Raw genomic sequence first — 57,671 nt, 5'->3', positions numbered from 1 at the left:
CTAGGCCAAATTAATGAGTGTAAATATAACTCTAAGCTAGAGTCTGCAAGACTTTTAACCTTTTGTTACTCGATCGGCTTTAAACTAGAAATTAGAAATTTTGATTTCTGATTCAGGAGACTCTATGCTAGCCGATAACCGTTCCGAAATCCGTAAGGTATTAATCATTACGTTATTGCTAAATATACTGGTGATGGCAATTAAAGCCGTAGTTGGTTGGTTGACAGGTTCTCTTAGTTTGTTAGCAGATGCCTTGCACAGTGTCACAGACAGCGCTAATAATATTTTAGGACTGGTGACTAATCATTATGCCAATCCCCAACCCGATCGCGATCATCCCTACGGACATCAGAAATTTGACGCGATCGGAGCTCTGGGAATTGCTGTTTTTTTGGGAATTGCCTGTTTTGAAATTCTCAGCGGCGCGGTGCAAAGGTTGCTACATGGTGGCAAAATTGTCAAAATATCCCCGAATGAACTATGGATATTGCTGATTGTACTAGGAATCAATATTTTTGTTACTTTTTACGAGCGCAGGGTTGGGAAACGCCTTGGTAGTGCTATTCTAGTGGCGGATGCTCAACATACGATGAGTGATGTTTGGGTAACAATCATGGTAATTGCTGGGTTGATTGGTGTTTGGCAAGGACAGGTTTGGAATATACCTCAATTGCAATCCCTAGATGTATTTTTGTCTTTTCCTGTGGCTTTGTTGGTGTTTCACAGCGGTTGGAAGGTGCTAACAGAAAATCTACCTTGGTTGGTGGATGAAATGGCGATCGCACCGGAAATTATTCACGAGATCGCGATGGATGTACCGGGGGTTGTCAACTGTCACTCGATCGCCTCTCGTGGCGTAGTCGGGCGTCAGGTGTTTATTGATATGCACATGATTGTGGATGCGGCTGATGTAGAAACTGCTCACCGGATTACAGAAGAAGTAGAAGCCCATTTGGAAGAACGTTTCAGTCCTGTACGCATCTTAATTCACGTTGAGCCACCCGCTTATCAGTCGGATCAAATTAGCTATGATTCTGAAAACAGAAGTCATTAGTCATTAGTCATTAGTCAGCGGTGATTCGTCATTAGTTATTAATCCTGTCAGAGGAGGAGGAAGGTATTTTTGCCCATCGCAATTCCTCCAATTTTTGACATGAAATGTAGCCAGCCATGCTAGGATGTGATAAAACTCCAGATGCAGAACAGACTCGATACACAACCATCGAGGCTAAAAAATATCAGAGTCACCCCTGTACAACCAAATCCATTGCCAGTAATGAGTCCTGAGAATACCTTACACGACGTATCAACTGATGTAGATGCCCAATCTACAAGTGCAGCAGACAGCCAGTCTCCTGAACATCATCCTGAATCACTCCAACCAGAACTTCAGGAAGAATCTCAGACAGAATCTGGGCCAGATGCTCAGACAGAATCTCAGACAGAATCTCAGACAGAATCTCAGACAGAATCTCAGACAGAATCTCACGCAGAAATTCAGACAGAATCTCCGACAGATGCTCCTTCAGAAATTCAACCAGAGTCTGGGTCAGAATCTCACTCAGAAATTCAGCCAGAATCTGGATCGGAATCTCCACAAATTCAAGCAGAAAAAGTAAGCAAGCCTACTCCCAAGCCAATCAAGAAATCTGATTTGGCCTATCAGCAAAAAACTCAACAAGATGCTCCTCAAGCAAAAACAGAAGGGGAAAGCAAGCCTACTCCCAAGCCGATCAAAAAAAGTGATTTGCCACCTCCACCTGCTTCAGAACCTCAGCTAGAGGCTGCCACAGAGCAACCAGCACCAGCAGAAATCCCGTCTACTCCAAAAGCGAAGAAAATAATTGGAGGAGTGTCTAAATCGGCATCTCAGAGAAAACCTTCTAGAGATGGAGCCGAAAGTGGCGGTGGCTTCAATATGGCGACTCAAAGACCGCCGAAAGCACCAAAATCTAATTCTTGAAGCAGGACTATCGACTCTTATAATTAAAAGATGCGATCGCTCTCGATCGCACTTTAAAAAAATTACCATCAAAATTTACTCGCAATCAAAGGTTTTAGACAATTCAAGAATTAGACAAACCTTACCCGGTCGATCGAGCTAATTGCATGATTTGTGATTGATAAGGATTGCGCGAAAGAATTACGGCGGTTTCAGCTTTGCCAGAGTTAGCGGAATTGATATCAACCCATGAACACAAATAAACGCAGATAAAATTCCATCTGCGTTTATTTGTATTAAAATAATCTTGTATTTATCACTCCCACTCGATGGTTCCAGGCGGCTTAGAAGTAATGTCGTAAACCACGCGGTTCACCCCTTTCACTTCATTCACAATCCGGTTCGATATTAGTTCTAACAAATCGTAAGGAACTCGCGCCCAATCAGCCGTCATCCCATCTTCACTGGTAATAAACCGCAAAACGATCGGATAAGCATAGGTGCGTTGGTCTCCCATCACACCTACACTACGAATGGGAAGCAAAACTGCAAAAGCTTGCCAAAGTTGGTTGTACAATCCGTGCCGATTAATTTCTTGGCGCACCACTAAGTCAGCATCCCGCAAAATATTTAATCTTTCTGCGGTAACTTCTCCCAGAATCCGAATCGCTAATCCTGGCCCTGGGAAAGGTTGTCGGTTGACGATTTCTTCTGGAAGCCCGATCGACCGGCCGACTTTTCGCACTTCATCCTTGAACAATTTTCGCAGCGGTTCGATCAGCTTAAAGCACAAATCTTTAGGTAGCCCGCCGACGTTGTGATGGCTTTTAATTTTAACAGCAACTCTTTCACCACTTTTGGGATCTACATTAGTGTCAGCAGATTCAATTACATCTGGGTAAAGAGTACCTTGGGCGAGGTAATCGAAGGGTCCAAGACGTTTCGATTCTGCTTCAAATACGCTGATAAATTCGTGACCAATCCGCTTGCGTTTTACTTCCGGATCGGTAACACCTTCAAGCTGAGCTAAAAAGCGTTCGCGAGCATTAACATACTCAACATCAATGTGGAATTGCTCTTTAAATAATTTCACCAACCGTTCCGGTTCATACTTCCGCATAAACCCTTGGTCGATAAACATACAGGTAAGTTTATCGCCGATCGCCCTATGCAGCAAAAAAGCCAAAGTTGAAGAATCAACCCCGCCGGATAGAGCCAATAATACTCGTTTGTCTCCGACTCTGGCTCTAATTTCACGAATCGATTCCTCGACAAAAGTAGCTGTCGTCCAAGTCGGTTCGCACTCGCAAATATGATAAACAAAATTACGAATTAAAGCCTGTCCACCGATGGAATGAACTACTTCTGGATGAAACTGAACTCCGTACAAATTTTTGTCGTGATTAGCAATTGCCGCACAGGAAGTATTTTCCGTGTGAGCTAGAATCGCAAAACCTTCTGGCAATTGGGTACAAGAATCTCCATGGCTCATCCACATGGTGCTACCATCTTCGACATTAGTCAACAAATCCGTAGGGTCGTCAATGGATAGGGATGCCTTGCCATATTCGGCTAACTTAGCGCGATCGACTACCCCTCCGAGTTGCTTGACCATCAACTGCATCCCGTAGCAAACACCCAACACGGGTATTCCTAAATGCCAAATTTCCGGGTCACATTGGGGAGCTCTTTCGTCATATACAGAACTCGGCCCACCTGAAAGAATAATTCCTTTAGGAGCGATCGCTGCTAACTGTTGGGCAGTAGTGCGGTAAGAAATAACTTCTGAATATACTTGAGTTTCGCGAATGCGGCGAGCAATCAGTTCGGAATATTGCGAACCGAAGTCGAGAATCACGATCTTCTGGCGATCGATCTGCCCTAGAGAAGAGTTGCTTAGGGCGGATTCAGTTTCTATTTGAGTAGTCACGGTTAGTGGGTAATTGCTAATTGCTAATGGGTAGAACCTAGAACCGAGATTATTCGTCTGAAATAAACCTAGGTAATTAAGGTCTAGGGAGTTGGAATTAAGACTTAATTAAGTATTATCCCCGATCGATCTTGGAGCAAGAGTTACGGGATATTCACACCACATTAACAAATTTGTGTCAAAAATGTATCTCCTAGTTCACTTTTAACAATAATTTTGCGATCGCGCCCGAACATCACTGAGCCCACGGGCACACGCTGCCCGCTGTGAGTAAACACGCAATCCGATGAGCGCAAGTCTATCTGTTGAGCGATGTCGCCGTAAATGCGATCGACCCAATTGCTGTGATTCTCCGCATCAAAAACCCGCAGTTGCTCCAGAGCATCTTCTGCCGTAGCAGCCTCAAAAATCGAGGAACACACATCAGCCGGCATTCCGGCCCGCGCACAAAAAGCTGTCAGAATTTCGCGCCGCCCATCGGCGAGGTGGTGATGAGTGTGAAAAATCCCCGCCGCCAATTTCATTAACTTTCCGTGATAGCCAAACAGCAGAATCGATTTCACACCCTGACATCCAGCCTCTGCTAGTAAAGGGCCTAGCCAATTAGCAGTTTTGACCAGCCGCTGCGGATCGATGCCCAGTTGTCGAGCCAAATCCAAGCCATTTTCGCCGATGCAAAACACCAAACAATCAAATAGCTGGGCTTTTTGTTGTAGTTGTTCGCGGTAAATTTCCAACTGTCCGGGGGCGCTCAAGGGTTGAGAAATGCCCGTTGTACCCAGCAGCGACAGTCCTTCTACCACACCGAAAGCTTCGTTGGAAGTACGGGTTGCCAGTTGGCGACCTGATGGCAGAATCAAGGTGACAGTAATTTTTTCTCCGGTTTGGAGTTCTCGGCTGAGATTCACACGCAACAGCCGCTGGGCATAATCGTAGATTGCCGCTCCTCCACCGGTTTTGTGATGTCCAATTCCCTCGCCCCCAACAATCAGTATTTGTTCTTGTGCTTCCTCAATTTCTCCCTCGGACACTCTCCGTAATTCCACCATTGCCCAAACTGGGGTATGGCGAGTCAGATCTAGGTTGTCACCAGGGTCAGAGCGAGTCACAGCTAAAGCTGTGTCAGTTTTTATTACAGATACTTGTTCGATGGGTACTGATGCGGTTATTATGGGTTCTAGTAAATCTACTGAGACGCTATCTACAGATTGAATACCTCTACGCAAACAGCGCAGGGCGGCTAGTGCGGCAGCACAGGCAAATACTGGGAGTGTGTACCCGGAACGAGGTTGAGTTTTTGTCATGATGGATTGTTGATATCTGTAAATTTACTGATGAGAAGCATCACAGAGCAGGAGTGACACCGCTCAAATATTTAAGCCTAGTTAGTTATCGAGTTGGCTGTCAATAGCAGTTAGCGTCATTTTTATCAATCGTTTTTTTGTTTACGAGTTGCGATCGAGATCATACTTTTTTGAGATTCGATTATGAATAAAGCCACTACTATCATGCCGTCAGTTGTGTTTTGTTCCACTGACAGAACATCATCATCTAATACGATTGTTTTACAACCCTTGGGTTGTCTTGCTGGACTCGCTGTTCTCGATTTCCAAGCGAACTTGGAACAAGCTCTGGAAACCGCAGCCTTGGGAGTTGTGGTGGATTTCCAACAAGTCGAGGCCTTAGCCCTAGAGGGAATTAACGCACTGGTAATCGGGCTAGAGTTAGCCGCCATACTCGGTAAGTCGATCGTCTTTCAATCTATGGATGTAGCTAGTCGTAAAAGTTTCATCGTGGAGTGGAGCCTCGCGCGGGAAATTTGTTTTGGGCCTTGGGGGGACTTGTTTGAGGGCGAACTCGAAAAATTCTTTGGTGTCGAAATTCTGCGATCGCAGCCTTGTTAAGCCCGACTACCTACTTTTTGCAAAATCCCTAAACTTAGATATTCCAAACGGTCGATGCTAAGGGCGATCGCTTGTCATCTATAATAATCAAAATTACCCGGACTTGCCAGTCCTACTTTTAGACTAACATCTTGTAGGTAGGACTGGTTTTATATGACTACATAGGAAAAGGAAGAAGGAAGAAGTCACCCCCCGAAAGGGGTAAATTCAGGAAAAAGGAAAAAGAAACCTCCCTTGATAAAAAAGAAGAAATAACCAGAGAAATTCAGGCATAATCAAAGCTTAAGTGATTCAGAATATCCTCGTACTCTTGGCAGTTACTATCCTAGCTCAGCTAGATGTATCCTGGGCTTGTTCAAATTTTCCAACTCAAATCTCAAATCTCAAATTGATTTATGGTTGAACCAGTTGCAGAGTTAAATGAAGGCAGATTTCTTCAGACCCCAGACCTACTAAAAAAAACCAACTCTCAGTTAGTCATATCTCCACAAACAGCTCTCAAAATTTCTAAACAAGACATTCGTTCGACTCTGAAAGCATCAACTCTAGACGGCGTTTTTGCCAGTGTCTTCGAGTCCGCCACCAGCGGCGTAATTCTCAGCAATTTCTTGCTCCAACTAGGTGCTACCAGCGTTGAAATAGGCATATTATCTGCGATTCCGATGGTGGTGAATCTGCTGCAACCATTAGGGGCCTACATTGCCGATCGCACAACCAGTCGCCATTGGTATAACCTGTTCATATTCGGGGTTTCGCGGCTGCTGTGGCTGGTGCTAGTCGTGGAAATTGTCTGGGGGAGACAAAACACCGACTCCCACCTGCTACTGGAATGGACACTAGCAACTGCCTTGGCTGCTAGTTTACTGGCAGCTTTTGCCCATTCTAACTGGTTTAGTTGGATGGCCGTCGTGGTGCCTCACCGTTTGCGCGGACGCTATTTTGGCTTTCGCAACAGCGCTGTCAGCCTCATCGCTTTGCTGGGAGTCCCACTGATGGGATTGACAGTTTCAACTTGGGGGACAGATCCGATTTTTGGCTACGGTATCGTCTTATTTTTGGGAGTGTTGGCGGGACTGATTAGTTTGGGGTTTCAATTCTTGATGGTGGATGTGAATCCGCAAGTTTATGGAACCGATGAAGATGGGGAGCAATTCACGGAAAAATTAGGTCAAACCCCGACTAATTTTTTGACTGCCCTGCTCAAAAATTATAATTTTTTAATATTTTTATATTACTTAATTTTATGGACATTTGCAGTTAATTTAAGTGCGCCTTTTTTTAATATCTACTTGCTGAAACAATTAAATTTGGATGTGAGTTTAGTGACTATTTATAACAGCTTGAGTGCCGGGGCAAATCTGCTGCTGCTGCTGTTTTGGGGCAAATTAGCCGATCGCTGGGGAAATCGCCCGCTGCTAATTGTGGTTGGGTTATTAGTGGCAATCACACCTGTGCTGTGGTTGGTAACAGGCAATTACCCCATGGCGCTTTGGGTATGGCTACCACTGCTACATTTACTGGGAGGAACGACTTTAGGAGCGATCGAACTTTGTACTAAAAATATTCAAATGGAAATAGCACCAATTAAACAACCTTCGAATTATTTTGCGATCGCGGCGGCGGTTGCGGGAGTGGCGGGGGCTTGTGGAACTACCGCCGGCGGCTTTCTAGCTCAAGCACCGACGATGAGTTTGGAAGGATTGTTTGCGCTGTCGGCTGGTTTACGGCTGATTGCGATTCTGCCTTTGGTTTTGGTGCGAGAACCTCGTAGTCTATCGTTGCGCGAGATCCTACCGGGTTTTTTACTTTTCCAGTTTAACCGGGGCTAGAAAACCATTGCACAATTTTTTTAATTAATTAAGAAATATAAATAAAATTGAAATTTTAATACAACAAACTAGAGTATATGGTGTTTTGGGATTAACATTCTGAAAATAGAAATAGCTCAAGATCACCCCGCCAGCTCCCAATTTAGAATGCGAAATTAGGAGCGATCGCCGTCAGGGGATAGAAAAACGGGAATTGTCAATCTCAAGTAACCGATTACGACAGCTCGCTATCAAATTTCAGATTCAAGGAGAGAATATGAAACGTCTGATCGTTTGCAGTGATGGAACTTGGCAACAACTAAATAGTAGTTACCCAAGTAATGTGATTAAGCTTGCCCAGGCAGTGAAACCGAGCGCCAGTGACGGGCTTGGGCAGATCGTGTTTTATGACGAGGGAATTGGAGCCGAGACTAACAAGCTTATGGGCGGAGCCACTGGACTGGGAATCGATCAAAATATACAAGATGCCTATCGTTTTCTTTGCCTAAACTATGAGCCTGGTGACGAAATCTATCTATTCGGGTTCAGTCGCGGTGCTTACACAGTCAGGAGTCTAGCGGGGATGATCCATTGCTCCGGTCTGCTAGACCGCCCGAATATTACCAGAGCATCTGAAGCTTACGAGCTTTACCGCAACCGAGGCATTAAACCAAAGGATAAGATAGCAGCCGATTACCGCGAAGATTACGGCGATCGCGTCCCGATTACCTTGCTTGGTTGTTTCGACACCGTTGGAGCCCTTGGTATTCCGGTTCTACCCGCCTTCAAGAAGTATGACGAACAGCTCAAGAAAAGGTACAGATTCCACGACACCACTTTAAATAAGTCGATTCAGAATGCGTTGCACGCCGTGGCGATCGACGAAGTTCGCGAAATCTTTGATGTTACCCTGATGAAAAAAAATCCTGATGCCCCCAACCAGCGGGTTATTCAAGTTTGGTTTCCAGGCGAACATGGCTGCATCGGCGGTGGCACTAAAGAACACAGCGGTTTATCAGATGCCACCTTACAGTGGATGTTAGATTCGATCGGTAACCTGGGATTGGGGCTTGAATTCGATCCAAGTGCCATTCCCACAGGTATCAATCCCAATTATGAGATTGATTTTAAAAACGCTCCAGGGTTCTTCAAATTGGCAGGAGTCAAGTTTCGCGAAGTGGGCGATGCCCTTGAGGATCTTCATGAAAGCACGATCAAGCGTTTGGAAAACCGAAAGGACTACCGCCCCAAGAATCTCGAAAAGATTTTACCCAAACTTAATTCAAAGTGAAGACTGCATCAAGGTATCGGAATTGAAGCTTGGCGATCGATCACATCTCAAACAACCAACAGGGGAAACAATTATGCCTTCAAAAAGAGACACATCAAGAGACGGGCTGAAAAACAAGATTGAGACCTTTTTTTTAACTAACTTGAAACCGCTTTGGAACTTCATTCAAAGCAACGAGGGGCTTAGCAAAAAAGTCAACAAAACTCTGATTAACAATGCCATTCTAAAAATTCCAACTCGCCCCTATCCGTTTAGTACGATGTCTCCCTACACCTCTTGGGATTCATTAAACGATCGCACTTTTTCAGGACTCCAACTACCGCCTACTGATTGGAAGCCCTTAACGGATAAAAACTACATAGGGGTTAATTTAAGCCCCACAGATAATTTTGAAAAGAATCTTCCAGATGTCAAGGAACTGGAGGTCTTGTATCGCAAAAGAGGAGAGACTAAATACTCGCCCAAATCCTCTCTGATTTTCCCCTATTTCGTGCAATGGTTTACCGATAGTTTCCTGCGGACCGATCGGCTGGATTACCGCAGAAATAGTTCCAACCACCAAATCGATCTGTGTAACGTCTATGGGTTGAACGCAAATATTACTCGCCTGCTGAGGTCTCATCAAGGAGGAAAGCTAAAAAGCCAAATTATTAATGGCGAAGAATATCCTCCTTTTTACTATGATGAGAACGGACAGCCTAAAGAAGAATTCAAAGGAATTCCCCATCTAATAGTCGGTGAAAATGAAAAAAAATCAGACAAAATCCCCTATGAAAAGAGACAAAAATTATTTGTAATGGGGATAGAGTTAGAGCGTGTCAATGTGCAAGTGGGCTATGTAATGCTCAACGTTCTGAGCTTAAGAGAACATAATCGCGTGTGCGACCTCTTAGCAAAAAATTATCCAAATTGGGATGATGAACGCCTTTTCCAAACCGCCAGAAATATCGTGATAGCAGAGTTTCTGAAAATTGTGCTAGAGGATTATATCAACCACATTACTCCCTATAACTTCCAATTCTTCACAGATCCCCCAGCATTTAATAATGAAAAATGGTATCGCACCAATTGGATGTCGGTAGAATTTACTTTAGTTTATCGTTGGCATAGTATGCTGCCAGATAAGATAATCCATGACGGCAAAGAAATGTCTGTGCCAGACTCGATGTGGAACAATGATATGATTATCAACAAAGGTTTGGGAGCTATGTTTGAAGAAAGTTGTTCCCAACCAGCAGCGCAATTGAGTTTATTCAATACGCCTGAGTTCCTGATTCCAACGGAGACAGCCAGCATTCGTGTAGGTCGTGCCGCAAAATTAAGAACCTACAACGATTACCGCGAACTGTGCAAGTATCCACGGGTGACTGATTTCGATCAAATTACTAGCAATGAAGATGTCCAAAAAGAATTGAAACGATTGTACGGTCACGTAGACAACATTGAGTTGTATGTGGGACTTTACGCAGAAGATTTGCGGGCCAATTCAGCCTTACCTCCTTTAGTCGGACGACTGATAGGAATTGATGCTTTTTCTCAAGCTTTCACTAATCCTTTATTAGCAGAAAATGTCTTCAATCCAGAAACTTTTTCACCTATAGGTTGGGAAGAGATTATGAATACCAAGACCCTCTCGCAGGTGGTGAATCGCAATGTTCCTCCCGGCAAAGAGTACAGAGTTTCTTTCTATAATGAGGGCTGGAAACGAGCTTAGAGCTTTGCAACACTAGCTGTAGGGTGCGTCGCTACCTTTAAATCCTAAAAAAGAGCGACAATCTCGTAGCGACGCACCTTACAAACAGGATGAGCGTAAACAACCCTCCGTTGCACCTCGCCCAACACTCATGATTGTTGCAAGACTTGGGAGAATTGGTATGAGAGAGGGAAAAATGCCAACCATGATCACCAAAATCAGCTTTTAAAAGGTTATTTATGAGCAAGAAGCTATTTACCGAATATCCCGAACAGGACGAACGCAAATACTACGATCTTTTGGTTGAGCAGGCCAAGCTTCGGATGGATAATCTTTACGGGGATAAGGAGCGGGCGCTGCGAGATACTCACGCCAAAACTCATGCTTGCGTTAAAGGAACTCTGGAAATTTTTGACTTTGATGAGGAAGCGATTAAACGAGAATTTGGCAAACGCGCCTCGTTAACTTTTTCGCAACTCAATGCGATTTCCCTTAAGCAAGGTTTGCTAGCAAAACCCAAAGAATATCCTGTTTGGTTGCGATTTGCTAACGGGGCTACCAAAGTATACAATGATTACGCCAAAGATTCGCGCTCAATGTCAGTGAAAGTGATGGGGGTGGAAGGGGAACGACTCGCGCAAAGCCACGAGTCAAAAACCCAGGATATCATTGTTCACAATTCAGAGATATTTGTGAGCCAAACCATCAAAGATTACTACGGCTTTTTTTCTGCTCTTGTGGAATCACCAGATACATTGAAAAAGTGGCTAATGCGACATCCCAGACACTTTCTAGCGGTGTCAACGCTTACGGGTAGCCGGACTCCGAAGAGTTTGCTAACAGCAAAATATTGGAGCGGTTCACCCTCTGCTTTGGGTCTCAATCCCGATTTCGATCCCGACCAGCCTGGTCTAGTTCCTGTAGAATATCCGGCTGTAATTAAGTATGGGTTCACTCCGGTTTCATGCCAACCACCGCACGAGATAATTCCAGAACAATCTCGATCGGGAATTCCTAAATTTCCCTTTGTCGATCGCGCTAAAGCCTTGGGTTTAGATCCCAATCAACCCGACAATTATTACCGGGATGAACTAATTCAAGCCCTTGCGAAACCTGATGCCCAATACTGGTGGGATTTTGGCATCCAGTTTCAAACCAGCCTAAAAATGCCGATCGACGATGGCATCAATGTCTGGAAAGAACAGGAATCACCTTTCTTGAGAGTAGGCCGTCTCACCGTCAAGCATCAGATTATTGATTATGAAAAACAATCCGATTTCAACGAAAACCTGAGATATTCTCCTTGGAACGGCTTAGCAGTCCACCGTCCAGTAGGTGCGATCAATCGGATACGCGGTGTGGTTTACCCGGTTGTAGCGAATTATCGCCTTCAAAAGCGAGGTCTTGTCCACCAAGAACCAACAGGAGAAGAAACATTTTAGTACAGCCTAGAAACTCGGTTTCGCAGAAGTTACCGGGTTTCTGTGTAGTAATATCATGTCCTTGGTAAACTCATCAAAAAAGCTGGCTCCTGTTAGCGGCTCTAGCGAAAATTTAAAAAAATCCCAGCCTCTAAAAAGGGCTGGGATTTTTTTAAGTTATAGAAAAAGTGCGGTTGACCAATAACTTAAGCTTGACGTGAATAGTATTCCACAACTAGCAGTTCGTTAACCTGAAGCGCAATCCACTCGCGTTCGACAATGCCATTAACTTTACCAACAAGTTTTTGCTTATCAAATTCCAAGTGACTAGGCAAGTGAGCCAACCCTGGGTCTTTGAGATTCGCTTCCACCATTTGGCGCGAACGTTCCCGATTTTTTACCGAAATGACATCTCCAGGCTTGCACTGATAGCTGGCGATATTAACTTCGCGATCGTTCACAGTCACATGACCGTGATTGACCAATTGTCTAGCAGACGGAATGGTAGGAGCCATTCCCATCCGAAACACAGTGTTGTCCAAGCGCATTTCCAAAAATTGCAGTAACACTTGACCTGTGGAGCCGGTAACTCGACGAGCTTTCCGAACATAACGGAGCAATTGACGTTCAGTTACACCGTAATTGAAACGAAGTTTTTGCTTTTCTTGCAAGCGAACCGCATACTCAGATAGCTTTTTGCGGTTTTGACCATGTTGCCCAGGTGGATAATCCCGTCTGGCTGTTTTCCGAGTCAGCCCAGGCAAATCCTTGAGGCGACGGACGATTCTTAATCGGGGACCCCGATATCGAGACATTGATTTTCCTCTCTAATGTCTGTATAAAAGTTTATACAGGCTTTATACTTTGGCACTCTCAGGTGTAAAACGCTGAGATTTTTGGTTCTGCGAGACGACTTCCCGACGCAGAATTACTCTAATATCAGTAGTAGTCATCTCTCCCCAAACGTTGTTCGGAGCGGTGTCCGAAAGTTTCGGTATGCCCTACCGTACTCAATTTTTGACCCGTTGCTTATCGTATCACACAAAATCTGAATTGAAAGCCGATCGCCCGATCGCACCAAATTAGTGACAAAAATTCATAAATTAAATCCCCCATGCACCACCCCAAATTTTCCCACAGTTCGGCCACACTCCCAGCAGCCAAAGGCTCACCGCCTAGTGGGCGCTGGATTTTGGCCCTGGGCGCACAACTAGCAACCATCGGTTTGCTGGCCACCATACTGCCTCCCATGCCCGCATCAGCCATCACGATTAGATTCCCTCGCACTAAAAATGCCTATCGCGCCTGCTCTGTGGAACTAATGGGAGCCGGACTTACCGCAGATGCAGCGGCCAGCGCTTGCGCCGACGCGCTCCACCCCCGCGACATCTCTAAGTGCGTGGTTCAAATCAACCGCAAAACGAATATTGCCGCGGTGGAGGCCCTTGGTAGCTGTCAGCGAGTGCGTCGCCCCCTGGATTTAGCAACTTGCGTAGTGGACATTAACACCAAATCTCGGAGTACAACCACAACTCCGCTGTTGGTGCTGGATCAGTGTCGCCGCAGTTTATTACCAGAACAATTTTCCGAATGCGTAGTAGGATTGAGCCGTCAGGTAGACTTTTCGCTCGATCGCCTAATGAATACTTGTCTCGACACTAGGGAGAAAGTAAGTCAAGTAGACGATCGTCCCATACCAAAACTTCCTGTGGATTTAATTGCACCACCTTCTCGGCTAAATTAATTGATCATTGGACATTGGGCATTGGGCATTTTGTTACTCGTTCCCAGGCTCTGCCTGGTAACGTAGATCCGGAGGCTCTGCCTCCAATTCTCCTCAAAGCTTGCGAGGCAGAGCAAGAGTGACATCCGTTCCCAGGCTCTGCCTGGGAACGAGTCAAATCAGGCATTACTCTTCCTTCTTCCTTCTTCCTTCTTCCCTCTTTGATTTTACTCGTTACCAGGCTCTGGCCTGGTAACGCATATCTAGAGGCTCTGCCTCCATTTTCCTGATAGATAAGGACGAGGCAGAGCCTCTAGACATCGGTTCCCAGGCCAGAGCCTGGGAACCAGTTAAATTAGTCAGGTGCGTCAGTAGCCGCAATTAGGAGACGGCAGTGCCGTGTCCCTACAATGAATCTGGGGTAGGGACTAAGGCCAAGCCGTCTCCTCTATATCATTCCGGTGCAACCGGAATTGATATTACTCTTCCTTCTTCCTTCTTCCTTCTTCCCTCTTTGATTTAATGTCACAAATTTTTGGTCAAATTACTGTCGAAGAATTAAGCCAGCGTTTAGCAGAAGCAACTACGGAGCGATTGCAGCTTGTAGATGTGCGAGAACCTCACGAAGTGGAACTCGCCTCACTCCCAGGATTTGCAATTTTTTCCCTCAGCGAATTTGCCACCTGGTCAACGGAAATAGACGATCGCCTCGATCGCGACACCGAAACCCTAGTTCTATGTCATCATGGAGTGCGATCGGCTCAAATGTGCCACTGGTTGAGCGATCGAGGCTTCACCAACGTTAAAAACATCATTGGCGGTATCGATGCTTACTCAATGGTAGTCGATCGGACCATTCCCCGATATTAATAGCAAATTAGAGAGCTCTTCGTTCTCTTCCTCTGCGCCCTCTGCGCCCTCTGTGGTTAAATAATTCATCATAAACCACAGAAAATAACCAGCAATCAAAACAACCAACAATCAAAATAACCAGCGGGTGGCGAATCATCTAGCAAAACATGAGCTTTGTCTAAATTAGGTACTGCTTCCGCCAATTCTGTACCTACTTTCACTTCCATCGCTCTTTCTGTTAAATCAAATGAAAATTGATGGTAATTTTGCAAATACTTGGCTCTAGAAACAATCTCGTCTTTTTCCATGATCGCACTATTACTACCAATTAAAACGCTGTTAATGTCCTTCCAAGGGCAGACACATACCTGGGAAAACACAGCTTGAAAAGTTTTCACTTTTTCGGCATAAAACTCATCTCTTTGCAGCAGATTGACTAGCACAACTCCTGCACTTGACAAATGTTTTTGGCAAAGTTCGTAAAATTCCTTGGTTGCTAAGCGATGGGGAAAGTAGCCATTGCCAAAAAACACATCAGTCATGATTATATCGTAGACAATATCTGGTTTTTGCTGTTCCAGATACTCTCTGCCATCTTGAATTGCTACAGTCAGTCGTGAGTCTAATTTTACCCCAAAACACTGTGTAGCTGCTTCAACTGCGATCGGGTCTACATCCGCACATTCGATCGCACTTTCCGGCAAATAGTGGTGCAGAACTAAGGGAATTCTCCCGCCACCAAAACCAGCAATGTAAATTCTTTGAGGTTGACTTTGCCACACCAAAGCTAACATCATCGCCTGAGTATATTCAGAGACTAGATGTAAAGGATTATTTAAATCATACACAGATTGCAATAAATCTGTATACAAATTTACCTTTTCTACTAAAGATAGCTTAATGCGCGATCGCTCTTTTTTAACTGCAACATAATGAACTCCAGAATCTTTACAAAAAATCATGCCATCAGGCTGTTGTTGCACCCAAGCCAGCCGCTGCTGAATGGCCGCTAAATTAAGAGTTTCCCAGTTTTTGCGATCGTCAATCATCTAATATTAAATCTGCCTTATTTCCTAGTCCGCGTAGGCGGACTTCGTTTGTATAGACGCGGTTTCAACCGCCTGGTCATCTAGAACCTAGAACAATTAAGCCCGCTGATAGGCCACCAATTCCAAACCAGAAATCGAAAATTCCACCCTTTTCCAATCTTCCTTTTTACCCTCAAAATTTTCAAACGCAGAATCAGTCAGCAAAATCTCTCCCTGTTGCGCCAAATCCTCTCCCAGCTTCGATGCCAGATTAAATTCCGAACCGTACATATCCTCTCCTTCCAGCATCAAAACATCACCGTAGCCTATCCCGATGCACAGATAAATATCCATTTCAGGCGGTAGAGTAGTATTCACAGCTCCCGTATGCTTCAGAGAATCACTCGCAGCATCCACAGCCGATTTTACATCAGGAAACACAGCAAAAATATTGTCAGCTTCCTCCTTCACTACAGTGCCGCCATATTCAGCAATTACAGGATAGACAATTGCGTGCATCCGGTGAATCATTGACAAAAAATGAATAATTCCGTAACGCACAGTTGTCCGAGAAAATCCCGACATATCGATGACCATAATCGCATGAGTTTGGCTAAAAGTTGCATTGATTTCAGCATCAATTTCTGCCATTTTTTCAGGGCGTTCGTTTCTTTCTTGCAGTAATTTTCGCAGGTAAACACGGTTATTTGTTTTCATTTTTTTTAATTAAATTTCCAATCGCGACACACTTCTTGAGGGCGGCAACCCGGATGCAATGCACAATTTATACCATCCTTGCCATGATAATAATAGCAGATTTTGCAAGGTCTGGTTTGCTGAAACTTTTTGAGCAAGATTGTGCGTATCATCTGCACTTTGTTGCGATACTTGTTCGCATTCGAGTGACTTGGTTGAATTGCCAAAGCTTGATCGAAAGCTGCTAAACTGGCATCGTACAATTTCAGAATTTGGGGGCTATATTTTGTCCAAGCATCGGCGCGGCTTTGATACAGTTCGATCGTACTTAAGTTTAAAATACCATATTCCGTCCAAGCATCTGCTGAAGCTCGATCGAACTTAATATTAGCATTGAACAACACTTTTTTGATAGTTGCCAAAAGTTCCCTCGGCTGCCAAGGTTTGGTAACATAAGCATCCGCTCCTTCAATCGCCATCGAAAATAAATCTAACCGCTGTCCCTTCCCTGTTAAAAATACGATCGGTATATTCCGAGTATCAGGGTTAGCTTTAATTAAACTACAAACACCGTAGCCGTCCATGCGAGGCATCACGATATCTAATAGTATTAAATCGGGGTATTTTTTTTCGATTTGAGCCAGAGCTTCCACACCGTCAGATGCCTGCATTATATTCAATCCGCTGCAACTCAACTGATGTGAAATACACTCCCGCTGGCTGCGGGAATCTTCTACAACTAAAACTGTGCTCATCTCTCCCTCCTTTTGTGTCTGAGGTCAAACTTTCCACCGCTTCGACTCGCCCTTGCTGAAATTAGTTTACCCAAAAAGGAAGAATTTGCGATCTGGGCGGTGGAAATTTCATCAAATTGAAACAAATCTTAAACTTATGCGGAAAAGGGGAGATAAATTAAACAAAACTTTCTCTCGTTCAATTCTTTTGAGTAAATACCGCCTATTCAGAGATTGTAAGCCATTAATCAAATCCATTGAGGAGAGTTCTAAACCTTGTCTTAAATCTTCCCTTGACACGGGTTGATTGGATTTGCTCAATTCTAAAACTATCTGTTGTTCTATGGGGGATAATCGGTGGAATAATTCACTGAACCGATATTTCATCTCTTCTGTGAGAATCAGGCTATCTTCAGCTAAAAACTCAGCTACGTTACCCAAAAAAACATTTTTGATTAAACTGGCGATATCTTTTAGGTAAACTGGATTACCTTCATAGAGATTAATCAGTTTTGACCAAGATTCCTCATCTTTTAATCCCTGATTTCTCAGAATTTTGGTATTTTCTACCCCTTCTAATTCTAAGCATTTAACAGGATACAAGTCTTCATCTAAGCACAGCATTTCTTGACATTGTTCTTGACTAATTAAGATTAAACTGCTTTGATGTTCAATTTCTGACATCTTTGTGCAAAGGGTTTGATAATCTTTATATTCGCTTTTATATTGTCCGGCAAATTGGGTGCTGGCAAACAATTCTTGCACATCATCAAGGATGATTAAGCATTTTTGTTGACGTAAAAGATTGAATAGTTGAGTGAATTTATTGTCAGTTTGAATAAGTGCAGGATTAATAGCTGTTAAAATTTCAGTAATAATGTTATCTAAAGACTGGGAGAGTTTGATGCTTTTCCAGACTACTACATCAAAATTTTGCAGGTTTAGGTCAATAAACTGTTTGACTAAGGTCGTTTTACCAATTCCAGGTAATCCTAACACTGAGATTAGACGAGTATTTTGATCTGTTAACCAGTGGGAGACGGTTTGAAGTTCAGTTTCTCTTCCGTAGAAATGGGTGATTTTTGGGGCTAGGGTTAAATTTTGATACCCTATCTTTTTGCTTGTTTTGTCTTCATCAGTGATAGATTGAATTTGATCTGCTTTAGGATGATTGGGACACCAGTTAATATTACCATTTACTAAACCAAAAAACTGAGAATCAAAAAACTGAGAATTTTTAACTCTCTCTATTGTCCACGAAAAATTAGATTTATTAACATCTTCGCCTAGTTGCTTAGATAAAATTTTAAATAACTTACGGCTGACATCTCCAATATAGTTTTTACTATCATATCGACACTCATCTGCGATTTCACTGTAAGTTTTACTTTGCCAAAGTCCTTTAACGACAGCTTTTTCTAAATCATCTAGGTGTCCTCCGGTTTGCTTCTCAACTAACTGATCTACAATTTGTAAAACTTCTGTAATAGTCATAGAGGTCAGCTCAGGTATGGATTTTAGCCATTATAGCTTAGTCTAAACCGATAAAATCAGGCTTTTTCTGGTCTTTGCTTAAAATTTTGTTACAAAAAAGGGCAGAAAATCAGTTCTTTTCATGTGGCAGCGTTCAGAAAGATGATTTAGTATCAGAAAAGATTCAGCTTGATGATATCAGGAATCCTTGCAGGGAGTCAGCCAAAATAAATTTCATTTGTTCATAGAGTAATCACTATGTGGGACGCTATTTTTCAAGCAGCAACAGAAATTTTAGTTGGTGCAGCCGTTGGTGCAGCAGTAGGATATGGAGTTGCTGCGATCGTTGAAGCGTTATCGAGAGCTTTTGCTAGGTTATGGGAAAACTTAGTAGCAGTAGCCAAAGAAATTTTTGGTTATGTCAAAGAAGCAACACAACGTTATTTAGCTCTCGTAGCACAGTTTTTAGACAATAATTGGGATGAAATCGAAACTCAGTTACGCTCTCAATTAGGCTATTCTGCTGATTGGATAATTGCAATTTTTCAAGAAGGACGGGATGCTTTTCTGCAAATTGCTCATCCTAGAACTTATCAAAATCAGTCATTAATTTTTTCTTTGGGAATTGCTGAAGATCAAGCTCAATTACCTAGTATGCAAAATCCAATTGTAACTAGGCTATCTTTATCTTAATCATTTTGCCAATAAAGGAGAATTCTATGGGCTTTTTTCAAAGGACATTTGCATGGGTAGGAAGTTTAATCGATCAGTTAATTGAGTGGTTAGGCAGAGTAGTAGCAGCTTTTATTAATGCGTTGGTCGATTTAATAAAAGCTCTCTGGGAAACAGTTATTGTTACTGCTTTAATAGCTGTCTTTGGTTTGGTAGCTACCTTGTATGTCATTTTATATGCAGGTGCGCTGCTTGGGGAAACAATGATGGAAATCTGGGATCCTGTATATTATACAACTAAACCGTCTCAAGTTTTTGTCTTAGAACAAGCACCTCAAGATTCCCCACTACCTACTAATCGTTCAGAAGCTAAAAGATTAAAACTACAAAATTGGTCTTAATTTCAAGAGGAGTTAACTATGCCGAGTTCTTCTAACAATGAAACTGTATTTTTGAGAATAGGTTTCCGTTCTCCTGAACAGGATGGAAGTTTGACAACTATCGAACTATTTGGCGTACCAGGGAAAACTTCAAGCACTGGTCAAGTAGACAGTAGTGTACAAATCAAACGATTTTTTGATGATTTAATCGCGAGAGTTATCTTTCGGAGAGCTCGTCTTATACCCGAATGTGATTTTGAATATCTGAAAATTTGGCTTTATGACACAGAAACAAAAGATGCTGAAAGAGGTTATCAAATTCCTCAAATAGATGAACGGGACCTAGAAATTACTTCTAATGTTCCTTCTTCTAAATTAGAACTAATCTATGTTTTGGATAATCAGTTAACAGGAACAGAATATGAAAGTTGGGAAAAAATAGCAAGAGAATTATTTACTCCGTTATTTCTAAAGTTGATCGCACCACCTGAACTGCCATCCGAACTCGCGAATAATCCTTTCGTAAAATTAATGGAGGCTAGTCCTTTTGGTAAAGCTCTAGAAATGGTAAATAGCACCTTAGATCCTTACAGCCCTATGAAGCAGAAATTATTTTTCAATGCTTTGATTATCCAAATTGATTAACTCACCTCTTGCACCATTCTTAACAATACCTGATAAACCAGGTTTATCAAGGAAAAATCTAGGCTTTCAGGTATAGTTAGTTGCAAGAAACCCGGTTAGATCGTAAGTCCCAATTAAACTCACAAAGGAGTCAATAACTATGCCAAGATTTGAACCAAAAAATCCCAAACAGGATCAAGCATCAGAATTTCAGGATCGCGTTGAAGATGTCACTGTCTATGGTAATAAACCGAGAGGTTTTGGTGTCTTCATTGAGATGTTTAGAAGACCACAAAAAAACTCAACAATTTTTCCAGAAATTGTCGTAGAAAAATTAGAGCCAATTTGGGAACGTTCAATTGAACCCCTCTTAATTTCAGAGTTTGGTCGCCGTAGCACTTTGTATGTCATCTTTTATCTGGGCGGAAAACGAGATGAAATCATCATGGAAATCTGGGACCCTAATTATATTAATACAAAACAATCTCAAGTTTTCAGCATTGAGGGAGTACCAGAATATGCCACTAGAAATTTTCCGAGAAATCGATCGCAAGCTGAAATAGGTGTTTTGGAAGATTGGAATTAAATTTTTGACAAGATAAAAGGATGTAAAAAATATGCCGACAATAAAGCAATTAGGTCCTAGCTATTTTATGATAATGATTAGTCGGATAAAAAACTTTATCTACCGAAAGAATTGGGAATTTATAACCTTATTTATCGATGACAATCGATTAGGTAATAAGGATAAAATTTCTGATATTCTTCCAGAGGTTTTCCTAGAGAAGATATTAAAGCCAAACTGGGAAACAACAATCATACCGAGTTTAATTGCAGAGTTTGGGCTTGTTGAGACTTTGTATGTAATTTTCTATCTTGGGAAAAATCAAGATGAGATAATCATGGAAATTTGGGACCGTAATTATTTTGATGCAAAACCATCTCAAGTTTTCGTTTTTGAGTTGGATGCTGAAACTGTACTCGAACTTAAAAGTGTACTCAAACTTACTGAAAACAGATCGCAAGCGAAAAAATATGCTTTAAATAATTGGAATTAATCTTTTAAATTTTTAATTCCTCTAGCTGTAAGTTAATTTCATAGGATAAAGGAAGATAGCAAATATGCCAAGATTAGATGCTTTTATGAAGGCAGCAGGTGAAACGGTAAACGCTAATGATATAAGCGAAAATTCACCACCAACCGCTAACAAATCCCAAGAAGAACCAGAAAAAGATGAGGATTCAAAATCTAAAATAGATTTTAATCTTTATTTGAGAGATGCCAAATATACGCTAAATGATGTAATTTTGTCAGAAACTACTAAGCATCAAGTAGATTTAATCTTGGCTGAAATAGAGTATCAAGATTTAATTTATCAAGAGTGGGGAATGGCAGAAAAGCACAAATTAGATAAAGCTCTTTCTGTGAATTTTTCCGGTCTACCAGGAACCGGAAAAACTCTGACTGCTGAAGCTGTTGCTCATGCTTTAAACCTCAAACTACTAGATGTTCCCTACGAACAAATAGAGTCTAAATATGTTGGCGAAACTCCTAAAAATATTCGAGGTGCTTTTGATTTTGCCACGCAAAATAATGCAGTGTTATTTTTTGATGAAGCTGATTCTTTCTTGGGTAAACGACTAGAAAATGTTACTCAATCAACGGATACAGCAGTTAATTTGACCCGCAGTGTGATGATTAAACAATTATCAGCTTATGAAGGTGTTGTAATTTTTGCTACTAACTTAATTCGCAACTACGATCCTGCATTTATTAGTAGAATTCGCTGGAAAGTTCAGTTTGATTTACCTAATGAAGGAGCAAGAGAAAAAATTTGGGAAGCACAGATACCGAGCAAACTTCCTTTAGCCGATTCTGTCAACTTTGCTGAATTAGCTAAAGAATTTGATGAAATTTCAGGTAGAGATATTAAAAATGCTGTGTTTCAAGCTGTAGTTGCTGCTGCTAGAGAAAAAAAACCTAAAGAGGAAAAGCGTGTTACTCAATCTTATTTGTGGGAAGCAATTACCGAAATTGTTAAGGCTAATAAGGCTGCTTCTAAGCCACAAGTAACTCTCACTCCTGTTGAGGGTGATGTTCCTTTACCAACTCTACCTAATAACCTATCTCTCGATCAAAGTGCTTCTCAGTCATCTTAATATTAATATTAATCACGTAAATTCTACTAATTTATATGGAATATATCCATATAAATCTGTTTTTTTACAAAAAAAAATACTGGATTGTAGCCTTTAATCTTGGTAAAAAACCCGGTTTATTTGGTATTGATGCATCCAAGACTATAAGGGTAAACCGTACTGGTGCCGGAGGAAAAGTTGGTTGTATTGAAAGAGATAATGGGCTACTGTATTACTGGAAAGTCATCTCTTGACAACAAATGAATAGATTGCTCCTCACTTTACTGGTAAATCCGACCCTGCTAGGGTTTCTGATGTCTTTGAACGTGATGGTAAATCCCGTTCGCGCCGAAACTCCAGACGGGCCGACTAATGCACCCAACTGCGTCAAATCACCCCACACTCAGCGCTTGACTTGCCTTCGGCTTCCGGCAAAAACTGCGGCTTCCAATTCTAAAGTAGCCATTCGTTGGCAGCGCCAGGGTGACGAACCGATTGCGATGTTGGACTTTACGGAAGAAGAAAGCGATGCAGCGGTGGCGTTATTTGGTTGCGACTGCCCGCTGTGTCTCAATTCGCTGCGCCAGTTGCGCGGTTTGCCGCCCCTAGCGAGTTAAAGCCGATCGCACTTAATTTTAGCAATAAAGCGCGATCGCCCGAAGTTATACCAATTTCATAAAGTAGCGCTACATATCTACCCCCCCAACCCCCCCTTAGTAAGGGGGGGCTAAGAACTACATCTGTAGTATGACTTTAGGAAAATAGTATTACTTCCGTGCGATCGCCCATACTACCAATATATAATATCAAGGAAGTAAACCGCTACAAGTGAATCATGTCCGCAAACACCGCGCTACCCCCAGCCCTAGCCAAAATCGTCCAGCGCTTTCAGCGACACGCCGACCCGAAACAGCGCTACGAACAACTGCTGTGGTATGCTAAACGACTCCCAGCATTTCCCGAAGGCGACAAATTGCCGGAAAACAAAGTTTCTGGCTGCGTATCGCAAGTGTATATTACTGCAAATTTGACAGACGGAAAAGTTTTGTTTCAAGGCGATTCAGACGCTCAATTAGTCAAAGGATTAGTCGGCTTACTTGTGGAAGGTTTGAGCGGCTTAACTCCGGCTGAAATTGTTAACGTTACCCCAGATTTTATTCAAGATACGGGATTGAATGTGAGCCTGACACCTTCCCGCGCCAATGGATTTTATAACATCTTTCAAATGATGAGAAATAAAGCACTTGCTTGTGAATTGAGCCAGCAAGTCGCCGCCAATTAAAAACCTAAACAGCCATGACTCAAACTACAGATTTAACAAAAACTAATTCTGCTAACTACCCCGGCACTGTTCAAGAATATCTCTGGCAGTGGAAAGAAACCTCAATTAAAGTTGTTTACGAAACCACAGGAGAGGGAACTCCTGTCTTGTTATTGCCGGCATTCAGTACAGTTTCGACGCGGGCAGAAATGCGTCCTTTAGCAGAATTATTGTCTCCCAATTTTCAAGTTGTAACTGTCGATTGGCCTGGTTTTGGCGATTCATCTCGCCCGCGGACGGACTATGAACCGTCATTATATCATCAATTTTTGACAGATTTTGTGGAGGCAATTTTTAATAGTCCTGTGGCGGTAATTGCAGCGGGTCATGCTGCGGGTTATGTGATGGCATTAGCGCAATCTAAACCCCATGTTTGGTCAAAGATTGTGTTGGTGGCACCAACTTGGCGCGGGCCTTTGCCGACGATGAGCAAACAGCAGAGTGGCTGGCACTCTATTGTGAGAGAATTAGTACGATCGCCCTTAGTGGGACAATTTCTCTACAAACTGAATACTGCGCCTTCTTTCCTCAGTTTGATGTATCGCCGCCATGTCTATACAGATGCGGCTAAAGTCACAGCGGATTTTATTCACGGTAAATGGCTAGTTACGCAGCAACCAGGTGCTCGGTATGGTTCGGCTGCTTTTGTGACTGGTGGTTTAGATCCGGTAAAAACGCGATCGGAATTTACGGATAAGTTTCAACAATTAGCAATGCCGGTGATGGTTGTAATTGCTGAAAATGCGCCTCCTAAATCTAAGGCTGAAATGGAATTTTTAGCGGAATTATCTGGTGTTGAATCGCGGGTGATTCCTGGTTCTTTGGGGACGCACGAAGAGAATGCCGTAGATTTGGCGAATGCGATTAAATCTTTTATTTGAGAGGATTAAGAGGAATTGAACCACAGAGGGCGCAGAGAACGCAGAGAGAAGAGATGAGGGGATGAATGCAAGCTGTTTTTTTTATGTTAGTTTGGATTTTTTGCTATTGGTTTTGTCTCCCAGTCTATGCTGTGGGATATCCGCAGTTTCCTGATTCACAAAAGAGCATAATTGAAGGTGCGATCGACTTTCACATCCATTCTTCTCCTGATGTGATTCCCCGCCGACTTGATGATTTTGAAGTGGCTAAATTAGCTGCTAGGGGGAAGATGAAAGCGGTGGTATTGAAAAATCATTTTGGGAGTACAGCAGCCCGCGCAGTTTTGGTTAATAAGATAGTACCAGAAATCCAAGTTTTTGGAGGTGTTGTTCTCAATCATTCTGTCGGTGGGATGAATCCTCAAGCGGTGGAAGCTATGCACCGCATCGGTGGCAAATATGGTAAAGTAGTGTGGCTACCAACGGTTGATGCTGATTGTCATTTGAGGGCTTTTCACCAGCCGGGAAGGGGGATTAAAGTTGCAGACAATGGCAAGGTTTTACCGGAGACAGAAGCGGTATTGCAGATGGTTGCTAGAGAGAATTTGGTGTTGGAAACTGGTCATATTTGCCCGGAAGAGGTGATGGCGGTTGTGGAGCGATCGCACTTGCTCAACATTAAGAACATCCTGATTACCCACGCCATGGCTGATGTACCCGGTTTGTCCCTAGAAAATATGCAAACAGCCGCCCAGATGGGAGCTTTCTTAGAACTCGCATTTGTCAACGATTTGATGGGAGAAAATGCGGCGGATGACGGACATAAAAACTGGCATCATGTTTCAATTACCAAGATGGCGGCCGCGATTAAGCTCATCGGTGCGGAGCATTTTGTGCTCAGCACCGATTTGGGGAGAAAACCCGATCCTTTACCTACGGAAGGTTACAAAATGTTTGTCAAAAAGTTAAGGAGTGAAGGAATTTCTCAGCGGGAAATAGATTTAATGATGACCCAAAATCCCGCTGTTTTGTTAGGAATTACCTGATTTAACTTAACCCTTCAATCAACAAATTTCGGGCACTTTGCAAGGCAGAATCTAACTTACTTGCATCGCGTCCTCCAGCCTGGGCTAAATTCGGCCGCCCGCCACCTTTTCCACCACAAATTTGAGCAATTCCCCCAATAAATTTCCCGGCTTGCAATCCTTTTTTGTTGACTTCTGGACTAAAAGCTGCTACCAAACTCACTTTGTCTGGTTCAGGAATAGAGGCCAAAACTACTGCACTATTTCCTAGTTTTTGCTGTAACCTTTCTGCGGCAGTTTTTAAGGCTTCTGTATCCACATCTCCCAATTGCGCCACAATGATTTTGAATTCGCCAATGGATTCAGCCTGGGCTAACAATTGGTCAGATTTAGCAATGGCTAATTCCGACTTCAAAGCAGCCAATTGTTTCTGAGTATCTTTCAATTCATTCTGCAAATTAGTGATGCGATTTGGCAATTCTTCGGGTTTGGCCTTAAATCGATCGCCCAAATCGCGCACTACCTTATCCCGCACATTCAAATAGTCCAACACAGCTTGGCCAGAAACCGCCTCTATCCTGCGAACTCCCGATGCTACACCAGCTTCGGAAATTATCTTGAATAACCCAATTTCTGCGGTGTTGCTGACGTGGGTGCCACCACACAATTCCATTGAAACACCAGGGAAATCAATCACTCGCACGACATCGCCGTACTTCTCGCCAAACATGGCGATCGCACCTTTTTCTCTGGCTTGGGCGATCGGCATTTCTGCAACTTCGGCAATATGCGCCTCGGCAATCCAACCATTAATTTTATCCTCAATTTGCTCCAACTCTGCCACAGTCACCGCCCGTGGAGAATTGAAATCAAATCGCAATCTATCAAAGGATACCAAGGAACCGGCTTGGGAAATAGAATCATCGACAATTTGCCGCAAAGCTGCTTGCAATAAGTGAGTTGCTGTGTGATTTGCCTGCACTCGGCGACGACTACTATTATCAATTTTGGCAGTGACACTATCCTCAACTCTCAGGGTTCCTCGTTCCACAATCCCGAAATGTACGAAGAAATCAGACTCTTTTTTGACATCCTCAATCCTCACCAACAAACTCTCTGAATTTTCTCCCTCTGCGCCGGGGCGGTTTAAATAACCCTTATCCCCAATTTGTCCCCCAGATTCAGCATAAAATGGTGTCCGATTCAACACAACTTGTACCTCGGTTCCCGCCACTGCTTCTGTCACAGATTGGCCGTTGACTAAGATAACTTCCACCTTAGCTAAACTAGACAATTCCCCATAGCCAACAAACTCTGTGCTGTGGATGGTTTCCGCTAATTGATCCAAGGAACCTTGGACGGTTAAATCAATGGTTTGATGGGCATCTTTGGCGCGAGTTTGCTGTTCCTTCATGGCTGTTTCAAAGCCATCTAAATCGACACTTATTCCATATTCTTCGGCTATTTCTTGGGTCAATTCTAAGGGAAAACCGTAGGTATCATAAAGGGTGAAAGCATCTTGACCAGAAATCTGTATGGTGGGTTCGGCATCTTGTCCGCCCTCAGCAACCACCAGGTTAGATGCCTTTTCTAGAAGAGCTTTTTTGACTATTTCTGATAACAGTTTCTCTCCCCGTTCTAAAGTCTTGAGAAACTGAGCTTCTTCCCTTGCTAGTTCTGCTTTAATTGCTGCTTCTCGCTGACGGACGTTGGGATAAGCTGCTTCGTTCAGGGCGATCGCACTTTCTGCCACTCGCACCGTAAATTCTTCTGCAATCCCAATCAGCCGCCCGTGGCGTACTACCCGGCGAATTAATCGACGCAAAATGTAACCTCTACCTACATTTGAGGCACGAATTTCATCGGCAATCATGTGTACCACAGCTCGAATGTGGTCGCCAATTACTTTCAGCGAAACTTTGGTTTTTTCGTCGCTATTTGCGTATTCAATTCCGGCAATTTCGGCGGCGGATTGAATGATGGGTAAAATCAAATCTGTTTCGTAATTATTGGGGACTTTTTGGAGGATTTGCGCCATCCGTTCTAATCCCATGCCCGTATCAATATTTTGATTTTGCAGCGGTGTTAAATTTCCTTCTGCATCTTTATTGTACTGCATGAATACCAGGTTGTAAAATTCGATAAATCTGGTATCGTCTTCTAGGTCGATCTGGTCGCCTCTTTCTGGGTGGAAATCGTAGTATATTTCGGAACAGGGACCGCAGGGTCCGGTGGGACCTGATTGCCAGAAATTGTCGGCTTCTCCCATGCGTTGAATCCGTTCTGCTGGAATGCCGATGTCGTCGCGCCAAATCCCAAAGGCTTCGTCATCTTCTCGGAAGACGCTAACTACTAAGTTTTCTGGGCTTAAACCGAAGACTTCGGTGGAAAGTTCCCAAGCCCAAGCAATGGCTTGTTTTTTGAAGTAGTCGCCGAAGCTGAAGTTTCCCAACATTTCAAAAAATGTGTGGTGACGGGCGGTGCGGCCGACGTTTTCGATGTCGTTGGTGCGGATACATTTTTGGGATGTGGTGGCGCGGGGAGATTCGGCAGTGCGCTGTCCCAGAAATATTGGCTTAAATGGTAGCATTCCGGCGATCGTCAGCAATACTGTCGGATCTTCTGGCACTAAGGAGGCGCTGGGTAAGATTTGATGTCCCCGCTGGGCATAAAATTCCAGGAATGTTTGACGAATTTGGCTACCGGACAGAAACTTAGGAGAAATAGACATGACAAAACACTTAAGTATGTAAAGATGTAGCAACAATAGAACTTACATCTATATGGATATTACGATCATTATAATGAGTAATGTAAAGACATATCAAGTTTTGCAAATTGTGCTTGGCCCTCCAGAAAAGTCATGCTAACTTAATAATAGACACCGGACAGAAAGGAAAAGGAGGTCGCTATATTTAGAAACACAGTTCGAGGATATAGACATGGTGTCTCCGGTCTAAATTCCCAAGGTGGCAGAAATTAACCGAACACAACACATAATGTAGCAACACTGTCGATCGAGCAGTAAAGCTAAACGAAAGTCGAGTCTGACTAATTGTGGTTTTGGATTAAAAGTAAAGCTGCAAAAGTTGTAAACCCCTAGTAAGTAATTGTTCTTAATCGGAAATATACCTCGTTTGTTAAAAAATCAAAGGTTCTCATATTGGGTCTGGTCGTGGTCGATCGGACCCTAAGTTTTTTGAGAGGGCGATCGATTGGGAAGTAATAGTTAAGTTTTATGTACAAATTGAGCCGTAGCACTCATACTAAATCCAGGTTGAAAAACTTCTTGATTGCTAGATAGGGGGAGAGGGCAGGGTTGTACATTTATCAAGAAAATGATGATTTTGTAGGGGTAGTGGATGGTGTGTGCCTACCATCCCCATGTACTGAGTCTGGGAGTTTTGAGGTGGGGTAGAGGGGTAGAGGGGGAGTGAGGTAGAGGGGGAGACGGTGAGATGGGCAGATGGTGACATAGGTCAAGATAGTGGCTATTGGTACTGAATAATTCTGCCTAAACGTGATAAATAATTAGATGTGTGTTCGCGATCGCTGATTTTTAGTGGTGGATAAGCTGCTGTCGCTAAAGCTACAGTCAAGATGCGATATCATAGAAGATGTCAACAAAAGACATTAAAATCTACCTTGCCGTCTCAGGAAAGTCTACCCTTGACTAGCTTGCTACAAGGTAAGGATGGCAAATCGCCAGAAGTAACAGGATTGCGCCCAACAATCTGAATCTCAGGATATTTAGACTTACAACTGTGAAAGTTGCGGTCATTTGATGGACAGAGATGTGAATGCAGCGATTAATTTATCGCGGTTGGCTAAACCGTGAAAGCTTGCCCAGGGATAGCCGCTCCCATGCTCCCGATGAAGCAAGAAGCAAATATCTAGACTTGTCTAGTATTTGTATAGCAGTCTCAAAGCCTAGGGCCTATGTCAAACAGGCAACTGTCCCAAACAACTGTCGCAAATCAGGGTAAAAGTGGGTGACACGCCTCTGGAGTCAGTTTTTATGGCTCGACTGGCGGTTTCGCAAAAAAATCTAGCACAGTTCTCAAATTCACATTTTTCGGAGATTCGAGGTAAAATCATGGCCGAAATAACTAAAGAAGAAATGCGCGAACGCCTGGGCAATATTGACCAGATTCGCGATATAATTTTCGGAGCTCAGCTTAGAGAATACGATAATCGCTTCGATAAAATAGATTCTGAGTTGTCGATGATGCAGCAAGATATGCAAGCTCGCATCGAACAAGTAAAAACAGTTCTTTCCGGAGAAATGAGGGCGGCCGTTGATTCATTTGAAAAGAAAATCAAATCAATCACCTTGAATACCCAAGAAGAAAGCGCAGACCTCCGTCAGCAAATCGATCGCGTTAACCGAAAATTTTCCAGCAGCATAGAAGCGCTGGACGAGGCGATAGACAATCAAACCACTTCCATTCGTGACGAAGTATCCCAAACTAGAGAGCGACTCTCTGAAGAAACTCGCACTCTAAAAACACAAGTTTTTGAAGAACTCGATCGGCGTTTTTCCATGCTCAGAGAAGTCAAAGTTTCCAGAGATGACATGGCGGAAATTTTGTTTGAACTAGGCATGAGGCTCAAAGGCACTGAATTTGTACCGGAACTCAAGGGAGTGACGGATAATAAGCTAAATAACGAATTTTTGTTACCAGAGCGTCACCATCACGGATAATTAACAACCCATGACCTCACAGAAAGAAAATCCGGCTGACGAACATGAGTTGCAGGGTTGGATTTCTAAACCTGATGAATCTGCTGACGATGAAACAGCTCAGCTTGAACCGTTAGTGCATCTGTTGGTAGAACTCAAAATTATTGCAGGTTCAAACCGACAAAATCCAGAGTCGGAACTAGACAGCAGCGATCGAGACGATCGCACGCAGCTACTCGGTGGGTTGAAAGATTTGTTAGGTATGTCTGAGGAAGTTGAAGCAAGTGCAAAACCAGAAACCTTCGAGGGTGAAGCGGATTCTGGTGATGCACTGGCTTTTTTGGAAGAGTTTAAAAATTTGCTATTTGTTACTCAAAAACTGAATACTTCAGAACTAGAAAAAGACTATTCATCACTTAATACTATAGATGTTTTGGCGATCGGCGAGGTGGAGCTAGAGCAGAGAGCGCACCAGATTCAGGACTTGTCTACCTCGCCGATTCAAAATGCTTCACAACCAGCTCACACATCTCAGGAGAGCGATCGTAATTTAGAGCCTGGGGCTACTCCCCAAACTGAGGTACAACCCTTAGCAATAGGCGCTCGTCCGGTTGTTCAAGCCACCTCAGAAGCACCAGAAATCGCCTATTTAGATGCTGGGGAACCCACGCAGATATCGCAGCCGATAGAAATATTGGGACAAATAAAACAGGATTTCAATGAAGCCGACAGCGCGATGAAAAGGCTGCAAAATTTGATTTTCGGCTCGCAAATATCAGATATCGAGCAAGTGAAAAATCTGTTGGCTGAAAACGATTTGCCCGCAGTGCGCCGTCTGATGACCACCATCGATGAAAAATTAGGAAAATTGGAGCACCAACTTTACGATCCCCAAGAGTTGATTGCTCTGATGCTACCTTGGATTGCAGAAATTCTCAGCCGTAAAATAACAGAGTCTAAGGAAGAAGTTGTAAACGCGATCGTACCGATTATTGACGAAGTGATTAGGGCAAAAACTCAAGAAAATAAGCAAGCCATGAGTTCGGCGATCGCTGAATTACTTCCCGATGCACTTGCTCAACAAATCCAGAATTCACCCGCAGATATTGCTAAGGCGATCGCCCCGGAAATCGGCATGGCAATTAAAGAACAAATTCGCCTCGACCAAGAGTCGATCGCTCAAGCCCTAGGGCCGGAAATGGGCAAAGCGATTACAGCCCAAATTGAGTTTGAACGAGATTCAATGGTAGATGCACTCTATCCGGTAATTGGCAGTACCATCTCTAAATACATGGCAGAAGCGATCAAGACCATCAATGAAAAAGTGTCAAACACCCTCAGCGTCGAAGGAGTTAAGCGGAAAATTCGCTCCAAAGTCCAAGGAGTCTCCGAAGCCGAATTAATCCTTCAAGAATCCATACCTTTTACCGTCCAAGCAGTATTCTTAATTCACAAGGCATCAGGGTTAGTGATTTCCGAAGCTCAACAATTAGGAGATTACCAACTAGAATCAGAAATGGTCGCAGGAATGCTCACAGCTATTAGCAGCTTTGTGAATGATTGTATTGTGAGACCAGGACAAATTTCCGAACTAAATCAAATTGAATACGGTGAATCCAAGATTATGCTAGAAGTAGCCGGATACTGTTACCTAGCAGCAGTAATCAAAGGAGAACCACCGCGAAATTTTATCAAAAAAATGCGGGAAACTGTCAGCACAATTATCATCAATTATGGAAAATCTATCAATCAATTTAACGGCAACCCCCGTACCATATCTGATGACCTGCATCCACTGTTACTGGGTTTATTAGCAAAATTTACAACAGAACAGCAAACACTAGCAAAACCCCCCCTAGCCCTTGCGGGACTGAGCTTAGCATTGCTAAGCTTAATCGTAGTACCTTGGGGAATTTATCAGTACCGCAGTAACCTTGACCGTCGCCTTGCTGATAATACCACTTTCGCTTTAGGATCGACTCCCGAATTAGCGGTTTATCGCTTAAATGTGAGTGTTGAAGGCAAAACTCTGAAGTTAACCGGAAAGTTGCCCAACCCCGAATTACGGGTAAAAGCTGGCCAAATAGCTGCATCAACGGCACCAAATTTGAAATTAGACAATCAAATTGTCGCGGTCGAGCTACCTCCCGATCCAGTGTTGACAAAGGCTGAGGTACAGCGAATCACTGCTGTTCTAAACAAACTCTGGGGTGTTTCTATTTCAAGTCGGTATGGCGATCGCCGAGTTACAGTAGAAGGAACAGTGATGGAACAGCCAGATGTGCAGAAAATTACTGAATCTTTTAAGCAAATTCCCGGAGTTCAATCAGTGATTAGCACAGTTAAATTAGATCCACTGAAAATTACAAGTCGCATTTACTTTGAGCCAGGAACAGCAAAATTCGACTCAACATATCAAGAGACAATTGTCAATATCAGAGATTTTTTGAGACAGCATCCTCAAAAAAGTATTAAGATAATTGGGCACAGCGATCGCACTGGAGAAGTTGTTCTAAATCAACAGTTGTCGCTCCGGCGTGCAGCCACCGTGCGAGATGCCCTGGTCTTGCAAGGTGCTGACCCGCAGCGCCTCCAAGTGATCGCCAGCAACAGTCCTCCTGTGGATGTAGCACAAAATCAACCGCTACTTTTAAGCAGGTGCGTGCTATTTGAACCAATAACTAAGAGCATCAACAGCAAATAATTATGTCAGTTACTATCTCTAAAAAAATGTGCATGATCGGCGATTTTGGCGTGGGTAAAACCAGCATGATCCGCCGTTTTGTCGATCGGCAATTCAGCGACCAGTACCTGTCCACGGTAGGAGTAAAAATTTCTCGCAAAAGTATTGTATTAGAAAACAGCACAAAACAGGAAATTGTCACAGCACAGTTGCTGATTTGGGATTTAGAGGGGCATACAAAATTCAAAGGTATCGCCCCCACTTATTTGCAGGGAGCAGGCGGCGTTTTAATAGTTGCCGATGTCAGCCGCTCAGAAACCGTTGAGCGAATTTCCGAACACATTAAGCTTTTTTCTTCAGTCAACCCAAAAGGCTCAATAATCATCGCTTTGAACAAAGTAGACTTGATAGACGAAGAAAAATTAGCACTGCTAGTGGAAATTGCCCATTCCATAGGTCAAGATAAAGTAGTAGCAGTTTACACAACATCTGCTAAAACGGGCAAAGACGTCGATGAAATTTTTTACAAACTAGCTTACACAATGGTAGAACAAGTATGATCGATATTTTTAGAAAGCTGTTAGTCCCCCAAGAAACAGAATATTTTGTGGTTAATCACAATTTCATTATTCAGGAAACCTCCTCAGCCGTGCAGCGGTTTGCCGATACAGCCGCCGACGCTTTACCCGGTGTGGATGCCCGCATCTGTTTTCCTGAATTAATTGGAGTTGAAAATATCCTCACATCTATAATTATCGGACAAAAGTCAAGTTTTCAACTCAAGGGTATCGCTAGGTTTACGGACAACAATCATCCTTTATATTTCGATCTCTTAGTAATTGAACATGAAAACAACGAAGAAGAAAAAGAAGAAAAACTGCCAAGTACATTGCTAATTTTGATTGAAGATTCCACCGAAAAAATGGTAATGAAGCAATCATTAATCCAAAGAGCTAATGAGGCAAATCTTTTAGTGAGAGCCTTAGAAGCTTCTAGAGATTACATAGATAAAGTAATTATATCTATGGGCGATGCTTTGTTAGTCACAACCACCTTGGGCATCATCAAAACAGTAAATCAATCCGCTCAATTGTTGTTTGGGTACACCGAATCAGAAATTGTCGAACAGCCTTTGTCCATGATTGTCGTGGAAGAAACATTGCTTTACCAAGCTCGGCACCACTATATTTTGTCTCAAGAAGAATTAGTGAGAGAATTGGAGGTAGTCTGCACGACAAAAACAGGAGCAGAAATTTGGGTAGAATTTTCCTGTGCGGCTATTCAGACGGAACTGAAGGGGCTATATGATTTTGTGTACATAGGTAGAGATGTTACAGAACGCAAGCAACAAGAAATCGAAATTCGTCGGTCTTTGGCAAGAGAACAGGAACTCAGAGACGTAAAATCTCGCTTTTTTTCGATGCTTGCTCACGAATTTGGCAATCCTTTAAATACAGTATTGTTTTCTACTCAAATTCTCAAAGAATACGGCGATGAAATTACAATCCAGGAGAAAAAAGAATACCTAGAACACATTCAATCAGCATCTAAACACATGGCTCAGCTATTAGATGATGTTCGGTTGCTTAGTAGTGCAGAAGCAGGGAAATTGAAATTCAATCCCACACCAGTTGACTTGAAAAGTTTTTGCAACGATTTAGTAGAATCTATCAAAATTAGCTTCGGCAAAAATCATGCAGTTTGTTTTATTTACAGGCGAGTAATGTCGCGGGTGAGATTAATTAATAACTCTTATGATGAGAGCAAAAAATTACCCGCAATGGATAAAAAATTGCTGCGACACATATTGACAAACTTGCTGTCAAATGGTATTAAGTATTCGCCAATCGATAGCAATGTTTATTTTGAGTTGCATTGTTATGATGAAGAAGCTATCTTTAAAATTAAAGATGAAGGAATTGGCATTCCTATAGAAGACCAAGAACAACTGTTTGAATCTTATTACCGGGCTCAAAATGTAGGTAAAATACCCGGTACTGGACTAGGTTTATCCATAGTCAAGCAGTGTGTAGACTTGCACGGCGGTCAAATTGAATTTTCCAGCGAAACAGGGTTAGGTACTACTTTTATAGTGACCATTCCATATTACAAATCAAAGCAAATAGATTAATCTCAGATTTCTGGATACCAAGGGCGCATTTACTACTAAAGATCCCCAATGAAAACCCTGTTACAAAAACTATTGGTTCCTCACCACCTGGAGTACCTCGCACTAGATAGAGACTTTTTAATTCAAGAGACATCTGCCAATGTACAGCGTTTTGCCTACTGTGACGAAATAGTATCGGGAAATGATGTTCGCCTTCACTTTCCAGAATTGGTAGGAACTGAAGAAATTTTAATCGATATCTTTGAAGGGAGTTTACCAAATTTTGATTTAAAAGCGATGACGCGGGTTTTAGAGGATAACTCGCGACTGTATTTTGATATGTATATCGTCGCATTCAGAAATGATGAAAGTCATCAAAGATTAATTATATTTTTTGAAGATGTAACAGACAGGATGGGTTTAGAACAAACTCTTGTTCAGGCGACCAATGAAATGAATATTTTATTGAGTACCTTAGCAGCTACTAACAATTATGTGGAAAAAATCATTACTTCCATGGCAGAAGTTTTGTTAGTGACCACCGCCAGTGGAAAAATTAAAAAAGTTAATCAAGCTGCTCAAAATTTGTTTGGTTACAGCGACTCGGAATTAGTAGGACGACAAATAAATGCGATCGCTCCCATAGGTCAATCTTTACACGATCTCAGTAAACAACGTGAATTAGTCCAAACTAAGGGGGAAGTAATTTGCACAGCAAAAACAGGTGAAAAGCTCACATTGGCTTTTTCCTGTACCCCTATTCCCAGTGATATTAAGAGTATTTCTGATGGAACGACAGACCTCAAAGATTTCCTGTATATCGGTAGAGATGTTACAGATAGAAAGCGGGCTAGCAAGCGAAAAGTAGCCCAATATGTCACCACGCGCATACTCTCGGCATCGGAAACAATCAAAAAGGCGATCTCCGCAATTCTCCCCGTAATTTGCGACAGTTTGGGATGGGATAACGCCGAGCTATGGATGCCAGAAATAGGTGAAAAGCTACTGTCAGTAACTAAGAGAAAATTTCCGATTTCCGATCCAAATTTGCTCCGGTGTGTGGCCAATTGGACAAAACGTTCAATCTCTATTCCAGAATTTGTAGAAGTTGCCGAACAAACTACCTTTGCAATGGGGGAAGGATTACCGGGGCGCGTTTGGGCCACCGGTTCCCCTGAGTTGATTAGAGATATAACTGAAAGTGACAAGTTTTATCGCCGAGAAATTGCGGGTAGATCGGGATTGCATGGAGCTTTTTGCTTCCCAATTTTGGGCGACTACGAACAGGAAAATTCTACCCGGTCAATTTTGGGTGTCATCGCTTTTTTTAGTTGCGAGGTGCAGTGCTACGACGAAGAATTGCTCCAGACAATGGCAACAATTGGCAGCCAAATTGGTCAATTTATTAAGCGCAAACAAGCAGAAGCAGCCTTGCGAGAAAGTGAAGAACAACTGCGAGACTTATTTGAAAATGCTAGCGACTTGATTCAAAGTATTGGAGCAGACGGTCATTTTTTGTACGTGAATCGGGCTTGGCGAGAAACTCTTGGGTACAGCGAAGCAGAAATTGCTAAAATGACAGTATTTGATATCATTCATCCCAACAGTTCCCCGGATTCTCTTCACATATTCGATCGGGCGATTCGCGACAAAGAAATAGATGAAAATACTTTTTATCCAGATTCTGTAGAAGCGATTTTTGTGACCAAAAAATACCAACAAATTTTGTTGGAAGGGAGTATAAGCTGTAAATTTGCTGATGGTCAGCTAGTGGCTATTCGCGCGATTTTGCGAGACATTACTGCTCGCAAACAAGCTGAAGATGCTTTAGCCCAATCTGTCTCCCTACTCCAAGCAACTTTTGATTCCACTGCTGACGGGATTTTAGCGATCGATCGCACTGGAAAAATAGTCAGTTTCAACCGAGAATTTATAGAAATGTGGGGCATTCCCGAAGAAGTGATGGCACTGCGATCCGATGCAAAAATGGTGGCGTTTGTCCTCAACCAACTGAAAGATCCCCAAGCATTTCAAGAAAGAATAGAATCACTTTACGAGCAGCCAGAAGCGGAAAGTTACGACTTGTTAGAATTTCAAGACGGCAGATTTTTTGAACGCTATTCTGAACCGCAGCGACTGGGAGATGAAATTATCGGCAGAGTTTGGAGTTACCATGACATCACCGAACGCAAGCAAGCAGAAGATGCCCTCCGGGAAGAACAAGAAAAATCTGAAAAACTCCTTTTAAATATTTTGCCGAAAGCCATAGCAGAAAGGCTTAAACGAAATGAAACTACTATTGCAGAATACTTTCCTGAAGTGACTGTTTTGTTTGCAGATATTGTGGGTTTTACACACTTGTCTACCCTGATGAATCCCATCGATCTGGTGGAGTTGCTCAACCAAATTTTTTCCAGCTTTGACCTGATTTGCGAACGGCTTGGGTTAGAAAAAATTAAGACTATTGGGGACGCATACATGGTAGTAGGAGGATTACCTGAGCCTAGGGCAGACCATGCCGAAGCGATCGCCCAAATGGCCCTGGATATGCAAACAGAAATAGCCAGATTTAATGCTCAAAATAACAAATATTTTAGCATCCGCATCGGTATCCATAGTGGCCCTGTGGTGGCGGGAGTAATTGGCATCAAAAAATTTATTTACGATTTGTGGGGCGACACGGTTAATATTGCTTCTCGCATGGAATCTCACGGTTTGCCTTGGCGAATTCAAGTGAGTGAAGCTACTTATAATTTATTGCAACACAAATACTTATTCGAGCGGCGGGAAACTATTCATGTTAAAGGGAAAGGGGAGATGACAACTTATTTGCTTATTGGGAGTAAATAAAATTAGTTATTGGTTATTAGTTAGTGGTTATTAGTTAGTGGTTATTACTCATGGGTTAACTAACAACTAACTCTTGGATGACGCTTCGTCGCTCAGGGCATCGCCACTAACTACTAACTACTGAGTAAAACTATTGCTAAAATTAGTGGAGAAACCCAAACAGGTCAAGATTCATGGAACTTGCCAATGTACCGATATTTTTATCATCACATCTAGAAACGATCGATCGCCATCCTCTAACAGTTGCACCAGAAACTAGCTTTATGGATGCGATCGCCCTGATGAGTCAGGCGATAAATAGTAATGAGCTAACGAATTCACAACCCATTGTCAATTCCAGTAAAACGGCAAAACCATCGAGCGGTTGTGTCTTAGTGATGGACGGAAATCAGCTCGTTGGAATCCTCAATCAAGGAGATTTCGCATGGTTAAAGTGAATGATGCTCACCGCCAGATGTTCGGCTACAGTGACGAAGAGTTGGTGGAAATGAGTTTTGCTGATCTCACTCACCCGGAAGATTTAGAAGCAGATTTAGAGCTGGTTAAGCAGCTTATAGATGAGGATATTCCTCGTTTTCAAATGGAAAAATGAATTAGTGTCAAATACCTTGAAGCACGCTTTTCCCGATCGCACAAATGGTACGGTTAGTGTAGAATGCTATCAAACAGGCGATCGGGAAATCCACCTCATCGTCAAAGATAACGGCAAAGGTTTTCCCAAAAATTTTAATTTTAAAAAAACTAATTCTATGGGCTTTCAAGTTGTCTGCACTTTAACCGAACAGCTAGAAGGAAATATTGAAATATCAGGAGAAATAGGCTCTACTTTTCACTTAAAGTTCACTGAGTTAAAATATTTTAAAAGGCTTTAGTATCATGAAGATTTCCGAAAAAAACATTAATATTTTGATTGTAGAAGACGAACTTTTAATAGCGAAAAACTTATCCAATAAATTGGAGAATTTGGGTTATAAAATAGTAGGTATTGTTTGTTCAGGAGCCGATGCCATCGAGCGTGCTGACGAAATGAAGCCAGATTTAATTTTGATGGATATAGTCATTAAAGGTCAAATAGACGGCATAGAAACAGCAACAATCATCAATCAAAAATTAGATATACCAATTATCTATACAACTGCCTATGCAGACGAAGAAACTTTGGAGCGAGCAGAAAATACTGGTTCCTACGGCTACCTCCTCAAACCTTTTAAAGAAAGAGAGCTACACGCCACCATCAAGATTGCATTGAGCAAACATCAAGAAACCGTTAAAATGCAACAAGAACTTGCATTTTTTGCTACAAAGAGTGAAAATGAATCGCGTTTTTTGGCAATGGTTTACCATGATTTAAATACTCCATTGACTACCATACAACTATCGGCTGAAATGCTGGAAGATTGCGATTTTTCTAGTCGTATATTAACAGTAAATAAGACCGTAGAACGCATTAAAAAAGCAGCGAGCAATATGAGCGAATTGCTCGAAGATATTTTAATGATAGCCAAAGCAGATTCGGGGAAAATTTTGCTGAACTTAAAGTCGGTAAATCTGGTTGATTTGTGCTATCTTATATTAGATGATATGCAGCCGATCGCTACTCAAAAACACTTCATAAACTTTCGTCATCAACAAAATTTGTTGTACGCTAATGTCGATGCCAAACTACTGCACCATCTGCTCACAAATTTGCTGTCAAACGCGATTAAATATTCTCCCAACGGCGGTGATGTGTCTCTAGAATTAAGCAGCCAATGCCAGGAAGTCATTTTTTGCATTCGCGATGAAGGAATTGGTATGACAGCGGCAGATATAGGTAAATTATTTCAGAAGTTTGAACGGGGTGGTAATGTCAGCAATATTAAAGGTTCTGGCTTGGGACTTTGTATTGTCAAACACATTGTTGACCTCCACGGCGGTACCATAAGTGTGGAAAGTGCGATCGGTAAAGGTACTACAATTACTGTGGCACTGCCTTTTGATAGTTGAGTGTTGACTAAAGAACAATAGGCCTGCCCCCGGCCTGTTTTAGCAATAAAAAAATCTTGTTATTAATGTTATTTGAGCTGTTGTTGATGCACAAAAAAATAAAAATTACCAATTAAATAAAATATTTTATTTAATGTAGCTTTCTGCTTTCAACCTGGAATCAAGGCTCTACCTATAGATAGAGACTAGCTGCGATCGGCATAAATGAAAATTCCACCCCTTGAGAGATGTAGCATCAGGGATATTTTTCGTTCAATAGTATCAATTACTGTTACCAACACCCAATCAAGAAACATCAGAGAGGATCTATGAGCATCGACAAACCCAACGAAACTAAAGATATTTTCCGCACTGCCAATCCTGGAGATCGCATTTCCGACGAACCACAAACCATCGAAGAAAAAGCCCAGCAACTCGCAGTAGACCACGTTCCAGACATAACTGGAGATATAGTTACAGTTCCCACTTATGTGATCGTCGAAGAACCGGATGGGGAAAAGAAAGCCCTGCACCACGTCAAAGACGCTGAAGAAATTTCCGACGTAATTCGGCAGGCCCGCGTTGACGAAAATGGCGAGCGAATTTGGGATTAAATTCAATCAAATTAAAGACGAGTTTTTTAACCAAAGTTATCTGTAGAAATCATGGAAACAAATCAGAGAAACACTGCCCCTTTCCCCAATATTCCGCCCATTCTGGAAACTGACGATCGAGAATATCTCGATGGTGGCATAGTGAGTACAGTTGCAGTCGCAGGCCATCCGCTTCACCCAGTGCTGATTGTATTTCCCGTAGCCTTTCTGGTAGGAGCAGCCGGTACTGACATCGGCTACTGGCTCACAAGCGATCCATTTTGGGCAAGAGCCTCAGTTTGGCTCATCGGTGCCGGTTTCGGTGCGGGCATTTTGGCTGGGATCACCGGTTTTTTAGACTTTTTTAAAATAAAAAGAGTGCGCGATCGTAGTGCTGGCTGGTTGCACATGGGCGGCAACGTGACGGTTTTGGTACTTTCCTTGATTAACCTGGTTTTGCGACAAGGAAACCCAGAAACAGCGATTGTACCAACAGGTTTAGCAATTTCCATTGTCGTTGCAGCGTTACTGGGCGCTACAGGCTGGTTTGGTGGCGAACTCAGTTTTCGTCACAAAGTCGGTGTCATCGGCCCTACCAGCCGCAATCAGTAGGTTTTGTGAAAAATATAGTCCTTCTCAATTATCAAATTGAGGAGGACTATATTTTTGAGGTATCAATTTCTTGAACTTCCCAAGAGTTAACTTGGCCAGCCCCAGCCAAGGAAAAATAGCGCCTAGTAGATTCCGGCAAAATCGCCCCCGCTAACAAAGCATTATCTAAATTAGCTCCAATTAACGTCGCCTCGCTCAAATCTGCTGCCATCAAATCTGCTTGACACAACTTCGCCCAATTCAGATTAGCCCCTCTCAAACAACTTCCCCTCAACTTAGCCCCTGTTAAGTTTGCTCCCACCAACTTCACGCCCCGCAACTGAGCGGCGCTAAAATTCGCCCCTGCTAAATTTGAGCCTTCCAAATTAGCTCCCGTCAGTTTAGCTTCACTGACATTGACACCGCTCAAATCCGCACCGCCGAGATTCACCCCATTTAACTGAGCTCTCCGCAGACTGACTCCCGTTAATAAAGCTCCAAACAGCTTGGCACTGTTGAGCCTTGCACCGTAAAGGTTTGCCCACTTAAAATTAGCTCCTGTCAGGTTTGCGCCCAACAAGTTAATTAGTTGCAAGTCGGCGCTGCACAGATTGGCATTCCACAGCACAGCACCCCGCAGGTTTGCGCCTGTTAAAGTTGCGCCGCTTAACTTCGCTCTCGGCAATTTTGCTTTTACCAGAAAAGCTCCGCTCAAATTAGCCTTGGTCAAATTTGCATCTGTCAGTTTGCTGTCTCCCATTTTGGCAAAACTCAGATTTGCTCTGTGCAGCAAAGCGCCATTGAGTGTTGCTTTGGTGAGAAATGCTCTGCTGAGGTTGGCCCCGGAAAGATTGGCTTGCGAAAGGTTGACTCCGATTAAGATGGCTCCGCTGAGGTTCGCCCCGCTGAGGTTCGCCCCAGCAAAGTTTCTTTGTCCTTTTTCGTAGTTGTTGAGCAGTTCGCTAACTTCCATAGGGCCTAATACCTCTGATTCGGGGGTTTTCGATGGAGAAATCTTTGCTGTTAAGGTTGTGTGAGAAATTCCACTGTGCAAAAGTCAGACTGTTTCAGAATTCTAGATCCAAAGGTCTAACTTCTAGTACCAGTAGTTTCTGTGGAAAGGTAATCTCTTAATAAAGATTTTATATCCTGCGATCGCTAGCAATGCCCATTTCCCCACTGTTGACTTAAAAGTTAACTTTTGTTGACATATCAACTTATTGCTTAACCTGTGGGATTAATTAATTTTTAACTTCAGGCGCACTTTGCCGCCTACTCCTGCGGGTGGTTTCCAGGAAGTTAAAGCTTCCTGGAGATGCTTAATTGGCTCAGTGGCTTGTAGCGTCGAGGCTCCATAGTCGATCGCCACTCGCACCACCCGGCCATCTTGTACCCACAATTCCCAAACCGTCTCCCCAGTAACCCCAGTCGGTAAGATCACAGATTGCAGGTATTGAGTCAAAGCAGCAATAGCCGACACATCCAACCCTTCGACACTAGCTATTTGCAAAGGAGAAGTGCTTGGCTGCTGGGGTTTCAACTCCCGGTAAGTGGGTTTCGCCACTTCCTGAAGTGGTGCCGATGGTGCTTCCCGGCGAGTTGGGTTGACACGGGAACCACCGCCTCTAGTTTGCCCGATCGCCTCATCCGACTCAAAAATACCTTCATAGCTCATCCCCTGTGGCAGTTCTACAGGCACTTGTACTCGCCGACGCGATCCATCTGGTTCCACCCGGACTTCTTCGCTCACAGCCACAAACGCCGTGTATTCCGACAGCAAGCCATAGGTCAAAGCAGTATTAGTCACTGATTCCACCAGAGATTTAGTCTCGCCACCAAACATTTGATTCATCAAATCCTGAATCCGCGATCGACCCCAAAGTTGAGCGATCGCCAAATTGCCAAAATCCAGATTAGTCGTGACAACTGAATTTGACTCCCGTTGGCGAACATTGACAGAAGGAGCAAAATTCACGGGTAACATCTGCTCGTAAACTTTGCCGTCAGCTTGAGTGCCGCGGATACGAATTTTGCCACTGGTGCGATCGTTCTGCCGGCCAAACAAAACTAGCGGCGCACTAGCAAACAAATCTGGCACCACCTGGGGATAAATCTCCGCTTTTTCCCCCATTCCTTCCCAACTGATTTGAATATTCGTCAATACCGGACTGTTAATTTGGCGAAAAAACTTTTCTGCTGCCACCGCCGTGGGTTCATCTTGACGAACTACTTGAGATGTGCCTCTTCCCACTTGGGCCAAACGGTTAAGCAAAAACCGATTTACAGAACCGCCCACACCAAAACTATAGAGTCTATTTCCCGGTTTGAGACTCCGTTGCACCTGGTCAATTACTTCTTTTTCATTGCCAATATAACCATCAGTAATTAGTACAATACTCCGCAACCTTCCGGTTTCTGGAGCCGGAAAATTCATCACTGTTCGGATGCCATTGAGCAATTCCGTACCGCCGTTAGCTTGCAATTTAGCGATATAATCAATAGCTTTTTCTCGATTGAGCTGAGTATTGGCTAAAGGAGTTGGTGAAAGTGCTTTGGCAGTATTGGCAAAATCAATAATTGTAAAAGTATCCTGGGGATTTAAACCTTGAATAAAACGGCGCATCAATTCCTGGGATTTGGCTAGCGGTTCTCCCTGTTGAGAACCGGAAGTATCCATCAGAAACACGACATCTTTGGGTACAATTTGATTGGATTTGTAATTTAAGGCCGGAATCAGATAAGCTGCAAAATGACCGCCTCGCTTGTCAGCTTGAGTCAGGACTGCTGCCTGGGTATTTTCTCCAGCTACTCGATAGCGCAAAATTAAATCTTTATTGGGGATTGTATCAGAATTGGCTAATTGGACTTGCACAATATTGCCGCTGCGAGATGTCGTAATTTGATGAGAAGTAGAGCGGACATCGCTAATCGGAATTCCGCTATCTATTTCTACATTCACAGCGATATCGTGACCCGATCGCGTTCCCGGAGGCACTACAGGCGGGTTAATGCGATCGGCATCGGTATTAACCGCCCCCGGCCTGGTTAAGGGGGGGTTGGGGGTGGTCATATTTCTGGGAATATAGCGAGGCCCCACCACCATGGGAAACACAAATTCATAATCGCCTCCCTCAAACTTGAGACTTTCGGTGTAGCGAATGGTAACTTCTATTTGCTCTCCGGGTTTGATATTTGCCAGAGACTGAGTAAAAATATTGTCCCGTTCTTGTTCCAACAAACCCGCTGTTCTGCCTTGGGTTCGAGCTTTTTCGTAAATTTCCAAAGCTTCGTCTCGTCGTTTGATATCAGATTTGATAGTTCGTGAGCCGATTTTAATTTCCATATCATCCACCGCCGCTTCGTCAGGTAAAGGAAACACATAAACAGCTTCCAAAGGTTCGGTGAAAGAATTTTCAAACTTCTGAACAACTTCGACGCGGGAGATATTGCCGGCAATTTTGGCTTTAACTTGAGTTTGTTTGAGCCCAAAGACTTGTTCCTGGCCCGGATTTTGACTTGGGACGAACAAACCGCCGACGGGACAGCGACTTTGGGGCGGGTATCCATCGCTACGGCAGTTAACCTCATTTCTAGCCAGGAGTTGTGGTGATGCAGCAGAATGTCCTCCAAGAGCGATCGCCCTTGCTCTATGGGGAGCCAGCCACGCGCTACACTCGATCGCAGCCAGGAGTGTTATACCAGCAGAAAGCAACCGTTGGGCAGATAAAACGCAGACAAACTTCATAGCAATTTTTTTAGCAGACTGGAAATGCTCTATATACCATGACCTTAACCTTCGCGAAACGTTCCTGAGTCAGGGATGTGCCAAAAATTACCGACTATGGCTCATGGGGCGATCGAGTCAAAGCTACAAAATTGTATCTTGCATCAATTAGACAATTAAATAGCTGTACCCACCCCATATTCAAAAAATGCTCCAGGAATGCTGGACAATTTGGTTTTTAGCTTTTAGATTTGAGTGTTACCTTAAGCAAAAACATCTAAAGTCAAAAGTCTTATGAGCAAATTTGTGTTTGTGACCGGCGGCGTCGTTTCCAGCATCGGTAAGGGAATAGTCGCTGCTTCCTTGGGGCGCTTGTTGAAGTCCCGCGGCTATTCTGTCTCCATTCTGAAGCTAGACCCCTATATTAACGTTGACCCCGGCACTCTCAGCCCGTTTCAGCACGGGGAGGTGTTCGTGACTCAAGACGGTGCAGAAACCGATCTGGATTTGGGTCATTACGAGCGTTTTACCGATACATCCATGTCACGGCTCAACAGTGTCACCACGGGGTCGATTTATCAAGCGGTGATTAATAAAGAACGCCGTGGCGAGTATCACGGGAGTACGGTGCAGGTGATTCCGCACATCACTAACGAGATTAAAGAGCGCATTCACCGAGTTGCACAAAATACCAATCCCGATGTGGTAATTACGGAAATTGGCGGCACGGTGGGAGATATTGAATCCCTGCCGTTTTTGGAGGCAATTCGCCAGTTTCGCAAGGATGTCCGCCGCCAAAATGTTGTGTATATGCACGTCACGTTGATACCTTGGATTCCTTCGGCTGGGGAGATGAAAACTAAACCGACTCAGCATTCGGTGAAGGAATTGCGCTCGATCGGCATTCAACCTGATATTTTGGTCTGTAGGTGCGATCGTCCCCTGTCCTTGGGCATGAAAGAAAAACTATCGGAATTCTGCAACGTACCCGAAGAATGCGTCATCACGGCTCAAGATGCCAAAAGTATCTACGAAGTGCCACTGATGATGGAAAACGAAGGTTTGGCAGAACAAACCATCAATCTGCTGCAACTGGAACATCGCCAACCCGATTTGACTCAGTGGGAAACTTTAGTCAAGCGACTCTACAGCCCCAGCCACAAAATTGATATTGCTTTAGTCGGCAAATACGTGCGGTTGAACGACGCTTATCTTTCCGTCGTAGAAGCCTTGCGGCACGCAGCAATCTCCATCGGTAGTGACCTCAATTTACGCTGGATTAACTCAGAAGATTTAGAATCGGGAAATATCGAAAAATATCTCACCGGTATCAACGGCATTGTTGTACCCGGAGGTTTTGGAATTCGCGGAGTAGACGGCAAAATAGCAGCCATCCAATACGCCAAACAGCACAAAATTCCCTTTTTGGGATTGTGTTTGGGAATGCAGTGTGCTGTGATTGAGTGGGCTCGCAACACCGCCAGACTAGAAAATGCCAACAGTGCCGAGTTTGACCCCAATACCACAAATCCGGTGATTAACTTATTGCCAGAACAGCAAGATGTGATAGATTTGGGCGGAACAATGCGACTGGGTTTATATCCGTGTCGCGTCAACCCAGACACCCTAGCATTCAAACTTTACCAGCAACAAGTGATTTACGAGAGACATCGGCATCGCTACGAATTTAACAACGCCTATCGCAATCTTTTCTTAGAATCAGGTTATGCTATTTCGGGAACATCTCCCGACGGCCGCTTGGTAGAAATGATCGAATTACCAAGCCATCCATTTTTCATCGCCAGCCAATTTCACCCAGAATTCCAATCTCGACCCAGCTCCCCTCACCCATTATTTCAGGGATTCATCGAGGCTGCGAGCCTCCAGGGAAAGCATGATTTTCCCGAAGCACAGGCCTTAGATTGGGTTCCCGAAAAAGTTGCAGGAACCACATGAGCTGCCACGCATCTAATTTGACTCTCAAGTTTGATAAGATTTTTGTGGGAGGGTTGTTCTTAGCAACTCCGAAGCAGAATCAAGCAATATTTAGATGCGTGACGGCGGATGTGACACATTATTAATATATCTTCAACGAAAAAAATAACCCCACTCCCAACCCTAGTAGGGATCGGGGCTAGAAAGTGTAACTTGATTCTTGGACAAGGCTACCCATTGTTGCTCAATTATGGGTAGACTTTTCACTCGCAGGTTCTGCTTCTGTAAGGTTTTGGTGGAATTAATGGATTAAAGAAGTGCTATGCTACTCGGATTCAAAACCGAATTAAAACTGAACGACCGACAGCGAACGCGGTTAGCTAAACATTGTGGAGTAGGTCGTCACGCATGGAATTGGGGACTGTGGTTGACCAAAAACATACTCAACCACAATCAAGCCAACCCACAGGAAAAGCTCAAATTTCCCACGGCTATTGACTTGCACAAGTTGTTAGTATCCTTGGTAAAATCCCAAAACCCTTGGTATTACGAGTGTTCTAAATCCACACCACAGATCGCATTAATCGCATTGCCAGAAGCGTGGAAACGGTGCTTTAAGAAGACTGCGGGATTACCCAGATTTAAAATGTTCTCTAATGTTGAGTCAATCTCTATGGGGTTAGATTTCAAAATAGATTTTTTTAACTCTTGTTACATACCAGGAAACGGAGGTTTCAGGAGGTGTTGTGGCTTACTGGATTAAATTAATTTATGAGAAAAATTCTTACATAATCGACCTGGATACTATTAGTGCTTTTTCTAAGGAACTGGATAATAACCGGATCGCATTTTGGCTGCCTCATAGCAGTCAGCCGATTATCCTCAATCCCCACGGCAATTCTGATGCTTACAGGCAAGTTATAGATTATCTCAAAAAAACAATCGATCGCAATTCTCATAAATCCTGGGTCAAAATTAATTACGATCGCAAAGAATTTTCCATCGATTTGAGTCGAATTAGCTTTTTTGCTTGGGAACCTAATGGTCGGTTAACTTTTTGTTTACCAGACAGTGCACTTAATATTGTGCTCGCTCCCCATACTAATCCCCATGATTATCAAAAATTACAGGAATATATCAAAAATACAACGGGACTTTCGGGGCCATAACCAATAACAAATAATATCAATTCCGGTTGTATCGGAATGATTAAACCTTACTAGGACACAGAGGACGCAGAGAAAGAGAATAGAGAAATAATAATTCCGATGTCAACGGATTTGATATAACCAATAACAAATAACCAATAACCAATAACCAATAACAATTAAATTACCTCCAAGCTAGTTTGGCAGCCCCTACCATCCCTGCTTGATTTCCCAATTCAGCTACCAATAACTGCAAATTTTCCCTAGAACTGGGGAGAACCCGTCGCTCTATTTCTGCTATAACCGCCGGGAAAAAAAACTCTGCACCTGCACTAATTCCGCCACCAATAATAATAGCTTCCGGCGTTAAAACATAAATGAGACTTGCCAAACCTATACCGAGATAACGACCATAATTTTGCCAATATTCTACAGCTTTGGCATCTCCCGATTTTGCTAAATTTGCTAATTCTAGCGGTTCTAAACCAGTTTCGCGACGAATTGCTTGCACTGAAACATACTGTTCTAAGGAACCACGATTCCCGCTGTTGCATTCCGGACCATCGGGATTGATGGTAATCAATCCTAACTCGCCCGCGGCACCTTGATGACCTGAAAATAGTTTGCCATCTAGGATAACTGCACCCCCAACACCAGTGCCTAATGTTAGCAAAATTAGGTTTTTCCAGTGGCGGCCCGCACCTAACCAAGCTTCTCCTAATCCAGCACAGTTAGCGTCATTTGCTAATATGGTTGGCAGTCCGGTTTTGGCTTCTAACCAATCAGCTAGGGGGACGTTTTGCCAGTTTTTGAGGTTAATTGCGACTCTGGCTATTCTCCCAGTGGCGTCTGCGGGGCCTGGGGTGCCGATGCCGATCGCCTTTACAGCATTTTCCACTGGATTAAGTTGAGAAATTGCGTCTACCATTGCCGCTAAAACCGCTTCTGGTGTTGCGGGTTGAGGCGTTGGTACTGTTAAGGATTGATGGCAAATTCCCTCGGCGCTGAATCTGCCGAGTTTGATGGCGGTGCCGCCTAAGTCAATGCCGATTACTTGTGTCATGGAGTTTGTGATTTTTAATGTGATATTCTAACAAGCAATTGGTATTTTTAGCAACTTATTCTTCCCCGTCAAAACCCAAACCATCTCCTATAAACACTGCTTCAATCACCATCCCCTTCTCACCATCATCCTCCTGGGGTGGTAGGGGAAATCTTGCTAATATCTCCTGACTAATTTTCCTCGAAACATTTCCTAATTCCCCGTCACGAATTCTACTCAATAACAGTAGCCGGCACGCCAATTCCTGAAGCGATGCAACTGATGAATTTGGATTCAGGTTGTCATCAATGTTCCTAGTCTCGATTTCCATCCTTTCGGAATCTACTGACTCGGCATTTGCTAACAAATTTTGGCCAAATCGACGCAGCCAAGTTGCTAATTCTGCATCTTTCAGACGTTTTGCTATCAGAAATCCGGCGACATCTCCTCTACTCCAACTTTGATTTACTCCTTCTAGAAGTTCCATGAATTTCGCCTCGTATTCTGTGTCTGTCAGGGTTGGTGGCTGGGGCTTTTCTGGTGTTGGGGGATTGGATGGTTGGGTTTTGAAGAGTCGCTGAATTAGTTGTTTGAGGAATTGCCAAATTTTGTTTAGCATTTGTGAGGTACAGATAGTTCGATCTACTTTAAAAGTGGATAATATAGTTCTCCGGTTGAGTTGATGAAGCCGGCTCGATCGCCCGCCAAGTTTCCTGTTCCCATAAATACATCTACTCTACCGGCACCTTTAATTGCACCGCCTGTGTCTTGATCTAAAACGTACCGATTTACTTGGTTTTGTTCGAGTTTTCCTTCTGCATTGGGGTAGGGAAGTTTGGTACTAATGAGTGCTAGGGCCCCCGGTGGCATTAAGGATTTGTCGGTGGCGATCGACCTTTCGGCAGTTACTGGCACTCCCAGGCTTCCTATGGCGGGAGATCCTTGAGTGTCCCGGAAGAATACAAAGCTTTGATTTTTTGGCAAATACTTGTTCATTTCTTCGGGGAAGTTGGCAAAATATTCTGTTAATTTTGGCAAGTTTAACTGTTCTAAAGTAAACTTTCCGTCTTTAACTAATTCTCGCCCAACTCCTGTATAACTGTGACTTGTTTTCCCGGCAAAACCCACTGTCATGACATCACCATCTGGGAGCTGCAATTTCGCAGAACCTTGGACGTGAATTAGAAATGCTTGGAAGCGATCGCGCAACCAAACTAATTCTAATCCGCGCAACAATCCTTTGCTTCCCTGCAAAGCATCTGCCCCTTCTAATTCCAATCTTGTCGGGTGAGGTTTTGGCCAAGACGCGATGTTTGGTGGCACGCGATAAAGGGGATATCGATATTCGGCTGTCTGGGTTCTTGATGCGGCGTAAATAGGCTGAAAATAACCGGTAAATGCTACAGTGCCTTGCCCGTCTTTGCCGATGGATTTGTAAAATACAAATTCCCGCTTGACAGATGCTTGAAGTTGTGATGGCGTGGTAGAGTTGACAACTAATTGGCGAAAGCGATCGAGGGAACGGCGGACTCGATCGCGCGTAATTCCTGCTACTTGATAGCGTCCGTAAGCATTAGCTGCTGCTGCGCTATCGAGATAACCTAGGCTGTAGTCGATCGACTTTAATAACGATGCTTTGTCTCCGGGTTTGCCCTCAACGCCCCAAACTTGAGCATCAAAGGCGATGGACTCCGATTCACTTGCTGATAGCTGAGTCAAACTCACTGGTTGTAGCGGGGAAACTGCCATCACGGGGGCATTAAAGGCGATCGCCAAAACGCAACAGGCGATCGTCAATAACTGATACCTAAAAATTTTACTCAATTTCCATCGTCCCTTATTCATCGTATCTTTCAACGCTAGAAGTAAAAATTGGTTCTACGCGAATTGCCTGAACACTGGTAGGACGAACCACCATGTATTCGCCTTGAATATTTTTGATCGGGACATTCAGAAATTCATTGGATTCCTGCTTGGGAACCAAAACAGTGCTGTACCACTTCTGAAAATCTTGCAGCGTTGAGAAACGGACTTCTTCACGGTGGCCGCCGCTCAGCAACAGATGCACGGAATATTCACTGGGAGTTCTGGGCATATTTGTATTTTAGAGTTGGGATTTTAAGCTTTTGGAACCATTCTATCTTTTACTGGACATCTGGCATCACTAAAATTTCGGAAATTTCAGACACTTAAAACTGACAGCAATTCGGCTACGCTGACCCAAGGGCGAAGTCGAACTCCCTCACAGACGATTTTGCAAGTGTTTCAGGGATTGGGGCACTCCCGGAATGACCCACGGCCTGCCAAGAAAGCGCGTTTTTCTCCCCATCTAGGGTTCCCTAGGTGCAGAAACTATCATTTTCGAGTTACCAAAACCCAATCATCAACTGTGTTCACCACTTGAGCACGATCCAAATCTAGATGTTGAAACACCGGTTTTTCCAACAGAAAATAAGGTTGAGGGAGAGTTTGCCATTTCTGTTGTAGTGTCGGCGCGTCGGCGACAATCACTTGGTGTTCGCTGTAAAAATTCAGCGATGGACGCGGGAGGCGGTGAGATGTGAATACCTCTTTACCAGCGGGGGTTCCTTGGCGGACCATTTCGGCGATCGGCTTGACTGGATAATCCTCCGCCAGTTCCCAAACCCAGTTATTTGAGGCGAACAATACTAACAATGTCAAGTAAGTTCCCCAAATTAAAACTAATAGAAACTGTCGGTCTTTACGGTGCTGTAACCAGGCGGATAGGATTGTTGTCAAAGCTACAAACAGTAGCATTAACTGTAAATCTCCCTCTGGTGGCGGCAGGCGATCGCCAAATTTTACCAGACCGCTGAAGTAAATGCAACCCACAATCGCAACTATCGCCATCACTCCAAAAATGACAGGATGAGGCAACAAAGATACAGCATCAAAACGTTCCTCTACTTGTGCTTTTTCCGGTGCTTCTCCCATCGACATTTGTTCCCAAACTTCGGCTAAATAGCTGCCAACTGCTAAGGCAAAAGCTGGATAAATTGGTAAAATATACCAAGGCAGTTTAGTATTCATCACCGAAATAGCTAGCAGATAAACTCCACTCCAAACTAAAACTAATTTTGGTCCAGGAAAATTGCGATTTTCCCAGCTCAAACGCAGCCCTTGCAGCCAAAATAACTGCCACGGCCAAGGTGATTTCAACAGTTCTAAAAGATAATACCAGGGCGGGCCTTGCTGATGACTAACAGGTTCCCAAATGCGCCGGAATGATTGGTTGACTAAATTGGTGTTGATAAAGTCTTGGCCGTAGTGCAGCCATTGGGCAAAATACCAAGCAGCTACTGGGAAAGTTCCGATCGCCAATCCGCCCCAAAGATACCCAGAAGTCAGGAGTCGCGGGGTATCCCAAACCAAGAAACAAAGGGCGATCGCCCCCAGTAGCAGCCCCAACATCACGCCCTTAGTCAAACAAATGAGTCCGAAGCCAATACCGACTGCCAAAGCGTAGCGCAAATCCCGGCGCGATCGCAGCAAACACCAGATTGTCCCTAGCAAAAAACACAAAACAGCACCGTCTAGCATCGCTAAACGCCCGTGTCGCACCACTGGTAACAGCGTCAGATAAACTAAAGTCGAAAAAATGGCGATCGCCCGCTGGGGAAACAACTCCCTAGCAATGGCGTAAAGCAAGGGTACAGAAGTGGCTGTCAACATTGCGGGTATCAACCTCGCTGTCCATTCGCTAACACCGCCTAGGGCGAAACACAGCCCGATCAACCAGTGTACTAGGGGAGGCTTGTTCAAATAAGGCACTCCATCCAGGGTGGGATAAAGCCAATTTAAGTTACCGCGCCAGATTTCGCGACTCACCTGGGCTGCAATAGCTTCATCCCAATCCCGCAACGGCACCCCCCCTAGATTCAGCCCGAAAATTAGTGCAGCAGCCAACATCGCAGCCAACATCCACAGTTTGTCTGTATAGTGGTCGTTTAAGCGAATTTTGGGTTGGTGATTCCCCGGAGGAAACATTTCTGACATAAGTTTAAAAGAGTTATTGTAGATGTGGAAGTTGGATGGAAGTCGAAACCAGCAAGAAGTCCATGTGAAAAGGCAATAAAATCAATGGCTTCAGCACTTAAATACCTCCTAAATGCGGAAAAATTTGGTATATTAGCGTCCCAAACTGAATGTAAACTTAGACAATAGTTATTTACGATCAGGCATCTTCCATGAATTTACCCGTAATCATAGATATTATCATCGGCTTAGTTTTTATCTACCTGAGTTTAAGCTTGCTAGCTTCAGAAATTCAGGAATTGATTGCTACTGTCTTGCAGTGGCGAGCCGAACATTTAAAAAAGTCCATCGAAGTGTTGATTGCTGGCGGTAACGAAGGTGTTCGGGATGAGGCTCAATTTCAGCTAGTCGGACGGTTAGCAAATTTGATTTACAGCAATCCGATAATTAACGATTTGAATCAGGGAGCGAAAGGCCCTCTCTCACAAGGATTCCGGTCTTTTACTCGCAGTTTAGGTACATTGTACCGTCGCATCACTGGTACCACAAATGTGTTTGGAGATAAATCCAGTGGGCCTTCTTACATTCCCTCCGAAAGTTTTTCGAGCAGTCTTTTGGATACTTTAAAAATTCAGGAGCTGATGCAATCTATCACCGAGACTAGATTGGAAAGATTTAAAGACCTACAGTTGGCACAAATTAAAGTTATTGTGGATGGTCTCAATCTATCCGGGTCTACTAAACCGATTATCGAGCAAGAATTTTTGTGGTTAACTGGCGAATTTAATCGCGTAGTTCAAGATTATAAAAATAATGTTGACAATTTAAAAAATAGTTTGGATAGAATGTCAGAAAAGCTGGGTTTTTATATTAATGATTCTCAGGTCTATTTGCCGGAATCTGAGCTAGAAGGGAGAGAGTTTCAACGGCAGATGGGCTTTATTAAAACTAATTTTGACAGTGAATTTGAACGAGAAACACTGCGAAAGCAACTGCAACCGAGTTTAAGCAATGTTTTAAATACTATCAGGAAAGTCAGGAAAACTCAGCAGACTGTCACAGAAATTATGGAGGAGAAAGAAGGTAGTCCGATTTATCAACAAATTCAAGCAACTGTTGATAGTATGCCAGAATCTCTGAAAAATAGTCTTTATATTTTAGCAGAGCGCGTTGAAAAAGATGGGGGAGATACTCAGGAGCAGTTGCAGCGGTTTCAGCGCGAAATTGAAATTTGGTTCGATCGCAGTATGGAGCGGGCTTCGGGGGTTTATAAGCGGAATGCTAGAGGGGTAGCTATTTTGCTCGGAACTGCGATCGCGATCGGTGCCAATGCTGATACTGTGAATATTATTAATCGGTTGTCCAAGGATTCGATGCTGCGCTCGACTGTGAATTTGTACGCTCAGCAGTTAGTAGAAAAGAATACTCCTGCGAAATTAGATAATTTAACAAATCTCACAAAAGTTCAAAATGAAGTAGGTATAGCTTTGGATAATTTAGCAGTACCTTTCGGCTGGAGTGAACCTAATAGATTAGAAATAGACCCCGCAGGAAATGTATTGTGGCCAGCTTTTTTGGCGAAAGTTTTCGGTTGGCTGTTGAGTGGGGTAGCTATTTCGATGGGAGCAGTTTTTTGGTTTGATGTGCTGAGCAAGATTATCAATATTCGCAATGCAGGTAAGAAACCACCTTCTACAGATACTTGATCTAGCCTATTTCCCTTGTGCATTTGGCCAATTACTAGCGTCCCTAATGACTGTTGACGGTTAACGCTTGACTTTTGACGACAGTCTCAGGTTTCAGTGAAATCACGCACAACATAAATTCCGTGCGATCGCGGATGCACAGCCAAGAGAAATAAGCCAAAATTAAAGTTGCGTGTAATCACTAAGCTACGGGTAAAACAGAGAATATTAAGATACCCGATTTCCTATTATAAAATAATTCCCATTGCCCGGAACATTTCACCTCACACAGCAAGTCTCTAGTGATAGATAGCAACACCCAAAACGCTGAGGAGATTGTTAATTAATGATTTCAAGCTAATTCTAGCTACCTACAACTGCGCCGTACTACTCTGAGTTGAGATAACAGAGAACCAGAGGTCAGCCAGTTAAAAAAGTGGCATAGCTGACTGTTTGAAAAAGCAAACAAAATGATTTCTTATAGCCGCCCGGTGGATGGTCCTAAGTCGGGTTTCAGTTTTTCAACTCCTAGTCAAAAGTCATGTCAATAGAGCCGGAATCGCGGTCTCCGAGCGCGATCGCCTTTTATTGAGAAGATTTACATAGCCTCTCTATCAGACAGTGTTGTGGGGTGAATCCCCCCGTGGGTGTAACAATCTGTGCCGATATTGGATACTTATTGTAGGATTTTGAAGGGTAATTATTCACCCAATGAACCGAAAAATGAGGGCCAATATTCGCCACCATAAATAGTTATTACTACTACTAATAAATGAAGCATCAGGATAAAAAAAACTTAAAAAAAATGAAATATCTATTGCATTTAATTTCAGATAGGTGTTAAGGTGTAATCAAAGAAGACTGATCGCATTACTCCCAGGCTGTATTTACCAGTAATGCCATTGATGGAGTATCAAATATGAATTCTATGTTCGCTCAAGTTAACTCACAATCAGCAGTGGAAAAACTGCCGCTACGTTCCTTAGTTTTCATTGACTCAGGCGTGGCAGACTACGAGTCCATTGCAGCCGGAGCGCTCCCAGGACAGCAAGTAATCATACTCGATCGCAACCAAAACGGCATCGAACAAATCACTTCAGAAATTGCCAAATATGCCTCTACCAATGGGGAGATCGATTCAGTACACATCATTTCTCACGGTAATTCGGGGAATCTAGAACTAGGTAACACTTCTCTGAGTTCAGATAACCTAGAACAGTACGCCAGTCAGTTGCAAAACTGGCAAAACGGACTGTCAGAAACAGCAGACATCATGCTTTACGGCTGCGATGTAGCCTCCGGTACAGGCGCTAATTTCGTCGATCGCATTTCGGAATTAACCGGAGCCGATGTAGCAGCATCCACTAACTTAACCGGGATAGGCGGCGACTGGAATTTAGAATTTGCCAAGGGCGATATTGAATCTCCCTTAGCCTTAAATGCTGAGGTGATGGCAAGTTACCAAGGGAATTTAGCTACCATCGTCGTTACCAATAATAACGATAGCGGAGCAGGGTCCTTAAGAGCGGCGATCGCCTCTGCTGCGGCCGGCGATACCATCACCTTCGCTCCCGGTTTAGCAAATCAAACCATCACCTTAACTAGCGGTCAACTCGACATTCCCGTTGGCAAAAATATCACGATTGACGGCGCGGCAGCCACTGGTTTAACCATCAGCGGTAACAACGCCTCCCGCGCGTTTTTTGTCAATGCAAATGTAGTTACCGCTACCAATTTCACCGTCAAAAACCTGATTATTACTAACGGTAAAACAACCGAGACAGGAGGTGCGATCGGCACAACGGACGAAGTAAATCTCACAGTAGACAATGTTCAGTTCAACAACAACGTCGCCGACAAAGGCGGTGGTGCAATCTTTGGTAACTTCAACAATACCCTGACAGTCAGCAACAGTAAATTCAACGGTAACGTAGCCACCGCCGGTAATGATGAACGGGGTGCAGGTGCGATCGGCTTTTTGAGTTTCAAAGCAATTACAGTCACCAACAGCGACTTCACCAACAACAAAGGAATTAACGGTGGGGCAATTAACAGCCTTCAAGGCAAGCTGACAATTGACAACTCCCGATTCATCGGCAACGATACCACCGCAGCCACTTTCGCCACCGGTCAGCCCAATGATTTCTTAAGAGGTTTCGGCGGCGCACTTTATACCGATCGCGCCAGCAATCCGAATGAAGCTTCCGGCACAATTAAAATCACCAAAAGTGTATTTCAAGACAACAAAGGTCGGGGCGAAGGCGGAGCAGCATATCTGTTTACCGGCACCCAAGACAGCGTAAGCATTGCAGACAGCACCTTCCAAAACAACGAAACTTTGTCGCTTCCCGGTGGAAGCGACGGCATTGGAGGCGGCGTGGTGAACTTGAGCAACGGGCTCAACAAAGGACTTACAGTCTCCAACACCACCTTTGCTGGCAACAAAGCCCCCGGTCAAGGTGGCGCAATGTGGATCATGGATGCGCCTGCCACGATTACCAACAGCACCTTTTCTGGGAACCAAATTACTGGAACTACTGACTTTTTCGGCAATGTCGGCGGTGCAATGGCTCTTTATGCCGACACCACCATCGTCAACAGCACCTTTGCTGATAATTCCGCCCGTTGGGTGGGTGGAGCAATCTCGGCTGCCGAAGGAAAGTCTGTCACCGTCAAAAACACGATTTTTGCCAACAACACGGCGGGGAATGAGTTTGGCATTCAGCAAAACACCAGCAGCGAACTAACAGACCAAGGTGGCAATTTTCAGTGGCCTGTCAAACAAACCAATAACTTCAACGATTACAATGCGACTGCAAGCATTACGATCGCAGACCCCCTCCTGGGCCCACTGCAAAATATCAACGGCGCCTTTGTCCGGCCCCTGCTGACAGGAAGTCCGGCCATTGATAAAGGAGTTCCTTCTGGGGCACCAGCTACAGATCAACGGGGTGTGGCTCGCCCTCAAGATGGTGATACTATTCCAGGGGCGATCGTGGACAGCGGTTCCTTTGAATTTAGCGTTAATGTAGCACCCACACCAACACCTACACCGGCACCGACACCCACACCCACACCCACACCGGCACCGACTCCCACACCGGCACCGACTCCCACACCCACACCGGCACCGACACCCACACCGGCAC

General features: G+C 43.6%; 50 protein-coding genes and 1 pseudogene. 36 read left to right on the top strand and 15 right to left on the bottom strand.

Going from position 1 to position 57,671, the window contains the following annotated elements:
* The first annotated feature begins 124 nt into the window (after positions 1-124).
* Together ACBR23_RS13025 and ACBR23_RS13020 are read left to right on the top strand one after the other, a co-directional pair.
* Complete coding sequence (locus ACBR23_RS13025) at positions 125-1,054, top strand: cation diffusion facilitator family transporter (protein WP_371119679.1); 930 nt, start codon at positions 125-127, stop codon at positions 1,052-1,054.
* Positions 1,055-1,276: 222 nt separating this feature from the next.
* Positions 1,277-1,963: a hypothetical protein gene (locus ACBR23_RS13020; RefSeq protein ID WP_371119678.1), complete on the top strand. Its 687-nt coding sequence runs from the start codon at positions 1,277-1,279 to the stop codon at positions 1,961-1,963.
* A 295-nt stretch (positions 1,964-2,258) separates the two neighbouring features.
* On the opposite strand, the gene guaA is transcribed toward ACBR23_RS13020, so the two are convergent.
* Positions 2,259-3,860: a glutamine-hydrolyzing GMP synthase gene (gene guaA, locus ACBR23_RS13015; protein WP_371119691.1), complete on the bottom strand. Its 1,602-nt coding sequence runs from the start codon at positions 3,858-3,860 to the stop codon at positions 2,259-2,261.
* 176 nt (positions 3,861-4,036) lie between these two features.
* The gene (gene cbiD, locus ACBR23_RS13010; protein WP_371116843.1) at positions 4,037-5,176 is read right to left on the bottom strand and encodes a cobalt-precorrin-5B (C(1))-methyltransferase CbiD; all 1,140 of its coding nucleotides are present in this window, start codon (positions 5,174-5,176) and stop codon (positions 4,037-4,039) included.
* A gap of 183 nt (positions 5,177-5,359) precedes the next feature.
* On the opposite strand from cbiD, the gene ACBR23_RS13005 reads away from it, so the two are divergent.
* The 5 genes from ACBR23_RS13005 to ACBR23_RS12985 all read left to right on the top strand — a co-directional run bounded on the left by ACBR23_RS13005 (position 5,360) and on the right by ACBR23_RS12985 (position 12,010).
* Positions 5,360-5,776 carry an STAS domain-containing protein gene (locus ACBR23_RS13005; RefSeq protein WP_371119677.1) on the top strand — a complete coding sequence of 139 codons (417 nt, stop codon included), beginning with the start codon at positions 5,360-5,362 and terminating at the stop codon, positions 5,774-5,776.
* 395 nt (positions 5,777-6,171) lie between these two features.
* Entirely contained in the window at positions 6,172-7,605 is a 1,434-nt protein-coding gene (locus ACBR23_RS13000; RefSeq protein WP_371116841.1) for an MFS transporter, read from the top strand.
* 256 nt (positions 7,606-7,861) lie between these two features.
* Positions 7,862-8,875, top strand: coding sequence for a DUF2235 domain-containing protein (locus ACBR23_RS12995; protein ID WP_371116840.1), 1,014 nt, complete (start codon positions 7,862-7,864; stop codon positions 8,873-8,875).
* 73 nt (positions 8,876-8,948) lie between these two features.
* On the top strand, positions 8,949-10,589 hold the full coding sequence (locus ACBR23_RS12990; RefSeq protein ID WP_371116839.1) for a peroxidase family protein: 1,641 nt from the start codon (positions 8,949-8,951) through the stop codon (positions 10,587-10,589).
* 218 nt (positions 10,590-10,807) lie between these two features.
* Entirely contained in the window at positions 10,808-12,010 is a 1,203-nt protein-coding gene (locus ACBR23_RS12985) for a catalase (protein ID WP_371116838.1), read from the top strand.
* Positions 12,011-12,195: 185 nt separating this feature from the next.
* Here the strand turns inward: ACBR23_RS12985 and rpsD are convergent, their stop codons facing one another.
* Positions 12,196-12,804 (bottom strand): 30S ribosomal protein S4, encoded by a 609-nt coding sequence (gene rpsD / locus ACBR23_RS12980; RefSeq protein WP_340521114.1) that lies wholly within the window; start codon positions 12,802-12,804, stop codon positions 12,196-12,198.
* A gap of 299 nt (positions 12,805-13,103) precedes the next feature.
* On the opposite strand from rpsD, the gene ACBR23_RS12975 reads away from it, so the two are divergent.
* Positions 13,104-13,733, top strand: a complete 630-nt coding sequence (locus tag ACBR23_RS12975) for a hypothetical protein (RefSeq protein ID WP_371116836.1) — start codon at positions 13,104-13,106, stop codon at positions 13,731-13,733.
* 501 nt (positions 13,734-14,234) lie between these two features.
* Positions 14,235-14,582, top strand: a complete 348-nt coding sequence (locus ACBR23_RS12970; protein ID WP_371118160.1) for a rhodanese-like domain-containing protein — start codon at positions 14,235-14,237, stop codon at positions 14,580-14,582.
* 95 nt (positions 14,583-14,677) lie between these two features.
* Here the strand turns inward: ACBR23_RS12970 and ACBR23_RS12965 are convergent, their stop codons facing one another.
* The 4 genes from ACBR23_RS12965 to ACBR23_RS12950 all read right to left on the bottom strand — a co-directional run bounded on the left by ACBR23_RS12965 (position 14,678) and on the right by ACBR23_RS12950 (position 18,516).
* Positions 14,678-15,613, bottom strand: coding sequence for a spermidine synthase (locus tag ACBR23_RS12965; protein WP_371119676.1), 936 nt, complete (start codon positions 15,611-15,613; stop codon positions 14,678-14,680).
* Between the two features lie 96 nt (positions 15,614-15,709).
* Positions 15,710-16,309, bottom strand: coding sequence for an adenylate/guanylate cyclase domain-containing protein (locus tag ACBR23_RS12960; protein ID WP_371119675.1), 600 nt, complete (start codon positions 16,307-16,309; stop codon positions 15,710-15,712).
* A 5-nt stretch (positions 16,310-16,314) separates the two neighbouring features.
* Positions 16,315-17,043, bottom strand: coding sequence for a PleD family two-component system response regulator (locus tag ACBR23_RS12955; RefSeq protein ID WP_371119674.1), 729 nt, complete (start codon positions 17,041-17,043; stop codon positions 16,315-16,317).
* 111 nt (positions 17,044-17,154) lie between these two features.
* The gene (locus ACBR23_RS12950) at positions 17,155-18,516 is read right to left on the bottom strand and encodes an NB-ARC domain-containing protein (protein ID WP_371119673.1); all 1,362 of its coding nucleotides are present in this window, start codon (positions 18,514-18,516) and stop codon (positions 17,155-17,157) included.
* Positions 18,517-18,753: 237 nt separating this feature from the next.
* On the opposite strand from ACBR23_RS12950, the gene ACBR23_RS12945 reads away from it, so the two are divergent.
* From ACBR23_RS12945 to ACBR23_RS12900, 10 genes are all read left to right on the top strand, one after another.
* On the top strand, positions 18,754-19,188 hold the full coding sequence (locus tag ACBR23_RS12945; RefSeq protein ID WP_371119672.1) for a hypothetical protein: 435 nt from the start codon (positions 18,754-18,756) through the stop codon (positions 19,186-19,188).
* 26 nt (positions 19,189-19,214) lie between these two features.
* Positions 19,215-19,568 carry a hypothetical protein gene (locus tag ACBR23_RS12940; RefSeq protein WP_340521105.1) on the top strand — a complete coding sequence of 118 codons (354 nt, stop codon included), beginning with the start codon at positions 19,215-19,217 and terminating at the stop codon, positions 19,566-19,568.
* 18 nt (positions 19,569-19,586) lie between these two features.
* Positions 19,587-20,192 (top strand): hypothetical protein, encoded by a 606-nt coding sequence (locus tag ACBR23_RS12935; protein WP_371119671.1) that lies wholly within the window; start codon positions 19,587-19,589, stop codon positions 20,190-20,192.
* Positions 20,193-20,331: 139 nt separating this feature from the next.
* Positions 20,332-20,757, top strand: coding sequence for a hypothetical protein (locus ACBR23_RS12930; protein ID WP_340521103.1), 426 nt, complete (start codon positions 20,332-20,334; stop codon positions 20,755-20,757).
* Between the two features lie 31 nt (positions 20,758-20,788).
* Positions 20,789-21,229 carry a hypothetical protein gene (locus ACBR23_RS12925; protein WP_371119670.1) on the top strand — a complete coding sequence of 147 codons (441 nt, stop codon included), beginning with the start codon at positions 20,789-20,791 and terminating at the stop codon, positions 21,227-21,229.
* 64 nt (positions 21,230-21,293) lie between these two features.
* Positions 21,294-22,331 carry an ATP-binding protein gene (locus ACBR23_RS12920; protein WP_371119669.1) on the top strand — a complete coding sequence of 346 codons (1,038 nt, stop codon included), beginning with the start codon at positions 21,294-21,296 and terminating at the stop codon, positions 22,329-22,331.
* A 239-nt stretch (positions 22,332-22,570) separates the two neighbouring features.
* Positions 22,571-22,927: a hypothetical protein gene (locus ACBR23_RS12915; protein ID WP_371118163.1), complete on the top strand. Its 357-nt coding sequence runs from the start codon at positions 22,571-22,573 to the stop codon at positions 22,925-22,927.
* 218 nt (positions 22,928-23,145) lie between these two features.
* Positions 23,146-23,592 (top strand): SufE family protein, encoded by a 447-nt coding sequence (locus tag ACBR23_RS12910; protein WP_341738186.1) that lies wholly within the window; start codon positions 23,146-23,148, stop codon positions 23,590-23,592.
* Positions 23,593-23,606: 14 nt separating this feature from the next.
* Complete coding sequence (locus tag ACBR23_RS12905) at positions 23,607-24,512, top strand: alpha/beta fold hydrolase (RefSeq protein ID WP_371119668.1); 906 nt, start codon at positions 23,607-23,609, stop codon at positions 24,510-24,512.
* Positions 24,513-24,577: 65 nt separating this feature from the next.
* Positions 24,578-25,537 (top strand): DUF6282 family protein, encoded by a 960-nt coding sequence (locus tag ACBR23_RS12900; RefSeq protein WP_371119667.1) that lies wholly within the window; start codon positions 24,578-24,580, stop codon positions 25,535-25,537.
* 1 nt (position 25,538) lies between these two features.
* Here ACBR23_RS12900 and alaS read toward each other — a convergent pair whose 3' ends face one another.
* Positions 25,539-28,247 (bottom strand): alanine--tRNA ligase, encoded by a 2,709-nt coding sequence (gene alaS, locus ACBR23_RS12895; protein WP_371119666.1) that lies wholly within the window; start codon positions 28,245-28,247, stop codon positions 25,539-25,541.
* A 1,029-nt stretch (positions 28,248-29,276) separates the two neighbouring features.
* On the opposite strand from alaS, the pseudogene ACBR23_RS12890 reads away from it, so the two are divergent.
* The 12 genes and pseudogenes from ACBR23_RS12890 to ACBR23_RS12835 all read left to right on the top strand — a co-directional run.
* Positions 29,277-29,354: pseudogene (locus ACBR23_RS12890) on the top strand (zinc ribbon domain-containing protein); the annotation flags it as partial.
* 258 nt (positions 29,355-29,612) lie between these two features.
* Positions 29,613-30,221, top strand: coding sequence for a hypothetical protein (locus ACBR23_RS12885; RefSeq protein ID WP_371119665.1), 609 nt, complete (start codon positions 29,613-29,615; stop codon positions 30,219-30,221).
* Positions 30,222-30,231: 10 nt separating this feature from the next.
* Complete coding sequence (locus ACBR23_RS12880) at positions 30,232-32,904, top strand: OmpA family protein (RefSeq protein ID WP_371119664.1); 2,673 nt, start codon at positions 30,232-30,234, stop codon at positions 32,902-32,904.
* Between the two features lie 2 nt (positions 32,905-32,906).
* Positions 32,907-33,443, top strand: a complete 537-nt coding sequence (locus tag ACBR23_RS12875; RefSeq protein ID WP_371117591.1) for a Rab family GTPase — start codon at positions 32,907-32,909, stop codon at positions 33,441-33,443.
* Complete coding sequence (locus ACBR23_RS12870) at positions 33,440-35,014, top strand: ATP-binding protein (RefSeq protein WP_371117590.1); 1,575 nt, start codon at positions 33,440-33,442, stop codon at positions 35,012-35,014. The genes ACBR23_RS12875 and ACBR23_RS12870 overlap by 4 nt, the downstream gene beginning before the upstream one ends.
* Before the next feature lie 48 nt (positions 35,015-35,062).
* On the top strand, positions 35,063-37,843 hold the full coding sequence (locus ACBR23_RS12865) for an adenylate/guanylate cyclase domain-containing protein (protein ID WP_341738179.1): 2,781 nt from the start codon (positions 35,063-35,065) through the stop codon (positions 37,841-37,843).
* A gap of 173 nt (positions 37,844-38,016) precedes the next feature.
* Positions 38,017-38,280: a CBS domain-containing protein gene (locus ACBR23_RS12860; RefSeq protein WP_341738178.1), complete on the top strand. Its 264-nt coding sequence runs from the start codon at positions 38,017-38,019 to the stop codon at positions 38,278-38,280.
* Positions 38,268-38,435 (top strand): PAS domain S-box protein, encoded by a 168-nt coding sequence (locus ACBR23_RS12855; protein ID WP_341738177.1) that lies wholly within the window; start codon positions 38,268-38,270, stop codon positions 38,433-38,435. The genes ACBR23_RS12860 and ACBR23_RS12855 overlap by 13 nt, the downstream gene beginning before the upstream one ends.
* 4 nt (positions 38,436-38,439) lie before the next feature.
* The gene (locus tag ACBR23_RS12850) at positions 38,440-38,715 is read left to right on the top strand and encodes an ATP-binding protein (RefSeq protein ID WP_341738176.1); all 276 of its coding nucleotides are present in this window, start codon (positions 38,440-38,442) and stop codon (positions 38,713-38,715) included.
* Positions 38,716-38,719: 4 nt separating this feature from the next.
* On the top strand, positions 38,720-39,829 hold the full coding sequence (locus tag ACBR23_RS12845) for an ATP-binding protein (protein WP_371117588.1): 1,110 nt from the start codon (positions 38,720-38,722) through the stop codon (positions 39,827-39,829).
* A gap of 308 nt (positions 39,830-40,137) precedes the next feature.
* Positions 40,138-40,422: a hypothetical protein gene (locus ACBR23_RS12840; protein WP_371117587.1), complete on the top strand. Its 285-nt coding sequence runs from the start codon at positions 40,138-40,140 to the stop codon at positions 40,420-40,422.
* A 51-nt stretch (positions 40,423-40,473) separates the two neighbouring features.
* The gene (locus ACBR23_RS12835) at positions 40,474-41,013 is read left to right on the top strand and encodes a DUF2231 domain-containing protein (protein WP_371119663.1); all 540 of its coding nucleotides are present in this window, start codon (positions 40,474-40,476) and stop codon (positions 41,011-41,013) included.
* Positions 41,014-41,059: 46 nt separating this feature from the next.
* Here the strand turns inward: ACBR23_RS12835 and ACBR23_RS12830 are convergent, their stop codons facing one another.
* Together ACBR23_RS12830 and ACBR23_RS12825 are read right to left on the bottom strand one after the other, a co-directional pair.
* Positions 41,060-41,965, bottom strand: a complete 906-nt coding sequence (locus ACBR23_RS12830) for a pentapeptide repeat-containing protein (RefSeq protein WP_371119662.1) — start codon at positions 41,963-41,965, stop codon at positions 41,060-41,062.
* Between the two features lie 264 nt (positions 41,966-42,229).
* On the bottom strand, positions 42,230-44,737 hold the full coding sequence (locus tag ACBR23_RS12825) for a VIT domain-containing protein (RefSeq protein WP_371119661.1): 2,508 nt from the start codon (positions 44,735-44,737) through the stop codon (positions 42,230-42,232).
* Between the two features lie 273 nt (positions 44,738-45,010).
* Here ACBR23_RS12825 and ACBR23_RS12820 point away from each other — a divergent pair, with 273 nt between their 5' ends.
* The 3 genes from ACBR23_RS12820 (at position 45,011) to ACBR23_RS12810 (ending at position 47,820) form a co-directional block, all read left to right on the top strand.
* Entirely contained in the window at positions 45,011-46,672 is a 1,662-nt protein-coding gene (locus tag ACBR23_RS12820; RefSeq protein ID WP_371119660.1) for a CTP synthase, read from the top strand.
* Positions 46,673-46,973: 301 nt separating this feature from the next.
* Positions 46,974-47,414: a helix-turn-helix domain-containing protein gene (locus ACBR23_RS12815; RefSeq protein WP_371117582.1), complete on the top strand. Its 441-nt coding sequence runs from the start codon at positions 46,974-46,976 to the stop codon at positions 47,412-47,414.
* Positions 47,398-47,820, top strand: a complete 423-nt coding sequence (locus ACBR23_RS12810; protein ID WP_371119659.1) for a hypothetical protein — start codon at positions 47,398-47,400, stop codon at positions 47,818-47,820. The genes ACBR23_RS12815 and ACBR23_RS12810 overlap by 17 nt, the downstream gene beginning before the upstream one ends.
* Before the next feature lie 163 nt (positions 47,821-47,983).
* On the opposite strand, the gene ACBR23_RS12805 is transcribed toward ACBR23_RS12810, so the two are convergent.
* From ACBR23_RS12805 to ACBR23_RS12785, 5 genes are all read right to left on the bottom strand, one after another.
* On the bottom strand, positions 47,984-48,862 hold the full coding sequence (locus ACBR23_RS12805; RefSeq protein WP_371119658.1) for an ROK family protein: 879 nt from the start codon (positions 48,860-48,862) through the stop codon (positions 47,984-47,986).
* A gap of 55 nt (positions 48,863-48,917) precedes the next feature.
* Entirely contained in the window at positions 48,918-49,460 is a 543-nt protein-coding gene (locus ACBR23_RS12800) for a hypothetical protein (RefSeq protein WP_371117578.1), read from the bottom strand.
* A gap of 23 nt (positions 49,461-49,483) precedes the next feature.
* Entirely contained in the window at positions 49,484-50,686 is a 1,203-nt protein-coding gene (locus ACBR23_RS12795; RefSeq protein ID WP_371119657.1) for a murein transglycosylase A, read from the bottom strand.
* Entirely contained in the window at positions 50,679-50,936 is a 258-nt protein-coding gene (locus ACBR23_RS12790; protein WP_340518827.1) for a hypothetical protein, read from the bottom strand. The genes ACBR23_RS12795 and ACBR23_RS12790 overlap by 8 nt, the downstream gene beginning before the upstream one ends.
* 260 nt (positions 50,937-51,196) lie before the next feature.
* Positions 51,197-52,849, bottom strand: coding sequence for an ArnT family glycosyltransferase (locus tag ACBR23_RS12785; protein WP_371119690.1), 1,653 nt, complete (start codon positions 52,847-52,849; stop codon positions 51,197-51,199).
* A gap of 200 nt (positions 52,850-53,049) precedes the next feature.
* Between ACBR23_RS12785 and ACBR23_RS12780 the strand changes: the two genes are divergently transcribed.
* Together ACBR23_RS12780 and ACBR23_RS12775 are read left to right on the top strand one after the other, a co-directional pair.
* Positions 53,050-54,543: a hypothetical protein gene (locus tag ACBR23_RS12780; RefSeq protein WP_371119656.1), complete on the top strand. Its 1,494-nt coding sequence runs from the start codon at positions 53,050-53,052 to the stop codon at positions 54,541-54,543.
* 898 nt (positions 54,544-55,441) lie between these two features.
* A partial coding sequence (locus tag ACBR23_RS12775) for a DUF4347 domain-containing protein (RefSeq protein ID WP_371125652.1) occupies positions 55,442-57,671 on the top strand: 2,230 nt, incomplete at its 3' end.

The organism is Microcoleus sp., from assembly GCF_041354475.1.
In the GTDB taxonomy this organism is placed as follows: Bacteria; Cyanobacteriota; Cyanobacteriia; order Cyanobacteriales; family Microcoleaceae; genus Microcoleus.
The sequence above is the reverse complement of the archived record's forward strand: the minus strand, read 5'-3'. Positions and strand labels throughout refer to the sequence as shown.

Bases quoted from the DNA above. Each gene is read 5' to 3' on its own strand.
- ACBR23_RS13020 (WP_371119678.1), top strand. From the start codon at position 1,277: ATGAGTCCTGAGAATACCTTACACGACGTATCAACTGATGTAGATGCC.
- ACBR23_RS12815 (WP_371117582.1), top strand. From the start codon at position 46,974: ATGCTACTCGGATTCAAAACCGAATTAAAACTGAACGACCGACAGCGA.
- ACBR23_RS12995 (WP_371116840.1), top strand. From the start codon at position 7,862: ATGAAACGTCTGATCGTTTGCAGTGATGGAACTTGGCAACAACTAAAT.
- ACBR23_RS12935 (WP_371119671.1), top strand. From the start codon at position 19,587: ATGCCGAGTTCTTCTAACAATGAAACTGTATTTTTGAGAATAGGTTTC.
- ACBR23_RS12920 (WP_371119669.1), top strand. From the start codon at position 21,294: ATGCCAAGATTAGATGCTTTTATGAAGGCAGCAGGTGAAACGGTAAAC.
- ACBR23_RS12930 (WP_340521103.1), top strand. From the start codon at position 20,332: ATGCCAAGATTTGAACCAAAAAATCCCAAACAGGATCAAGCATCAGAA.
- ACBR23_RS12795 (WP_371119657.1), bottom strand. From the start codon at position 50,686: ATGAATAAGGGACGATGGAAATTGAGTAAAATTTTTAGGTATCAGTTA.
- ACBR23_RS12870 (WP_371117590.1), top strand. From the start codon at position 33,440: ATGATCGATATTTTTAGAAAGCTGTTAGTCCCCCAAGAAACAGAATAT.
- rpsD (WP_340521114.1), bottom strand. From the start codon at position 12,804: ATGTCTCGATATCGGGGTCCCCGATTAAGAATCGTCCGTCGCCTCAAG.
- ACBR23_RS13000 (WP_371116841.1), top strand. From the start codon at position 6,172: ATGGTTGAACCAGTTGCAGAGTTAAATGAAGGCAGATTTCTTCAGACC.
- ACBR23_RS12865 (WP_341738179.1), top strand. From the start codon at position 35,063: ATGAAAACCCTGTTACAAAAACTATTGGTTCCTCACCACCTGGAGTAC.
- ACBR23_RS12885 (WP_371119665.1), top strand. From the start codon at position 29,613: ATGGCCGAAATAACTAAAGAAGAAATGCGCGAACGCCTGGGCAATATT.
- ACBR23_RS12860 (WP_341738178.1), top strand. From the start codon at position 38,017: ATGGAACTTGCCAATGTACCGATATTTTTATCATCACATCTAGAAACG.
- ACBR23_RS12960 (WP_371119675.1), bottom strand. From the start codon at position 16,309: ATGAAAACAAATAACCGTGTTTACCTGCGAAAATTACTGCAAGAAAGA.
- ACBR23_RS12780 (WP_371119656.1), top strand. From the start codon at position 53,050: ATGAATTTACCCGTAATCATAGATATTATCATCGGCTTAGTTTTTATC.
- alaS (WP_371119666.1), bottom strand. From the start codon at position 28,247: ATGTCTATTTCTCCTAAGTTTCTGTCCGGTAGCCAAATTCGTCAAACA.
- ACBR23_RS12785 (WP_371119690.1), bottom strand. From the start codon at position 52,849: ATGTTTCCTCCGGGGAATCACCAACCCAAAATTCGCTTAAACGACCAC.
- ACBR23_RS12945 (WP_371119672.1), top strand. From the start codon at position 18,754: ATGTGGGACGCTATTTTTCAAGCAGCAACAGAAATTTTAGTTGGTGCA.
- ACBR23_RS12975 (WP_371116836.1), top strand. From the start codon at position 13,104: ATGCACCACCCCAAATTTTCCCACAGTTCGGCCACACTCCCAGCAGCC.
- ACBR23_RS12800 (WP_371117578.1), bottom strand. From the start codon at position 49,460: ATGCTAAACAAAATTTGGCAATTCCTCAAACAACTAATTCAGCGACTC.
- ACBR23_RS12840 (WP_371117587.1), top strand. From the start codon at position 40,138: ATGAGCATCGACAAACCCAACGAAACTAAAGATATTTTCCGCACTGCC.
- ACBR23_RS12985 (WP_371116838.1), top strand. From the start codon at position 10,808: ATGAGCAAGAAGCTATTTACCGAATATCCCGAACAGGACGAACGCAAA.
- ACBR23_RS13025 (WP_371119679.1), top strand. From the start codon at position 125: ATGCTAGCCGATAACCGTTCCGAAATCCGTAAGGTATTAATCATTACG.
- ACBR23_RS12835 (WP_371119663.1), top strand. From the start codon at position 40,474: ATGGAAACAAATCAGAGAAACACTGCCCCTTTCCCCAATATTCCGCCC.
- ACBR23_RS12830 (WP_371119662.1), bottom strand. From the start codon at position 41,965: ATGGAAGTTAGCGAACTGCTCAACAACTACGAAAAAGGACAAAGAAAC.
- ACBR23_RS12925 (WP_371119670.1), top strand. From the start codon at position 20,789: ATGCCGACAATAAAGCAATTAGGTCCTAGCTATTTTATGATAATGATT.
- ACBR23_RS12875 (WP_371117591.1), top strand. From the start codon at position 32,907: ATGTCAGTTACTATCTCTAAAAAAATGTGCATGATCGGCGATTTTGGC.
- ACBR23_RS12805 (WP_371119658.1), bottom strand. From the start codon at position 48,862: ATGACACAAGTAATCGGCATTGACTTAGGCGGCACCGCCATCAAACTC.
- ACBR23_RS12855 (WP_341738177.1), top strand. From the start codon at position 38,268: ATGGTTAAAGTGAATGATGCTCACCGCCAGATGTTCGGCTACAGTGAC.
- ACBR23_RS12965 (WP_371119676.1), bottom strand. From the start codon at position 15,613: ATGATTGACGATCGCAAAAACTGGGAAACTCTTAATTTAGCGGCCATT.
- ACBR23_RS12880 (WP_371119664.1), top strand. From the start codon at position 30,232: ATGACCTCACAGAAAGAAAATCCGGCTGACGAACATGAGTTGCAGGGT.
- ACBR23_RS12970 (WP_371118160.1), top strand. From the start codon at position 14,235: ATGTCACAAATTTTTGGTCAAATTACTGTCGAAGAATTAAGCCAGCGT.
- ACBR23_RS12990 (WP_371116839.1), top strand. From the start codon at position 8,949: ATGCCTTCAAAAAGAGACACATCAAGAGACGGGCTGAAAAACAAGATT.
- ACBR23_RS12825 (WP_371119661.1), bottom strand. From the start codon at position 44,737: ATGAAGTTTGTCTGCGTTTTATCTGCCCAACGGTTGCTTTCTGCTGGT.
- ACBR23_RS12820 (WP_371119660.1), top strand. From the start codon at position 45,011: ATGAGCAAATTTGTGTTTGTGACCGGCGGCGTCGTTTCCAGCATCGGT.
- ACBR23_RS12950 (WP_371119673.1), bottom strand. From the start codon at position 18,516: ATGACTATTACAGAAGTTTTACAAATTGTAGATCAGTTAGTTGAGAAG.
- ACBR23_RS12915 (WP_371118163.1), top strand. From the start codon at position 22,571: ATGAATAGATTGCTCCTCACTTTACTGGTAAATCCGACCCTGCTAGGG.
- ACBR23_RS12905 (WP_371119668.1), top strand. From the start codon at position 23,607: ATGACTCAAACTACAGATTTAACAAAAACTAATTCTGCTAACTACCCC.
- ACBR23_RS12900 (WP_371119667.1), top strand. From the start codon at position 24,578: ATGCAAGCTGTTTTTTTTATGTTAGTTTGGATTTTTTGCTATTGGTTT.
- ACBR23_RS12845 (WP_371117588.1), top strand. From the start codon at position 38,720: ATGAAGATTTCCGAAAAAAACATTAATATTTTGATTGTAGAAGACGAA.
- cbiD (WP_371116843.1), bottom strand. From the start codon at position 5,176: ATGACAAAAACTCAACCTCGTTCCGGGTACACACTCCCAGTATTTGCC.
- ACBR23_RS12910 (WP_341738186.1), top strand. From the start codon at position 23,146: ATGTCCGCAAACACCGCGCTACCCCCAGCCCTAGCCAAAATCGTCCAG.
- ACBR23_RS12790 (WP_340518827.1), bottom strand. From the start codon at position 50,936: ATGCCCAGAACTCCCAGTGAATATTCCGTGCATCTGTTGCTGAGCGGC.
- ACBR23_RS13005 (WP_371119677.1), top strand. From the start codon at position 5,360: ATGAATAAAGCCACTACTATCATGCCGTCAGTTGTGTTTTGTTCCACT.
- ACBR23_RS12940 (WP_340521105.1), top strand. From the start codon at position 19,215: ATGGGCTTTTTTCAAAGGACATTTGCATGGGTAGGAAGTTTAATCGAT.
- ACBR23_RS12955 (WP_371119674.1), bottom strand. From the start codon at position 17,043: ATGAGCACAGTTTTAGTTGTAGAAGATTCCCGCAGCCAGCGGGAGTGT.